General features: G+C 74.2%; 54 protein-coding genes and 2 pseudogenes (1 of these 56 only partly in view). 17 read left to right on the plus strand and 39 right to left on the minus strand.

Annotated features, from left to right (window positions below):
• Positions 1-60 precede the first annotated feature (60 nt).
• From NFX44_RS31655 to truB, 8 genes and pseudogenes are all read right to left on the minus strand, one after another.
• Complete coding sequence (locus NFX44_RS31655) at positions 61-537, minus strand: GNAT family N-acetyltransferase (RefSeq protein WP_262287271.1); 477 nt, start codon at positions 535-537, stop codon at positions 61-63.
• A gap of 131 nt (positions 538-668) precedes the next feature.
• Entirely contained in the window at positions 669-1604 is a 936-nt protein-coding gene (locus NFX44_RS31660) for a helix-turn-helix domain-containing protein (protein WP_262287272.1), read from the minus strand.
• A 108-nt stretch (positions 1605-1712) separates the two neighbouring features.
• On the minus strand, positions 1713-2471 hold the full coding sequence (gene dapB, locus NFX44_RS31665; RefSeq protein WP_262287273.1) for a 4-hydroxy-tetrahydrodipicolinate reductase: 759 nt from the start codon (positions 2469-2471) through the stop codon (positions 1713-1715).
• A gap of 59 nt (positions 2472-2530) precedes the next feature.
• Entirely contained in the window at positions 2531-3880 is a 1350-nt protein-coding gene (locus NFX44_RS31670) for a pitrilysin family protein (RefSeq protein ID WP_262287274.1), read from the minus strand.
• A gap of 100 nt (positions 3881-3980) precedes the next feature.
• A pseudogene (locus tag NFX44_RS31675) lies at positions 3981-6203 on the minus strand (polyribonucleotide nucleotidyltransferase); the annotation flags it as partial.
• A 223-nt stretch (positions 6204-6426) separates the two neighbouring features.
• The gene (gene rpsO / locus NFX44_RS31680) at positions 6427-6696 is read right to left on the minus strand and encodes a 30S ribosomal protein S15 (RefSeq protein WP_067302624.1); all 270 of its coding nucleotides are present in this window, start codon (positions 6694-6696) and stop codon (positions 6427-6429) included.
• 193 nt (positions 6697-6889) lie between these two features.
• Positions 6890-7816 (minus strand): bifunctional riboflavin kinase/FAD synthetase, encoded by a 927-nt coding sequence (locus tag NFX44_RS31685; protein ID WP_262287275.1) that lies wholly within the window; start codon positions 7814-7816, stop codon positions 6890-6892.
• A gap of 28 nt (positions 7817-7844) precedes the next feature.
• The gene (gene truB / locus NFX44_RS31690) at positions 7845-8729 is read right to left on the minus strand and encodes a tRNA pseudouridine(55) synthase TruB (protein ID WP_262287276.1); all 885 of its coding nucleotides are present in this window, start codon (positions 8727-8729) and stop codon (positions 7845-7847) included.
• A gap of 113 nt (positions 8730-8842) precedes the next feature.
• On the opposite strand from truB, the gene NFX44_RS31695 reads away from it, so the two are divergent.
• The 5 genes from NFX44_RS31695 (at position 8843) to NFX44_RS31715 (ending at position 13390) form a co-directional block, all read left to right on the plus strand.
• Complete coding sequence (locus NFX44_RS31695; protein ID WP_262287277.1) at positions 8843-9847, plus strand: hypothetical protein; 1005 nt, start codon at positions 8843-8845, stop codon at positions 9845-9847.
• A 60-nt stretch (positions 9848-9907) separates the two neighbouring features.
• Entirely contained in the window at positions 9908-10906 is a 999-nt protein-coding gene (locus NFX44_RS31700) for a hypothetical protein (protein ID WP_262287278.1), read from the plus strand.
• Between the two features lie 88 nt (positions 10907-10994).
• The gene (locus tag NFX44_RS31705) at positions 10995-11294 is read left to right on the plus strand and encodes a hypothetical protein (protein ID WP_262287279.1); all 300 of its coding nucleotides are present in this window, start codon (positions 10995-10997) and stop codon (positions 11292-11294) included.
• 59 nt (positions 11295-11353) lie between these two features.
• Complete coding sequence (locus NFX44_RS31710) at positions 11354-12295, plus strand: hypothetical protein (RefSeq protein WP_262287280.1); 942 nt, start codon at positions 11354-11356, stop codon at positions 12293-12295.
• A 78-nt stretch (positions 12296-12373) separates the two neighbouring features.
• Complete coding sequence (locus tag NFX44_RS31715; RefSeq protein ID WP_262287281.1) at positions 12374-13390, plus strand: hypothetical protein; 1017 nt, start codon at positions 12374-12376, stop codon at positions 13388-13390.
• A 60-nt stretch (positions 13391-13450) separates the two neighbouring features.
• Here the strand turns inward: NFX44_RS31715 and NFX44_RS31720 are convergent, their stop codons facing one another.
• From NFX44_RS31720 to rimP, 12 genes are all read right to left on the minus strand, one after another.
• Complete coding sequence (locus NFX44_RS31720) at positions 13451-14776, minus strand: MATE family efflux transporter (RefSeq protein ID WP_262287282.1); 1326 nt, start codon at positions 14774-14776, stop codon at positions 13451-13453.
• A gap of 128 nt (positions 14777-14904) precedes the next feature.
• A complete protein-coding gene (locus NFX44_RS31725; protein ID WP_262287283.1) occupies positions 14905-15213 on the minus strand; it encodes a hypothetical protein in 309 nt (102 codons plus the stop codon).
• Between the two features lie 443 nt (positions 15214-15656).
• Entirely contained in the window at positions 15657-15866 is a 210-nt protein-coding gene (locus NFX44_RS31730; protein WP_262287322.1) for a DUF6186 family protein, read from the minus strand.
• Positions 15866-16276, minus strand: coding sequence for a hypothetical protein (locus tag NFX44_RS31735; RefSeq protein ID WP_262287284.1), 411 nt, complete (start codon positions 16274-16276; stop codon positions 15866-15868). The genes NFX44_RS31730 and NFX44_RS31735 overlap by 1 nt, the downstream gene beginning before the upstream one ends.
• 84 nt (positions 16277-16360) lie before the next feature.
• The gene (locus tag NFX44_RS31740) at positions 16361-17401 is read right to left on the minus strand and encodes a bifunctional oligoribonuclease/PAP phosphatase NrnA (protein WP_262287285.1); all 1041 of its coding nucleotides are present in this window, start codon (positions 17399-17401) and stop codon (positions 16361-16363) included.
• Positions 17398-17895 carry a 30S ribosome-binding factor RbfA gene (gene rbfA / locus NFX44_RS31745; protein ID WP_262287286.1) on the minus strand — a complete coding sequence of 166 codons (498 nt, stop codon included), beginning with the start codon at positions 17893-17895 and terminating at the stop codon, positions 17398-17400. The genes NFX44_RS31740 and rbfA overlap by 4 nt, the downstream gene beginning before the upstream one ends.
• 192 nt (positions 17896-18087) lie before the next feature.
• The gene (locus NFX44_RS31750) at positions 18088-18381 is read right to left on the minus strand and encodes a DUF503 domain-containing protein (RefSeq protein ID WP_262287287.1); all 294 of its coding nucleotides are present in this window, start codon (positions 18379-18381) and stop codon (positions 18088-18090) included.
• Between the two features lie 75 nt (positions 18382-18456).
• Positions 18457-19524 (minus strand): TRM11 family methyltransferase, encoded by a 1068-nt coding sequence (locus NFX44_RS31755; protein ID WP_262287288.1) that lies wholly within the window; start codon positions 19522-19524, stop codon positions 18457-18459.
• 78 nt (positions 19525-19602) lie between these two features.
• On the minus strand, positions 19603-22608 hold the full coding sequence (infB, locus tag NFX44_RS31760) for a translation initiation factor IF-2 (protein ID WP_262287289.1): 3006 nt from the start codon (positions 22606-22608) through the stop codon (positions 19603-19605).
• A gap of 93 nt (positions 22609-22701) precedes the next feature.
• Entirely contained in the window at positions 22702-23037 is a 336-nt protein-coding gene (locus NFX44_RS31765; protein ID WP_262287290.1) for a YlxR family protein, read from the minus strand.
• Positions 23038-23053: 16 nt separating this feature from the next.
• Complete coding sequence (gene nusA / locus NFX44_RS31770; protein WP_262287291.1) at positions 23054-24097, minus strand: transcription termination factor NusA; 1044 nt, start codon at positions 24095-24097, stop codon at positions 23054-23056.
• A complete protein-coding gene (gene rimP, locus NFX44_RS31775; RefSeq protein ID WP_262287292.1) occupies positions 24094-24750 on the minus strand; it encodes a ribosome maturation factor RimP in 657 nt (218 codons plus the stop codon). Before rimP ends, nusA begins: the two co-directional genes overlap by 4 nt.
• Before the next feature lie 264 nt (positions 24751-25014).
• Here rimP and NFX44_RS31780 point away from each other — a divergent pair, with 264 nt between their 5' ends.
• The 7 genes from NFX44_RS31780 to NFX44_RS31810 all read left to right on the plus strand — a co-directional run bounded on the left by NFX44_RS31780 (position 25015) and on the right by NFX44_RS31810 (position 31357).
• On the plus strand, positions 25015-25464 hold the full coding sequence (locus tag NFX44_RS31780) for a hypothetical protein (protein WP_262287323.1): 450 nt from the start codon (positions 25015-25017) through the stop codon (positions 25462-25464).
• Entirely contained in the window at positions 25461-25901 is a 441-nt protein-coding gene (locus NFX44_RS31785) for a ferritin-like domain-containing protein (protein WP_262287293.1), read from the plus strand. The genes NFX44_RS31780 and NFX44_RS31785 overlap by 4 nt, the downstream gene beginning before the upstream one ends.
• A gap of 70 nt (positions 25902-25971) precedes the next feature.
• Positions 25972-26553: a PadR family transcriptional regulator gene (locus tag NFX44_RS31790; RefSeq protein ID WP_262287294.1), complete on the plus strand. Its 582-nt coding sequence runs from the start codon at positions 25972-25974 to the stop codon at positions 26551-26553.
• Positions 26554-26570: 17 nt separating this feature from the next.
• Positions 26571-27293, plus strand: a complete 723-nt coding sequence (locus tag NFX44_RS31795) for an ABC transporter ATP-binding protein (protein WP_262287295.1) — start codon at positions 26571-26573, stop codon at positions 27291-27293.
• Entirely contained in the window at positions 27290-29977 is a 2688-nt protein-coding gene (locus tag NFX44_RS31800) for an FtsX-like permease family protein (protein ID WP_262287296.1), read from the plus strand. The genes NFX44_RS31795 and NFX44_RS31800 overlap by 4 nt, the downstream gene beginning before the upstream one ends.
• Before the next feature lie 58 nt (positions 29978-30035).
• Positions 30036-30515: a nitroreductase family deazaflavin-dependent oxidoreductase gene (locus NFX44_RS31805; RefSeq protein ID WP_262287297.1), complete on the plus strand. Its 480-nt coding sequence runs from the start codon at positions 30036-30038 to the stop codon at positions 30513-30515.
• Positions 30516-30619: 104 nt separating this feature from the next.
• Positions 30620-31357 (plus strand): nucleotidyltransferase domain-containing protein, encoded by a 738-nt coding sequence (locus NFX44_RS31810; RefSeq protein ID WP_262287298.1) that lies wholly within the window; start codon positions 30620-30622, stop codon positions 31355-31357.
• Positions 31358-31373: 16 nt separating this feature from the next.
• Here the strand turns inward: NFX44_RS31810 and NFX44_RS31815 are convergent, their stop codons facing one another.
• Both NFX44_RS31815 and map read right to left on the minus strand, forming a co-directional pair.
• The gene (locus NFX44_RS31815) at positions 31374-32090 is read right to left on the minus strand and encodes a VIT1/CCC1 transporter family protein (RefSeq protein ID WP_262287299.1); all 717 of its coding nucleotides are present in this window, start codon (positions 32088-32090) and stop codon (positions 31374-31376) included.
• Positions 32087-32944 carry a type I methionyl aminopeptidase gene (map, locus tag NFX44_RS31820; protein ID WP_262287300.1) on the minus strand — a complete coding sequence of 286 codons (858 nt, stop codon included), beginning with the start codon at positions 32942-32944 and terminating at the stop codon, positions 32087-32089. The genes NFX44_RS31815 and map overlap by 4 nt, the downstream gene beginning before the upstream one ends.
• Before the next feature lie 94 nt (positions 32945-33038).
• Here map and NFX44_RS31825 point away from each other — a divergent pair, with 94 nt between their 5' ends.
• Positions 33039-33353, plus strand: a complete 315-nt coding sequence (locus NFX44_RS31825) for an STAS domain-containing protein (protein WP_262287301.1) — start codon at positions 33039-33041, stop codon at positions 33351-33353.
• Positions 33354-33372: 19 nt separating this feature from the next.
• On the opposite strand, the gene NFX44_RS31830 is transcribed toward NFX44_RS31825, so the two are convergent.
• The 6 genes from NFX44_RS31830 to NFX44_RS31855 all read right to left on the minus strand — a co-directional run bounded on the left by NFX44_RS31830 (position 33373) and on the right by NFX44_RS31855 (position 42522).
• Positions 33373-37035 (minus strand): SpoIIE family protein phosphatase, encoded by a 3663-nt coding sequence (locus tag NFX44_RS31830; RefSeq protein WP_262287324.1) that lies wholly within the window; start codon positions 37033-37035, stop codon positions 33373-33375.
• Positions 37036-37151: 116 nt separating this feature from the next.
• Positions 37152-37910 carry a gamma-glutamyl-gamma-aminobutyrate hydrolase family protein gene (locus NFX44_RS31835; protein ID WP_262287302.1) on the minus strand — a complete coding sequence of 253 codons (759 nt, stop codon included), beginning with the start codon at positions 37908-37910 and terminating at the stop codon, positions 37152-37154.
• Positions 37907-38674: a 3-oxoacyl-ACP reductase gene (locus NFX44_RS31840; protein ID WP_091268577.1), complete on the minus strand. Its 768-nt coding sequence runs from the start codon at positions 38672-38674 to the stop codon at positions 37907-37909. The genes NFX44_RS31835 and NFX44_RS31840 overlap by 4 nt, the downstream gene beginning before the upstream one ends.
• A 1-nt stretch (position 38675) precedes the next feature.
• Positions 38676-40031: an aldehyde dehydrogenase gene (locus NFX44_RS31845; RefSeq protein WP_262287303.1), complete on the minus strand. Its 1356-nt coding sequence runs from the start codon at positions 40029-40031 to the stop codon at positions 38676-38678.
• Between the two features lie 39 nt (positions 40032-40070).
• Positions 40071-41435, minus strand: coding sequence for a glutamine synthetase family protein (locus tag NFX44_RS31850; RefSeq protein WP_262287304.1), 1365 nt, complete (start codon positions 41433-41435; stop codon positions 40071-40073).
• A gap of 277 nt (positions 41436-41712) precedes the next feature.
• Complete coding sequence (locus NFX44_RS31855) at positions 41713-42522, minus strand: inositol monophosphatase family protein (RefSeq protein WP_262287305.1); 810 nt, start codon at positions 42520-42522, stop codon at positions 41713-41715.
• Between the two features lie 184 nt (positions 42523-42706).
• On the opposite strand from NFX44_RS31855, the gene NFX44_RS31860 reads away from it, so the two are divergent.
• Complete coding sequence (locus NFX44_RS31860; RefSeq protein ID WP_262287306.1) at positions 42707-43498, plus strand: trans-aconitate 2-methyltransferase; 792 nt, start codon at positions 42707-42709, stop codon at positions 43496-43498.
• On the opposite strand, the gene NFX44_RS31865 is transcribed toward NFX44_RS31860, so the two are convergent.
• A complete protein-coding gene (locus tag NFX44_RS31865) occupies positions 43467-43916 on the minus strand; it encodes an iron chaperone (protein ID WP_262287307.1) in 450 nt (149 codons plus the stop codon). The two genes, NFX44_RS31860 and NFX44_RS31865, sit on opposite strands and share 32 nt — an antisense overlap.
• 180 nt (positions 43917-44096) lie before the next feature.
• Between NFX44_RS31865 and NFX44_RS31870 the strand changes: the two genes are divergently transcribed.
• Positions 44097-44459 carry a nuclear transport factor 2 family protein gene (locus tag NFX44_RS31870; protein WP_262287308.1) on the plus strand — a complete coding sequence of 121 codons (363 nt, stop codon included), beginning with the start codon at positions 44097-44099 and terminating at the stop codon, positions 44457-44459.
• A 119-nt stretch (positions 44460-44578) separates the two neighbouring features.
• Here NFX44_RS31870 and NFX44_RS31875 read toward each other — a convergent pair whose 3' ends face one another.
• The 4 genes from NFX44_RS31875 to NFX44_RS31890 form a co-directional block, all read right to left on the minus strand.
• The gene (locus NFX44_RS31875) at positions 44579-45235 is read right to left on the minus strand and encodes a response regulator transcription factor (RefSeq protein ID WP_262287309.1); all 657 of its coding nucleotides are present in this window, start codon (positions 45233-45235) and stop codon (positions 44579-44581) included.
• Positions 45232-46401 (minus strand): sensor histidine kinase, encoded by a 1170-nt coding sequence (locus tag NFX44_RS31880; RefSeq protein WP_262287310.1) that lies wholly within the window; start codon positions 46399-46401, stop codon positions 45232-45234. Before NFX44_RS31880 ends, NFX44_RS31875 begins: the two co-directional genes overlap by 4 nt.
• A gap of 35 nt (positions 46402-46436) precedes the next feature.
• Positions 46437-47477, minus strand: a complete 1041-nt coding sequence (locus NFX44_RS31885; protein WP_262287311.1) for a DUF418 domain-containing protein — start codon at positions 47475-47477, stop codon at positions 46437-46439.
• A 102-nt stretch (positions 47478-47579) separates the two neighbouring features.
• Positions 47580-47732, minus strand: coding sequence for a hypothetical protein (locus NFX44_RS31890; protein WP_262287312.1), 153 nt, complete (start codon positions 47730-47732; stop codon positions 47580-47582).
• A gap of 97 nt (positions 47733-47829) precedes the next feature.
• Between NFX44_RS31890 and NFX44_RS31895 the strand changes: the two genes are divergently transcribed.
• A complete protein-coding gene (locus NFX44_RS31895; protein WP_315974657.1) occupies positions 47830-48324 on the plus strand; it encodes a DinB family protein in 495 nt (164 codons plus the stop codon).
• A gap of 136 nt (positions 48325-48460) precedes the next feature.
• On the opposite strand, the gene NFX44_RS31900 is transcribed toward NFX44_RS31895, so the two are convergent.
• From NFX44_RS31900 to pcaF, 6 genes and pseudogenes are all read right to left on the minus strand, one after another.
• Positions 48461-50038, minus strand: coding sequence for an amino acid permease (locus tag NFX44_RS31900; protein ID WP_262287314.1), 1578 nt, complete (start codon positions 50036-50038; stop codon positions 48461-48463).
• A 285-nt stretch (positions 50039-50323) separates the two neighbouring features.
• Positions 50324-51070, minus strand: coding sequence for an MBL fold metallo-hydrolase (locus NFX44_RS31905; protein ID WP_262287315.1), 747 nt, complete (start codon positions 51068-51070; stop codon positions 50324-50326).
• 48 nt (positions 51071-51118) lie between these two features.
• Positions 51119-51619 carry a DUF456 domain-containing protein gene (locus tag NFX44_RS31910; protein ID WP_262287316.1) on the minus strand — a complete coding sequence of 167 codons (501 nt, stop codon included), beginning with the start codon at positions 51617-51619 and terminating at the stop codon, positions 51119-51121.
• Between the two features lie 113 nt (positions 51620-51732).
• Positions 51733-53874 (minus strand): annotated as a pseudogene (locus tag NFX44_RS31915) (putative bifunctional diguanylate cyclase/phosphodiesterase); the annotation flags it as partial.
• Between the two features lie 6 nt (positions 53875-53880).
• A complete protein-coding gene (locus tag NFX44_RS31920) occupies positions 53881-54699 on the minus strand; it encodes an SAM-dependent methyltransferase (protein WP_262287317.1) in 819 nt (272 codons plus the stop codon).
• A 136-nt stretch (positions 54700-54835) separates the two neighbouring features.
• Positions 54836-56041, minus strand: a complete 1206-nt coding sequence (gene pcaF, locus NFX44_RS31925; RefSeq protein ID WP_262287318.1) for a 3-oxoadipyl-CoA thiolase — start codon at positions 56039-56041, stop codon at positions 54836-54838.
• A 109-nt stretch (positions 56042-56150) separates the two neighbouring features.
• On the opposite strand from pcaF, the gene NFX44_RS31930 reads away from it, so the two are divergent.
• A protein-coding gene (locus NFX44_RS31930; protein WP_262287319.1) for a glutathione S-transferase family protein crosses the window boundary here: on the plus strand, positions 56151-56466 show its start. The gene runs 650 nt beyond the window's last position; only the first 316 of its 966 coding nucleotides appear in the window; it begins with the start codon at positions 56151-56153; its stop codon lies beyond the right edge, outside the window.

Here is a 56466-nt window from a genome sequence, read left to right on the forward strand (position 1 = left end):
GCGGCGAAGTTGATCTCGCCCATTGCCGCCAACCTCATGATCGACGGGACGGGGTGGTGGTCAGCGCGGGGTGGGTGGGGTGAGTTCGGCGATGAGTTCGTCGTCGTCCATGGCGCCGGTCGGGTGAAAGCCCAGGGAGCCGTAGAGGGTGGCGGCGGCGGTGTTGTCGGGGCGGTAGCTGAGGCGGATCGGTTGTCCGGCCTTGCTGAGCCAGTCGGTGAGGGTCTTCACGGCGGCGCGGCCGATGCCGCGGTCCTGCTCGGCGGCGTCGATGACCATGCCGCCGATCCAGCGGGAGCCGTCGTCGTCCACACCCCACATGACGTGCCCGACCACCGTCTCGTCCGCACAGACGGCGAGCGAGGTCCAGACGTCCGAGCGCATGGTCAGCACCAGGTAGCGGGCCGCCAGCGCCGGCACGAACGCGCGCTGGTCGTCGCGGGGCGCGACGTCGGCCACCGCCCGCCAGTTGTCGTCGCCCACCGGCCGCAGGGTCACCCGGCGGCCGGAGCGGTCACACAGCCCGGAATCGATCATGACGGTCAGCCTAGGTCCGGCCCGCCCACCGGGCCATCGCTTTCGCCGGAGCCGGCCGGTACGCCGAGGTGGCGGTGTGGGACACCGCCACCTCGGCGAGCCGGGCCGGGCCGGGCCGGCGGGAGCGGAGGTCAGCCGCCCGCCGTGGTCGCGGCGGCGTCCAGGTAGGGGCGGGGGTCGCCGGCACCGAGGTCGGTGATCCCGGCGCTGTGCAGGGCGCCGATGGCCAGCGTGCGGCGCACGGCGGCGAAGGTGATCACGTGGCCGATGGTGCCGCCCAGGCTGTGGGTGGTCGGCGGCGTGCAGGTGGTGTCGACGAAGGTGTCCGCCAGGGTGCCGGCGTCGAGCGTCCGGGCCACGAAGGCCCGCCAGTCGCGCCCGGCGACCGCGTGCCGGGCGGCCAGCCCGGACACCGACCGGTCGCTCTCGTCGGGCCACTCGCCGCCGCGCAGCGCCGAGAGCCAGTGCTCCTCCTGGGTGACCATGGCGTTGATCAGCGAGCGGAGCGTCGGCTGCTCGTCGATGGTCTCCACGGACACGGTGACGGGACGGTCGAGCACCTCGTCGTCGAGGGTGCCCGCGCGCTCGATGATCGCGGTGAGGGTCTGGACGTGGTGGTCGACCAGGTGCTGGAGGACGTTCATCGGAGTCTCCTGACGTGTCGCGGGCAGCCGTAGGCCGCCGGGCGGTTGGAAGTGGACGCCGCTGGGGCAGGGCAGCTCCAGCTCGCGGAAGGTCAGCGGCGGGCGGCGCCGGAGCAGGGTGGGTGCGGTGCCGTACGACCGCTGGAAGGCGCGGGTGAACGCCTCGTGCGAGCCGTACCCGGCCTCGACGGCGATGTCGAGGACGGTCCGGTCGCTGGTGATGAGCCGGTGCGCGGCGCGCTCCAGGAGCAGGCGGCGGCGCAGCGCGCCCGGCGGTTCCCCGGTGGCCGCGGCGACCAGCCGGTCGAAGTGGAACCGGGACAGGTGGGCCCGCGCGGCCAGCTCCGCCGGCCCGGTCTCCGGGTCGTCCAGGGCTTCCTGGAGCCAGTCGAGGAGGCCGGTGAGTCCGTCCGTCTGGGTCATGTGCACAGCGTGCACCCGGCCGGGGCGGTGCCGCTTGATCGCCGTTGCGCACCCGCGCCCCGCGGGCAGCCGCCGTCCGGGGTACGGCCGGGCGCGGGTGCGGGGAAGTCAGTCGAGCAGGGCGTCCAGGCCCACGGTGAGGCCCGGCCGGCGGCGCACCTCACGCACCGCCAGCAGCACGCCGGGCATGAACGAGGCCCGGTCGTACGAGTCGTGCCGGATGGTCAGCGTCTCGCCGGTGGTGCCGAAGAGGACCTCCTGGTGGGCGACCAGACCGGTGGCGCGGACGGCGTGGACGCGTACCCCGTCGATGTCGGCGCCGCGGGCGCCGGGCACCTCGTCCCTGGTGGCGTCGGGGGTGGGGCCGAGACCGGCCTCGGCGCGGGCCTGCGCGACGAGCCGGGCCGTGTGGGTGGCGGTGCCGCTGGGCGCGTCGAGCTTGCGGGGGTGGTGCTGCTCGATGATCTCGACCGACTCGAAGTGCCGGGCGGCGCGGGCCGCGAACTGCATCATGAGCACCGCGCCGATGCCGAAGTTGGGGGCGATCACCACGCCGACGCCGGGCTTGCCGGCCAGCCAGCCGCGCACCTGGTCGAGACGCTGCCCGGTGAAGCCGGTGGTGCCGACGACCGCGTGGATGCCCTGGTCGACGCACCAGCGCAGGTTGTCCATGACGACGTCCGGGGTGGTGAAGTCGACGACCACGTCGGCGCCGGAGGCGGCGGAGAGGTCGTCGCCCTGGTCGACGGTGGCCACCAGGTCGAGGTCGCCGGCCGCGTCGACGGCCTTGCAGACCTCCATGCCCATCCGGCCGTGGGCGCCCAGCACGCCGACCCGGACCCGGGTCTTCTCCTGCTCGTCAGTCACGGGGCACAACCTATCCCAATCGGGACGCGGCCACCCCGACGGACCGGCAAGCGGGACGGTCAGCGCGCGGCGAAGGCGGACTCGTCGAACGGGCCCACCACGGCGAGGGACATCGGCCGCGCGAGCAGGTCGGCGGCGAGGCCGTTCACGTCGTCCAGCGTCACCGCGTCGACCCGGGCCAGCAGCTCGTCGACCGGCATGAGGTTGCCGTAGAGCAGCTCGCCCTTGGCCAGCCGGCTCATCCGGGAGCCGGTGTCCTCCAGGCCGAGGACGAAGGAACCCTTGCTCATCCCCTTGCCCCGGGCCAGCTCGCCCTCGGTGATCCCGGTGGCGGCCACCCGCTGGAGCTCGGCGCGGGTCAGGTCCAGCACCTCGTCCACCTTTCCCGGCGCGCAGCCGGCGTAGACGGCGAACAGGCCGCTGTCGGCGTACTGGCTGGCGTAGGAGTAGACCGAGTAGGCCAGGCCGCGCTGCTCGCGGATCTCCTGGAACAGCCGGCTGGACATGCCGCCGCCGAGCACGTTGTTGAGCACCCCGAGGGCGAAGCGCCGCTCGTCGGTGCGGTCGATGCCGGGGCAGCCGAGGATGACGTGCGCCTGCTCGGTCTCCTTCGGCTCGACCAGGTTCGCGGCCGGCCTGGTGCGTACCGCCGGGGTGGCCGGCCGGTGCGCGGCCGGTGCGGCCGGGTCGGTGTCCAGCGGAGTGCCGCGCAGCGCCTGCCGGACCAGCTTGACCACGGCGGCGTGATCGAGGTTGCCGGCGGCGGCGATGACGATCTGCGGCGCCGTGTAGCGGCGGCGGTAGAAGCTCTGGATCTGCCGCCGGGTCATCGGCGTGACCGTCTCCTCCGTGCCGGAGATGAGCCGGCCGAGGGGGTGGTCGCCGTAGACCGCGCGGGCGAACAGGTCGTGCACCTCGTCGCCGGGCTCGTCGTCGTGCATGGCGATCTCTTCGAGGATCACCCCGCGTTCGGTCTCCACGTCGGGGGCAGCCAGCACCGAGTCGGCGACCAGGTCGCACATGACGTCGATGGCCAGCGGCAGGTCCTCGTCCAGCACGCGGGCGTAGTAGCAGGTGTATTCCTTCGTGGTGAAGGCGTTGGTCTCGCCGCCCACCGCCTCGATCTCCGAGGAGATCTCCAGCGCGCTGCGCTTGTTGGTGCCCTTGAAGAGCAGGTGCTCCAGGAAGTGTGCGGCGCCGGCCTGCGGCCCGGTCTCGTCGCGGGAGCCCACCGCCACCCAGATGCCGAACGAGACGCTGCGCATCGCCGGGATCGCCTCGGTGAGCACGCGCAGGCCGCTGGGGAGCACGGTACGGCGGACGGTGCCGCCCAGCGGGTCGTCGCTGAGGGTGCGGGTGATCGCCCGGGCGGCTCCGCCAGCGGGGCGCGCGACCTCGGACGACGTCACCCCCCGTCGAGCCGCCGGGGAGGACGAACGCCGGGTCCGACTCACGAGGAACCTGCTCTCAGTTCGACGAGGGGTGGGTGGTGCGGTGGTGACGAACGGGGCCGGCCGGACGCTCGCCGCCCTCGGCCTCGGCCGGCGCCTCGGCACCCTCCGGACGGATCTTGTCCAGGTAGATCTTCCCGCGGGCGTCGATGTCCGCGATCTCCACCTCGACCCGGTCGCCGACGTTGAGGAAGTCCTCGACCTTCTCGACCCGCTTGCCGTCGCCCACCTTGGAGATGTGCAGCAGGCCGTCGCGGCCCGGGAGCAGCGAGATGAAGGCGCCGAACGCTGCGGTCTTCACCACGGTGCCCAGGAACCGCTCGCCCACCTTCGGCAGGGTCGGGTTGGCGATGCCGTTGATCCGGTCCACCGCGGCCTGGGCGGACGGGCCGTTGGTCGCGCCGACGTAGATGGTGCCGTCGTCCTCGATGGAGATCTCGGCGCCGGTCTCGTCCTGGATGGCGTTGATGGTCTGGCCCTTCGGGCCGATCACCATGCCGATCTTGTCGACCGGGATCTTCACCGTGGTGACCCGCGGCGCGTACTCCGACATCTCGGCCGGCGCCTCGATGGCCCGCTTCATCACGTCGAGGATGGTCTGCCGGGCCTCGTTCGCCTGCTGCAGCGCGGCGGCCAGCACGTCCGACGGGATGCCGTCGAGCTTGGTGTCGAGCTGCAGCGCGGTGACGAATTCCGGCGTGCCGGCGACCTTGAAGTCCATGTCGCCGAACGCGTCCTCGGCGCCGAGGATGTCGGTCAGCGTCACGTACTGGGTCTTGCCGTCCACCTCGTCGGAGATGAGGCCCATGGCGATGCCGGCGACCGGCGCCTTCAGCGGCACACCGGCCGAGAGCAGGCCCAGCGTCGAGGCGCAGACCGAGCCCATCGAGGTGGAGCCGTTGGAGCCGAGCGCCTCGGAGACCTGCCGGATGGCGTACGGGAACTCCTCGCGCGACGGCAGCACCGGGATCAGCGCCCGCTCGGCCAGCGCGCCGTGGCCGATCTCGCGCCGCTTCGGCGAGCCGACCCGGCCGGTCTCACCGGTCGAGTACGGCGGGAAGTTGTAGTTGTGCATGTAGCGCTTGCGGTTCTCCGGGGACAGCGTGTCCACCATCTGCTCCATGCGCAGCATGTTCAGCGTGGTGACGCCCAGGATCTGGGTCTCGCCCCGCTCGAACAGCGCCGAGCCGTGCACCCGCGGCAGCACGCCGACCTCGGCGGTCAGCGGGCGGATGTCCCGCGGGCCGCGGCCGTCGATGCGGACCTGCTCGCGCAGCACCCGGTTGCGGACCTCGGACTTGGTCAGCGACCGGAAGGCGGCGGAGAGCTCCTTCTCGCGGCCCTCGAACCGGCTGCCGAGCTCCTCGGCGACCTTGGCCTTGACCCGGTCCAGGGCCTCCTCGCGGTCCGCCTTGCCGGCGATCTTGAGGGCCTCGGCGACCTCGGCGCGGGCCAGGTCGGCCACCGCCTGATAGACGTCGTCCTGGTAGTCCAGGAACACCGGGAACTCGGCGACCGGCTTGGCGGCCACCTCGGCCAGCTCGCTCTGCGCGCGGCACAGCTCGCGGATCGCCGGCTTGGCGGCCTCCAGGCCGCTGGCCACGATCTCCTCGGTCGGGGCGGTGGCGCCGCCCGCGATCAGGGCCACGGCGTGCGGCGTCGCCTCGGCCTCGACCATCATGATCGCGACGTCGCCGTCGGCCAGCGCCCGGCCGGCCACGACCATGTCGAAGGTGGCCCGGGCCAGCTCCTCCAGGGTCGGGAAGGCGACCCACTGGCCGTCGACGTGCGCGACCCGGGTCGCGCCGATCGGGCCGGAGAACGGCAGTCCGGAGAGCTTGGTCGACATCGAGGCGGCGTTGATCGCCACCACGTCGTACGGGTGCTGCGGGTCGAGGGCCAGCACGGTCTCGACGACCTGGACCTCGTTGCGCAGGCCCTTGACGAACGACGGGCGCAGCGGCCGGTCGATCAGCCGGCAGGTGAGGATGGCGTCCTCACTGGGCCGGCCCTCGCGGCGGAAGAACGAGCCGGGGATCCGGCCCGCGGCGTACATCCGCTCCTCGACGTCGACGGTCAGCGGAAAGAAGTCGAACTGCTCCCGGGGCTGCTTGCCGGCGGTGGTGGCGGAGAGGACGACCGTCTCGCCGAGCTGGGCGATGACGGAGCCGGCGGCCTGACGGGCCAGCCGGCCGGTGGAGAAGGTGATCTCGCGGGTGCCGAAGGACCCGTTGTCGATCACGGCGGTGCGGGATTCGGTGCCGAGGTTGGTCTCGGTCATGTGCTGTGGTGCTCCTTCGCGTCGTCGGCCCACGACACGGGGAACTGCTCAGGCGGCCGGTCTTCGATCGAAGCGCCCGGGTGGCCGGCATGATGCCGGGGTGCCCGGGGGCCACTACCGGAGACCGGTGCGCTGACCGGTTCCCTCTCGGTCGGTCGCGTGGCCGGGTTCTTCTGGTGGTACCGGAACGGGGGAGCGGCCGCGTGGCCACTCCCCCGTCACGTCATCGGCGCAGGCCGAGCCGCTCGATGAGCGACCGGTAGCGGTTGATGTCCTTCTTCTGGACGTAGTTGAGCAGCCGGCGGCGACGGCCGACCAGCAGCAGCAGCCCGCGGCGGCTGTGGTGGTCGTGCTTGTGCACCTTCAGGTGCTCGGTGAGCTCGGCGATCCGCTTGGTGAGGACCGCGACCTGCACCTCCGGCGAACCGGTGTCGCCCTCGGCGGTCGCGTACTCCGAGCGGATCTTGGCCTTGGCTTCCTGGTCGAGCGCCATGTTCTCCCTGTTTCGTGGAACGGTAGATGAGGTCCGGATCGGTCGGAGTGACCGGGAAACGGACCGGTTCCTCGCACCCGCGGCGTCGTGCAGGCACGCGAGGCCCCACGTCGGTCAGCCGACGTCCCCGCCAGCCTACCAGCCCGAGCGGGAACCGCCCGGTGAAGGGCCGCGAAGCGGCCGGTCGGCGCGCTCAGCCGACCGCCCGGCGGGTCCGCTCCACGTCCTCGGCCATCTGGGCCACCAACGGCTCGATCGCGTCATACCTCCGTTGTTCCCGCAGGTGCGCCACGAAGTCCAGGGCCAGCCGCTCGCCGTAGAGGTCGCCGCTGAAGTCCAGCGCGTACGCCTCCACCCGGCGCTCCCGGCCGGAGAAGGTCGGGTTGGTGCCGATGGAGACCGCCGCCGCGAGGGGCTCCCCGCCCCGGCGGACCAGCCGGGCGGCATACACCCCGTCGGCGGGGATGGCCGCGTACCGGTGGGTCAGCAGGTTGGCCGTCGGGTAACCCAGCTCACGCCCGCGCTGGTCACCACGGACCACCACGCCCTCGACCCGGTGCGGACGCCCCAGCGCGGCGGCCGCCGCGGCCACGTCGCCCGCGTCGACGCAGGAGCGGATGTACGTGGAGGAGAACACCGTGCCCGCCTCGGCGACCAGCGGGGCGCCCTCCACCCCGAAGCCGAAGGTGCGGCCCAGCCGCTCCAGCAGCGCCACGTCCCCGGCCGCCCGGTGCCCGAACCGGAAGTTGTCGCCCACCACCACGAGCGCGGCGTGCAGGTGCTCGACCAGGACGTCGTGCACGAACGCCTCGGCCGGCAGCCGGGAGAACTCCGGGGTGAACGGCACCACGCAGAGCACGTCGACGCCGAGCGCCTCGATCAACTCGGCCTTGCGGGCCGGCTCGGTGAGCACGGCGGGGTGCGAGCCGGGGCGCACCACCTCGGCCGGGTGCGGATCGAAGGTCACCACGACCGACTTGACGCCCAGCTCGCGGGCGCGCGCCACGGCGTGGCCGATGGTGGCCTGGTGGCCCTTGTGCACGCCGTCGAAGACGCCGATGGTGACCACCGAACGTCCCCAGCCGCCGGGCGCCGCCTCGTACCCCCGCCACCGCTGCATGCCGCTCCTCCCCTGTCCGCCCGCGCCGTCAGGCGGGGGCCAGCACGATCTCCGCGCGGGCCCGCCCGTCCCGCTCGCTGACGATAGCGATCAACCCGCCGTCCGGGCCGAAGACCGCGTACGGTCCCGCGATGCCCGCCGGGTCCAGCGGCCCGCCGTGGGAGAGCACCCGGGCCTCCTCGGGCGTGGCGTCCCGGCGCGGGAAGAACCGGCCGGCGGCCGCGTCCAACGGCAGGTTCACCACGTCCGGCGCGCGCTGCTCCAGCGCGTCGAGGGTGGCCGCCTCGGCCAGGGTGAACCCGCCGACCGCGGTGCGGCGCAGCGCGGTGAGGTGGCCGCCGACCCCGAGCGCCAGGCCCGCGTCCCGGGCGATGGCCCGGATGTACGTCCCGGAGGAGCAGGTGACGTCGACGTCGACGTCCACCACGTCCGGGGCGGCCCGGCGGATCGCCAGCACGTCCAGCCGGGAGATGGTCACCCGGCGGGCCGGCAGTTCGACGCTCTCCCCCTCGCGCACCCGCTTGTACGCCCGCTGTCCGTCGATCTTGATGGCGCTGACCGCGCTGGGCACCTGGTCGACCTCGCCGGTGAGCGCGGCGAGCGCGGCGCGGACCGCCTCGTCGGTCACGGTGCCGGCCGGGGTGGTGGCGATCACGTCGCCCTCCGCGTCGTCGGTGACCGTCGCCTGGCCGAGCCGGATCGTCGCGGTGTAGCTCTTGCCGGCGCCGATCACGTAGGTGAGCAGGCGGGTGGCCCGGCCCACGCCGATGACCAGCACGCCGGTCGCCATCGGGTCCAGCGTGCCGCCGTGCCCCACGCGCCGGGTCCGGGCCAGCCGCCGGATCCGGGCGACCACGTCGTGGGACGTCATGCCGCCGGGCTTGTCGACCACGATCAGACCGTCTGCGCTCACGACGGCCAAGCCTGCCAGACGGCGGTGATCGGCCCTGCGGGGGATACCGCATCGATCGAGCCGGGTGTCAAGATCATGCGCCCCCTGCACCCCCCTCCTGCCCGGGAAGCATGATGAGCAGCGACGACTTCACCCCCGAGCCACCGCGGCTCGACCGCCCCTCCGGGGGCGGCCCCGAGGAGATCCCGGACTGGGTACGTCAACTGGAGCGGGAGATCCGGCTCGGACCGGCCGCCCGGCTGCGCATCTGGTTCGGCCGGCACGCCCGCGGCCTGCGCCTCGGTGTCGGCGCCGTGCTGGTGCTCGCGCTGCTGGCGTACCTCGGCGCGGCCGGCTACCGCTATGTCCAGCGCCCGGCCGACCCGCCCCGCGCGTACCCGACGGTGAGCCCGCCCGCCGGCATCCAGGCGACCACCGCGGCGTCACCGCCCCCGGCCGCCGGCCCCTTCGACGGCACCCCCGCGAGCACCTTCCCGGAGGGCGCGGCCGGGATCACGCTGCCCGCGGCGAAGGCGACCGGCGGCTTCACCGCCAAGCAGGTGTCCGCCGCGCTCACGAAGATCCGGACCGCCCTGGTGACCGCCCGGCTCGACCGCACCTTCATGACCGCGAAGGACCGGGAGCGGCTGGTGCGCCAGTTCGCCCCGGCCGACCGCCAGCACGTCCGCGACGAACTCAGCGACGCGGAATTCGTCAGCCTGGCCACTCGGCTCGCGCCCGGTGCCCGGCTGCTGCCCGACCAGCCCCGGGTGAAGGGCCGGGTCACCTACCGGGCGACCCGGGACGACCAGGGGATCCGGGTGCTCCGGGTCACCACCAACTTCGTCTGGGCGTACGCCTTTCAAGGTCCGCGAGTCGTGCCCGGCGACGAGGTGGTGGTCGTGCACGACACCCTGGTGTGGGAGATGCCCCACCCGGACGACGTCCGGTCCCGGGACAACGGTCTCTGGGTCACGGACATCCGCTCGTATGTCGCGAACGTCGACTGCGCCGCCATCCACAAGGGGCTTCTCGACGTGGGCAAGGGTGGCGACGGGAAGCCGGTCGCCTCCCCCACGCCGGACGCCGACTCCCTGTACGACCCCGACCGCTCGCTGGACATCCCGGACACCTGCTGACCCGGCACGTCCGGCTGCGCCCCGCCCATCCCCCACCTCCACGAACCGCTGGGAACCGCGATGACCTACCCCCCGACCCCCGAGCCCCGCCGCCCCGACCAGCCGTACCCGCCCGCCGACGGGCTGGGGACCGTCCCGGACTGGCTCCGCCAGCCGGACGTGGCGGTCGAGCCGGCCCGCTCGGACCGGTGGCGCATCTGGCTGAGCCACCACTCGGGCAAGGTGATCGGCGGCGTGGCGGCGCTGCTGGTGCTCGCCTTCTTCGGGCTGGTCGCCACGGGCGGCTACCTGGGCGTCAAGCGCTGGGCGACGACGCCGACGGCGTACCCGACGATCAGCCAGCCGGTCGGCGAGCAGGCCGTCTCGTCGGCGTCACCACCCCCGGCGGCCGGCGCCTTCGACGGCACGCCGGCCGCCGACTTCCCCGAGGGGGCGGCCGGGATCGCCCTGCCCGCCGCGAAGCGGACCGGGCCGTTCACGGAGAAGCAGGTGGCCGGCGCGCTGACCAAGGTCCGCAAGGCACTGGTTACCAGCCGGCTGGACCGGACGTTCATCACCTCCAAGGATCCGGACCGGCTGCTGCGGCAGTTCGCCCCCGACGCGCGGGCCGACCTGCGAGAGGACTTCGCCTCCGACGCCTTCGCCACCTACGCCACCCGGCTGGCGCCCGGCGCGCGGATCACCACGGACCAGCCGCGGGTGAAGGGGCGGATCAGCTACCGGGCCACGAAGGACGCCCAGGGCATCCGCATCCTGGAGATCACCAGCAACTTCGTCTGGGCGTACGCCTTCCGGACCAGCGGCGGGCTGCCCGGCGACGGGGTGGTCGTGGTGCACGACACCGTGGTCTGGAGCGTGCCGCACCCCGGCGACGTGCGGAGCGGCTCCAACGGGCTCTGGATCGAGAAGGCCGACTCGTACGGCTCCAACATCGACTGCGCCGCGTTCGACAAGGGACTGCTCGACGTGGGCAGCCCCACCTACGGCGGCCCGGAGGACCCGGACCCGGACGCCGTCTTCGACCCGGACCGCACCCTCGACGTCCCGGACACCTGCTGAGTCGACCCCCGGGCACGGGGTCGCGGCGTCGACCCCGTGCCGGCAGACTGCCGCCACCCTCGTCACCCCCACCGCCAAGGAGCCCCGGATGAGCACCACCCCGCCGTCGCACGAGCACCGTCCACGGGTCGACCTGCCCGAGTGGATGCGGAACCCGGAGCCACCGCGACGCACCGTTGGCCGCCGCCTCTCGGACTTCGTCGACGGCGTGCCGCCGCTGGCCGCGGCACGCCGCCGGCTCTGGGCGTGGCGGGACCGCACCCGGTTCAGCGAGCGCCACCCCGCACTGTCCGCGATCGTGTCCTTCGTGGTGGTGGCCGTGGTGGCCACCGCGCTGGTGGTCGGCACGCTCTACCTGTTCAACAAGATCACGAACCACGAGATCTGACGCGGCCGGTCCCGGTGCGACGTTCAGCCGCCACCTCTCCGTACGCCTCGGGATGCCCGATGACCACCGAAGACGAGACCACCCCACCGGCGGATCCGGACCGGTACGAGGTCGCCACCCGCGGTGAGGCCATCCAGCTGCCCAGCTGGATGACCGGCGAGGACGCGGCGACGCCGCTCACCCGCGGGGAGCGCATCCGGCTCGTGTGGTCCCGGGAGCGCGGCAAGCGCCACGTCGCCTACGTCGCGTTGCTCGCGCTGGCACTCCTCGGCGCCACGGCCGCACTCGGTCACGTCGCGGTCGACCGGATCCGGGCCGGCACCGCCCAGCCGACGGCCTCTCCCACGCCGTCTCCGGTGCCGCTGACCCGGGTCGGCGAGCCGCGGGATCTCTTCGCCGGGAGCGCCGCGGCGGACTTCGCTGTCGGCGAGGAAGCGATCATGCTGCCCCGGGCCGCCGCCACTGGACCGTTCACCGCCGCGGAGGTGGCCGCGGCCCTGACCCAGGTCCGCAAGGCCGTGACGGCGGCCCGCCTCGATCTGGCCATGCTCGTCGGCGACCCGGAGCCGTTCCTGGCCCTCCTCGCGCCGGACGCCGGTAGGGAGCTGGCGCGCGACTTCGACGGCGACGCCTTCCTGAACTACGCCACCCGGATCGGCTCCCGTGGCGAGGCCGAGGAGGTCAGGGCCCGGGGGACGATCCGCTACCGGGCCACCAGAAACGAGAACGGCGTCCCGGTGCTGGAGATCACCACCGCATACGTCTGGGTGTACGCGTTCGACGTGCCGCGCACCACGCCCGGCCAGGCTGGTCTGGCGGCGATCCGCGACGAGGTCGTCTGGCACGTCCCCCGGTCGGACGGGCTGCCCGCCGCGCAGCGCGGGCTCTGGCTGGTGTCGGCGCAGGCGAGCACCAGCAACGTCGAGTGCTCCCGCCTCGCGGAGGGCTTCCTCACGGTCTACCCGTGGATGGGCGGGCCGGGCTCGTTCAAGCCCTGCTGAGGGAGCCGAGGGCTACCGCGTCGGCCGACAAGGTGGGACACTCGGTGACATCTCGCCCACTCTTGACCGGGGGCCGCGATGACCGAGGATCGGCCGGACTCCGCACCACCGCGCCACCCCGCCTCCGGGCCCGGCCACCGGCCCGGCCCGCCGGCGGCGCCGGAGTGGCAGCGCTGGTCGTCACCCGGCGCGGGTGATCCGGGCCGCGGTGGCGGGCTGCGGGGCTGGCGCAGCCGGCACCCCGGCTGGCTGCTGACCGGCGCGACGGCGCTGCTGACGCTCGCCTTCGTCGGCGTGGTCGGCGGGGCCATCCTGGTGTCGATGCCGTCCGCGGGTGGGCGGCCGGTGGTGTACCCGACGTTCGGCCCGCCGGCCGCCACGTCCGCCGCACCGGCCGCCACGTCCGCCGCACCAGCCCGGCCGTCCGGGCCCTTCGACGGCACCCCGGCCGCCGGGTTCGCGCAGGGACAGGCCGGGATCGTCCTGCCGCCGGCGAAGCGGACCGGCCCGTTCACCGAGAAGCAGGTGGCGGCCGCGCTGGCGAAGGTCCGGACCGTCCTGGTGACGGCGCGGCTGGACCGCCGGTTCATGACCACGGACGACCCGGACCCGCTGATCCGGCAGTTCGCCCCCGACGCGCGCGCCGGCCTGCGCACGAGCTTCGCGTCCGACACCTTCGCCGCGTACGCCACCCGGCTGGCGCCCGGCGCCCGGCTCACCGCCGAGCAGCCCAGGGTGAAGGGCCGGATCAGCTACCGGGCCACCACGGACGCCGACGGCGTCCGGATCCTGGCGGTGACCACCAACTTCGTCTGGGCGTACGCCTTCCAGACCAGCGGCACGTCGCCGGGCGGCGGGCTGGTCGCCGTGCACGACACCGTGGTCTGGAGCATGCCGCATCCCGACGACGTCAAGCGCGGCTCGGAGGGGCTGTGGGTCGAGGACGCGAACTCGTACACCGCCAACGTCGACTGCGCGGCCTTCGACAAGGGACTGCTCGGCCCGGGCACGCGCGGCTTCGGCGGACCGGACGGCCCGGACCCGGACGCGGTCTTCGACCCCGCCGCGACACTGGACCTCCCGGACACCTGCTGAGCCGGTCGCCCCGGGGCCGCCTTGGCAGGGCCGCGATGACCCGGAGGCGGGCGGTGGCGGTCAGCGGACCGCGCCGACCACCGCCCAGCCGCCGGAACGCAGCCGCAGCAGCAGGGCGACCAGCCGGAGCACCACGAACAGGGTCAGCCCCGCCCAGATGCCGCCCAGCCCGAGGTCGAGCCCGTAGGCCAGCCAGATGGCCGGCAGGAAGCCGCCCAACGCCGCCACGATGGTCAGGTTGCGCAGGTAGCGCACGTCCCCCGCGCCGATCAGCACGCCGTCCAGCGCGAACACCACGCCGCCGATCGGCTGGAGCGCCACGAACCAGGGCCAGGCGACCATGGCCTGCTCGCGTACCTGCGGATCGGAGCTGAACCACGACGGCACCAGGCCGGCGCCCGCGGCGATGAGCACCGCGAACGCCACGCCGCAGAGCCCGCCGAGCAGGGCGATCCGCCGGGCGAGGGCGCGGGCCGCCACGGCGTCGCCGGAGCCGAGCGCCGCGCCGATCAGGGACTGCGCGGCGATCGCCAGGGCGTCCAGCACCAGGGCGGTGAAGAACCAGAGCTGCACGGCGATCTGGTGCGCGCCGACCGCGGCGGCCCCGAACCGTGCGGCCACGGCGGTCGCGGACAGGAAGCTGGCCTGGAAGGCGACGCCCCGGATGAGCAGGTCCCGGCTGAGCGCCAGCTGCTGGCCGATCAGCCGGGGCCGGGGGTGCAGCGGGACCCGCTCGCGGACCAGGGCCGCCGCGAAGAGGCCGCCGGAGATGGTCTGCGCCACCGCGTTCGCCACGGCCGAACCGGCCAGGCCGAGCCCGGCCGGGTAGACCAGCAGCGGGCAGAGCAGCGCGGAGAGCAGGTTCGGGCCGAGCACGAAGAGCAGCGGCCGGCGGGTGTCCTGGATGCCGCGCAGCCAACCGTTGCCGGCCGCCGCCAGCAGCAGGCCGGGGGCGCCGAGCGCCGCGATCCGCAGCCAGGTCGCGGCGGCGTCGGCCACGTCGCCGGGGCCACCGGCGAGGGTACGCGCCAACCACCCGCCGCCGACCTGCATGGCGAGCGCCACCAGCACCCCGACGCCCAGGGCGAGCCAGGACGCCTGCACGCCCTCGGCCACCGCTGCGGCCCGGTCCCCCGCGCCGAACCGCCGGGCTGAGCGCCCCGTGGTGCCGTACGCCACGACGGTGCCCAGCCAGGCGGTCAGCGTCAGCACGGTGCCGCCGATGGCGAGCGCGGCGAGCGGAACGCGGCCCAGGTGCCCGACCACGGCCGTGTCGACCAGCACGTAGAGCGGCTCGGCCGCGAGCACCACGAGGGCCGGCAGGGCGAGCGCGGCGATCCGCCGGGCCGTGGCGGACGGGACGGCGGGCACGACTGTCTGACTCATCGCCGCCGATCCTGGCACGCGCCCCGTAAGGCCCGCAACCCTACCCACTGCTTACCGGCTGGCGTCCCTCCCGCCGATCATGAAGTTAGCGGCGGTGTGGATCTCCGAAACTGCCGCCAACCTCATGATCAACCCGGTGGGGTGGGGGTGGGGTAGGCGGAGATCGAGGGTGCCGGCGTGGTTGCCGTCCGTCCGGCCGGGCCGGCGGTGAGCGCGGCGACGTCGGACGGGCGGTCGGCCTGCCCGGCGGGCATCCAGCCGGGCCGCCGGTGGTGCCGGTCGAGGTGGATCAGCGGCAGGTCGAGCCGGCGGGCGAGCGTGCACTTGCCGGCGCCCGCGCTGCCGACGATGAGGATCCGGCGCTTTGGGCGACGGCGGCGCCGTACGGGGGGGCAGGGACGACCGGAGCGGCGGTGACGTCGTGGATACGGCGTCACCGCCGGGCGGCCACCGTCACTGACGGGTGTCCATCGAGGTCTGCAGTGCGCGGCGCATCTGCTCGCGCGCCTCGTCGGTCGTGTTCTCGGTCTGCGGCTTGCGCTTGGTCGCCATGGGAGTTCCCTTCCCGGGTGCGGACCACCGAGCCCGGCGGCCCTCATGGGCGCCGACGGTCCCACCCGGCGCGACCCCCGCCGCGCCGCGACGTGGAGTCGTCGGCCTGCTGAGCGCCGGCGGTGCGGTCCGGGATCACCGGAACGGCTCGCTGGCAGCGTGTGCCCGGGTCGGTCTGACCCTGGAGGGAGGCGGCACCGGGTGTGGCACCACCGCCCCGTGACCTGCGCCGAAGCACCGGCCCTCACCCAAATTAACGTTCACTTTCCACATGTTGCCCACTGTTCCCGCAATGCGGACAGCAGAGAATGCCGGCCGGCGGCGCGCGTCAGCGGGCCAGAAAGTGCCAGCCCAGCCACCACCAGAACCCGAACAGGCCGATCCGACCGACCGGCACCGGCCCGACCTCGTAGCGCATCACGAAGGCGCAGACGTCGGCCAGGGACGGGATGCGCGAGCCCTCCCGCCGGGCGGCCCACTCGACGGCCGCGAAGAGCAGCAGCGCGGCCAGGAAACCGCCGATCGCCACGGTGCGCATCATCGGCGGACCAGCCCCCAGAACGCGGTCAGCCAGGCGAACCAGGCCGCCGAGCGGACCAGATGGTCCTCCAGCATCGGGTCGGCCAGCCGGGAGAACGTGGGGAACTCGTCCCCCACCGACAGCACGAAGGTCGCGCCCTCCAGGACGCCGAAGACGGTGACCGGCAGCAGCCACCAGAGCGCGCCGGCCGGCAGCCGCCGCGGCGCCGGCCGCCGGGGCGGCACCCGGTTGCTCAGGCCGACCCAGATCAACGCCCCACCGGTGCCCAGGGTGTAGAGGTTGGCCGCGGCGGAGAAGGACGGCAACTGCCCGCCGACCAGGGAGAGGCAGACCAGCACCGGCACGGAGACGACCGGGCGGTCCCAGGCCCGGGGCGCCTCGACGGTGAGCTCACGGGGGTGATCCATCACCCGATTGTCCCCAGCGTCACGGAACGCGGAAAGACCGGCACGCGTGGGAGTCGTCTCCCGGTGCCCGCCGCCCGGGGTGGGTCAGGAGGGCAGCAACGCGCCGGGCAGCTCCACCCGGATGCGCTCGACCACCTCGTCGACCGTGCCCCGGGCGGTGAATCCGGCGGCGAACCGGTGCCCGCCGCCCCCGAGCGCCATCGCGACCCGGCTCACGTCCACCGCGCCCTTGCTGCGCAGGGAGACCGCCCACTCGCCCTCGCCGGACTGCTTGACCACGCAGCTCACGTCCGCCTCGGCGGTGCAGCGCACCGAGTCGATCAGGGCCTCCAGCACGTACGCCGGCTGGTCGTGCCGGGCCAGGTCCGCGCGGGTGGCGTAGGTCCAGACCAGCCCGCGCCCGGCGGCGGCCGCCGGCTCCAGGCGGGCCCGGCCCATCACCTCGCCGAAGAGGCGGACGGCCCCGAACGGTCGGGTGTCGAAGACCTGCCGCGAGATCTCCCCCGGCCGGATCCCGGTGGCCAGCAGCCGGGCGGCCATCTCGTGCACGGCCGGCGTGGTGGCCTCGAAGCGGAAGGAGCCGGTGTCGGTGCTCAGCGCCACGTAGAGGCCGGCCGCGATCTCCGCGTCCAGCGCCACCCCGAGCCGGTCCAGCAGCCCGAGCGCGACCACCGAGGTGGCCGCCGCGTGCGGGTCCACCAGCTGGATGGTGCCGAACCCGCTGTTCGAGGCGTGGTGGTCCAGCACCAGCGCCGCGCCCGCCTTGTCCAGCCGGCCGACCAGGTCGCCCAGGCGCGACTCGCTCGCCGCGTCGAAGCAGATCACCAGGTCCGGATCCGGGTACGCGTCGTCCTGCGCGACCAGCAGCTCGGACCCGGGCAGCCAGCGGAACGGCTCGGGCACCTCCGGCGGTCCGGGGAACGTCGCCTGGAGCTGCCGTACGCCGAGCCGGCGCAGGCCCAGCCCGAACCCGAGCATGCTGCCCAGCGCGTCGCCGTCCGGGTTGACGTGGCAGATGAGCAGCACCCGGGCGGTGGCGGGAAGCCCGCGTACCGCCGCGACGGCGGCCGCCCAGTCGGTGTCGGTCGGGCCGGCCGGCGGGCCGCCCTCGGCGGGACCGGTCACGGGCGGTCGCCGCCGCGCGGCTCCTCGTCCCCGGTCGCCTCGACCTCGGCGTCCTCGGTGTCGGCATCCTCGTCCTCGTCCTCGACCCGGTACGGCTGGGCCTCGCCCGCGTACTCGGCCTTGGCGGCCAGGCGCTGCACCTCGGCGTCGGCGTTGCGGGCCGCCGCGAGCAGGTCGTCGATGTGCTTGACCTGGTCCTGCACGTCGTCGAGGACGAAGGTCAGGGTCGGCGAGTGGCGCAGCCCGAGCGCCTTGCCCACGGTGCTGCGCAGCATGCCCTTGGCGCTCTCCAGCGCGGCGGCGGTGCTGGCCTGTGCCGCCGCGTCGCCGAGCACCGTGTAGAAGACCGTGGCGTCGCGCAGATCGGCAGTGATCCGGGCGTCGGTGATGGTGATCATGCCGAGCCGGGGGTCCTTGATCTGGCTCCGCACCACCGACGCGACCAGTTCACGGACGCGCTCCGCGTGCCGGCGAACCTTGGCCGGATCCGTCATGTCCCCCACCTCCAGGGCTTCCTGCTTCCTACGACGGCTCCCGCTCGGCGCGCCTGACGGCACTGCCGCGAACTGGAGCCGTCGGCCGGGGACGACGGCGCGGCGCCGCCGGTCCGACCGCTCAACATCCCGAACATTACCCGCGCGATCGCCGCCCCTGCGCGGGGCCGCCGCCGGCCGGCGACCGGCAGGTCAGTCCTCCTCGCCGTGCAGGCGGCGGTGGACCGACAGCAGCTCGACCTCCGGCCGGGCGGCCACCAGCCGCTCGCAGGAGTCGAGCACCTCGCGGACGTGCGCCGGCTCGGCGGCCACCACGGCCACCCCGATCCGGGTACGGCCGTGCAGGTCGAGCGCCCCCACCTCGGCGGCGGACACCTCGAACCGGCGCAGCGCCGCGACGATCGGCCGGACGTACGACCGCTTGGCCTTCAGGGAGCGGGAGTCCCCCGGGAGCAACAGGTCGAATTGCGCGGTTCCGGTATACACGGCCAGCAACGGTACGGCAGGAGCACTCCTCCGGTCACCCGCTTTCCGCCGGCGGCTCCCGGCCGCCGCGCGCCGTCAGGCGAGCCGCGCGGAAGCGGTCGCCGGGGCGACCGCCACCAGCACGTCCCGCTCGATCGCCTGGTCGACCCGGTGTGCGAGGTCCCGCCAGCCGGGCCCGTCCAGCACCCGCAGGCCGGCGTCGGCCAGCACCGCCTCGGCCGCGGCCCGCGGGGCCACGAGCGTGTTCCAGGACAGCCCCAGCGCCCCGCCCGGGCGCAGCAGCTCCCGCCAGACCGGCACGGCGGCCGTCAGCAGGTCGAGCGGGCTGCGGGACAGGCCGGTCCCGGTGCGGCTGCCGTGCGCCACCCCGTACGGGGCGTCGGTGACGATCACGTCGGCGCAGTGGGGGCGGAGCACCTCGCGGGCCCGGGTGGTGTCGGCGTGCAGCACGGTGACCCGCTGGGTCGCCCGGGCCCGGTGCGCGTCCCGGGACGGCGCGACGACCGCCTCGAAGCGCCGGCCCACGAGCCGGCGGTCCCGCCGCACCGGCACCGTCTCGGCCGTGTGCTTGAGGCGCTTGCGGCGCAGCCAGGTGCGCAGGAACGCCGCGTAGGCGTCCACGTCCTTGCCGTCGTGTTCCACGCCGATGCCGTCGTAGCCGTACATGAGCGCCTGGTTGAGGGTGGTGCCCCGCCCGCAGAGCGGGTCGAGCACCACCACCGGCCCGTCCAGCATCCGGGGCGCCGACGCCGACGCGAGCAGGGTGACGTTGAGCAGCAGCCGGGTGAACTGCTCGTTGGTCTTGCCGGCGTACTTGGGGATGGTGACGAGGTCCGAGTCGTACCGGGCCAGGGGGTGCAGCGGCACCGGCCGCAGGAGGTCGTCGCCCACCCGCTCGAACAGCGCGTACGCCGCCGACAGGTTGGCCAGGTGGGCCAAGTCCCGGGCGCCGAGGCCGGGCGCCGGAGCCGAGAAGGTCAGGTACTCCACCCCGCCGATCCGCTCCACGGCGACGTCGGCCGGCGCCGCGTCGAGGACCCCCGACCCGGCGAACACGGCCAGCTCCGCGCGGGCCAGCCGGCCGGCGGCGTCCGCGTAGACGCGGTTGGCGGAGGGGGCGAGGAGCAGCGCGTACCTGAGCACGCCCGAGATTGTCGCAGCCTGCGGAAACGGCGACGGCCGGGACCCGCAGGCCCCGGCCGTCTCCGTCGTTCACACCGCTCAGGCGCGCGGCTTCTCCCGCATCTCGAAGGTCTCGATGATGTCGCCGACCTGGACGTTGTTGAAACCGCCCAGCGTCAGACCACACTCGAAGCCTTCGCGGACCTCGGTCGCGTCGTCCTTGAACCGCTTGAGGGAGCTGATCGTGAGGTTGTCCGCCACGACCGCCCCGTCCCGCAGCAGCCGCGCCTTGGCGTTGCGGCGGATGAGGCCGGACCGGACGATACAGCCGGAGATGTTGCCGATCTTGGACGAGCGGAAGACGTCGCGGATCTCCGCGGTGCCCAGCTCGACCTCCTCGTACTCCGGCTTGAGCAGACCCTTGAGCGCGGCGTCGATCTCCTCGATGGCCTGGTAGATGACCGTGTAGTACCGGATCTCCACGCCCTCGCGGTCGGCGATCTCGCGGACCTTGTTGGCGGCCCGCACGTTGAAGCCGATGATCGTGACCGCCTCGGACGAGGCGCTCGCGAGCATGACGTCGCTCTCGGTGATCGCACCCACGCCCCGGTGGATGATCCGAAGCTGGACCTCCTCCGGGATGTCGAGGTTGAACAGCGCGTCCTCGAGGGCCTCCACGGAACCGGAGACGTCGCCCTTGAGCACCAGGTTGAGCGAGGTCTTCTCGCCCTCCTTGAGCTGCTCCATGAGCGTCTCGAGAGTCGCCCGGCCGCGGGAGTTGGCGAAGGACGCCGCCCGCCGCCGTGCCTGCCGCTGCTCGGCGATCTGCCGCACGGTCCGGTCGTCCTCGGCGGCCAGGAAGGTGTCACCCGCACCCGGCACCGTGGTCAGACCCAGCACCATGACCGGACGCGCCGGCCCGGCCTCGTCGACCGGCTTGCCGTTCTCGTCCAGCATGGCCCGAACCCGGCCGTGCGCCCCACCGGCGACGATCGAGTCGCCGGCCCGGAGGGTGCCCTTCTGCACCAGCACGGTCGCCACCGCGCCACGGCCCTTGTCCAGGTGCGCCTCGATGGCGACACCCTGCGCCGGCCCGTCGATCGGAGCGGTCAGCTCCAGCGACGCGTCGGCGGTCAGCAGCACGGCCTCGAGAAGCTCCTCGATGCCGATGCCGGGCTTGGCCGCCACGTTGACGAACATGGTCTCGCCGCCGTACTCCTCGGCGACCAGGCCGTACTCGGTCAGCTGCTGGCGGACCTTGTCCGGGTTCGCCTCGGGCTTGTCGACCTTGTTGACCGCGACCACGATCGGCACGTCCGCAGCCTTGGCGTGGTTGAGCGCCTCGATGGTCTGCGGCATGACGCCGTCGTCGGCCGCCACCACCAGGATCACGATGTCCGTCACCTGGGCACCACGGGCACGCATGGCGGTGAACGCCTCGTGACCCGGGGTGTCGATGAAGGTCACCGCGCGGTCCTCGCCCTCGTGCGGGACGTGGACCTGGTAGGCGCCGATGTGCTGGGTGATGCCACCCGCCTCGCCGGCCACGACGTTCGCCTTGCGGATCGCGTCGAGCAGCTTGGTCTTACCGTGGTCGACGTGACCCATGACGGTCACGACCGGCGCACGGCTGACCAGGCGCTCCGCCGCCACCTCGGCGTCGAGGTCGATGTTGAACTGCGCGAGCAGCTCACGGTCCTCGTCCTCGGGGCTGACGATCTGCACGTCGAAGCCGAGGTGCTCACCCAGCAGCAGCAGGGTGTCGTCGGAGCAGGACTGGGTCGCCGTCACCATCTCGCCCAGGTTGAACATCTCCTGGACCAGCGAACCCGGGTTGGCGTTGATCTTGTCGGCGAAGTCCGACAGCGAGGCGCCACGGGACAACCGGACGACCTGACCCTGACCCCGGGGAGCACCCGAGGACATGGTCGGGGCCGACAGGTTGTCGAACTCCTGTCTGCGCTGCTTCTTCGACTTGCGGCCACGGGTCGGCCGGCCACCGGGACGCCCGAAGGCACCCGCGGCGCCACCGCCACGGCCACGACCGCCACCACCCGGACGGCCACCGCCGCCGGCCGGGGCACCCGGGCGGAAACCGCCACCGGGAGCGCCACCGCCGCCACCGGGACCGCCGCGGTAACCACCGCCGCCGCCACCGGCACCGGGACCGCCGCGGTAACCACCGCCGCCGCCACCGCCACCGGGACCGCCGCGGAAGCCTCCGCCGCCACCACCGGGACGACCCGCGCCGCCGCCGGGACCGCCACGACCGCCACCGGGACCGCCGGGGCGACCCGTGGTCGGCCGCTGGCTCGGCATGGAGGCCGGGCTGGGCCGGGGCGGCATGGAGGCCGGGCTGGGCCGCGGCGGCATGCCCGCCGGGCTCGGCCGCGGACCGCCGGCACCGGCGGCCGGGGGCCGCTGCTGCTGGCCACCCTGGATGCCGAACGGGTTGTTGCCGGCGCCGCGCGCCGGCGGACGACCGCCCGGCCGGGCACCCGGACCCGGGGTCGGGCCACCGGGACGGCCGGCGGCCGGGCCACCCGGACGCGGCGGCGCCGCGTTCGGACCCGGACGCGGCCCCGGACGGGGACCACCCTCGGTCGGGGGCTCGCGGCGGACGTTCTCCCGCTGCTGCTGGCGGGCGGCCTGCGCGGCCTTGACCGCGGCCTCCTGCTCAGCCTTGAGGGCGGCGGCGCGCGCCTCGGCGGCCGCCACCTCGATGTCGTGCGCGCTCGCCGGCTTGGCGACCGGGGTCGCCGGCTGCGGCGGGCCGGGGACCGGGCCCTTGGGCTTCGGTCCAGGGGTCGGCGCGGCCGGCCGCCGCGGCGGCATCGGCTTGGCCGAGACCCGGGGGGCGCCCGGGGTCGGGGACGGCGTCGGGGTCGTTGCCGGGCTCGGGGCGGCCGCCGCCGGGGCGGCCGGCGCCGAGGAACCACCGGCGGACGCGACGAATGCGCCACGCAGCCGTCGGGCGACGGGCGCCTCGACGGTGCTGGACGCGGACTTGACGAACTCGCCCATCTCCTTGAGCTTGGCGAGAACGGTCTTACTCTCGACCCCGAGCTCCTTGGCGAGCTCGTGTACGCGGGCCTTTCCTGCCACTGCACTCCTCACTCCGAGGTCGTGCGGGCAGCACCCGCAGCGACCTCACTCGTGCACTTGAAGCCTGGTCATTTCAGGGACTTCATCGTGTGCTCATGTCGGTCGTCCTACCTTGCTAGCGACCCTCGACCGGTCGGGCTGACCGGTCGTCGGGGTTGGCGCGTCAACGTGCTCCGCGAGCGCACCGTGGTCGGGGACCCCGGTGACGCGCAGTGCCCGCCCGAAGGCGCGGCGCCGCACCGCCTGCGCGAAGCAGGCCGGATCCGGGTGCATGTTCGCTCCCCGACCCGGCAGTCTGCGAGCCGGATCGGGCCGGAGGCTGTAATGACCAGCCTCGTCACCGATCGCGACGATTCGCAGCAACTCGCTGGCCGGCGCTCGTTTCCGGCAGCCCACACAGGTGCGCTCCGGCAGCGCGCGTCGTGCCACTGGAGGAAGTCTACCCCTAGCTGCTCGAGATCGCGCCGCCCGCCTCGGGAACGTGATCAGCTCCGCCCCGGCCGGCCGTGCCGCTCTGCTCCGCGTCGGAGCGGATGTCGATCCGCCAACCGGTCAACCGGGCCGCGAGCCGGGCGTTCTGCCCTTCCCGCCCGATCGCCAGCGAGAGCTGGAAGTCCGGGACGGTCACCCGGGCGGTCCGGCTGGCCAGGTCGACCACCTCCACCCGCAGCGCCTTGGCCGGGGAGAGCGCGTTGCCGACGAAGGTGGCCGGGTCGTCCGACCAGTCGATGATGTCGATCTTCTCGCCGTGCAGCTCACTCATCACCGCGCGGACCCGCTGGCCCATCGGGCCGATGCAGGCGCCCTTGGCGTTGACCCCCTGGGCGGTCGAGCGCACCGCGATCTTCGTGCGGTGACCTGCCTCACGCGCGATGGCGCCGATCTCCACGGTCCCGTCGGCGATCTCCGGCACCTCCAGGGCGAAGAGCTTCTTCACCAGGGCCGGGTGCGACCGGGACAGGGTGATCTGCGGACCGCGCATGCCCTTGGCGACGTGCACCACGACGCAGCGGATCCGCTCGCCGTGCGCGTACCGCTCGCCGGGGACCTGCTCGGACTGGGGCAGGACGCCCTCCAGCTTGCCCAGGTCGACGCTGACGATGCCCTTCTCGGACCGCGCCTCGTGCGCCTGCACCACGCCGGTGACCAGGTCACCGTCGCGGCCGACGTACTCGCCGAAGTGCACCTCGTCGGTGGCCTCCCGCAGCCGCTGGAGGATCACCTGCTTGGCGGTCATGGCCGCGATCCGGCCGAAGTCGTGCGGGGTGTCGTCCCACTCCCGGACCACGCTGCCGTCGGCGTCCACCTCCTGGGCGTACACCGAGGCGGCCCCGGTCTTGCGGTCGATCTCCACCCGGGCGTGCGGCTCGGCGCCGTCGGTGTGCCGGTAGGCGGTCAGCAGCGCGGTCTCGATCGCCGCGAGGATCGTGTCGAACGGGATCTCCCGCTCGCGCTCCAGGGCGCGCAGCGCCGCGAGGTCGATGTTCACCTCTCCTCGTCCTCCAGATCTTCGTCGTCGTCGATGTCGGTGTCGTCACCGAAGTCCTCGTCGGCCACCTCGTCCAGGCGGGTGAACTCCACCTGGACCCGGCCGGGGCCGAGCTCGGCGTACGGGTGCTCCGCACGGCCGGCGTCGGTCTCCAGCGCCACGCGCTCGTCGTCGGCGGTGGCGATCCGGCCGGTGACCTGCCGGTCACCCTCGGGCCCGTGGACCGTCACCTTGACCAGCCGGCCGGCGTTGCGCCGCCAGTGCCGGGGCAGGGTGAGCGGGCGGTCCACGCCGGGCGAGCTGACCTCGAGCTGGTACTCGCCGGCCACGATGTCGCCGCCGGCCTCCTCGGCGGCGTCCAGCGCCGCCGAGACCGCCCGCGAGACGTCCGCGACGGCGTCCAGGTTGATCCCGCCGTCGGCGTCGACGATCACCCGGACCACGTGGCGGCGGCCGGCGCGGGACACGGAGAGGTCCTCCAGGTCGTAGCCGGCGGCGGTGACCACCGGCTCGATCACCTCGCGCAGCCGGGCCCGGCGGGCGTTCAGGTCGCCGCGGGGTGCGCCGCTCCGGTCCGCGCCACGGGGGCCGTCGGACCGGCGGGGGCGCCCGGAGGGCCCCGTCGGCCGGGTGGCACGGCCACGCTGCGTCATTCGGCGCACCTCTCTGCTTTTGCCACGGGCCCGGGGGTCCGTCGTGTCACTGCTCGGGCGGACCGGTCGGGCCGCCATGCCGGCACGCCACCGGGGCGTTCGCGCCCGGTGGCTGCGCAGAGCGTAACGCGCGGGCCGGGCGGCGGCCCCGGCGGCGCACCGACGCCACTGGCCCACAGGGCGGCGGAGATGGTGTTGACTTGTCCGGTGGCGACCGGCAGAACGACATCGGATCAGGGCGCACCGGGACATTCCCGGCGGGCGCTGCTGCGCGCCGGGGCACTGGTGGCGCTCGGCGGCGCGGCCGTGCCGCTGACCGGCTGTGATCTTTTCGACCGCGGCGACGAGTCCCGACCCCCCGATCCGCTGGAGCCGCTCGCGGCCGAGGCCACCGCGCTGGAGGCCCGCTACCGGGCCGCCGCCACCGCCGTCCCGGCGCTGGCCGAGCGGTTCACCGCGATCGCCGACGCGCACCGGGCGCACGCCGAGGAGTTGCGCAAGGTCATCGGCCGGCCCGCACCGTCCGGCAGCCCCGCCGCCACCCCGTCGGAGGCCGCCGCCGACTCGGACACGGTCCGGACCGAGCTGCGGCAGGCCGAGCAGGAGGGGCGGGACAACGCCGCGAAGGCGTGCGCCGCCGCGCCCGCCGAGCGGGCCGCGCTGCTCGGGTCGATCGCGGCGGCCCGGGCGACCCACCTGGAGGCGTTGAAGTGAGCCCGACCAGCGGCCCGGCCCAGGCCCTCGGCGACGCGCTCGCCGCCGAGTACGCGGCGATCTGGGCGTACGGGGTGATCGGCGTGCACCTGACCGAGGCGGCCCGCTCCGCCGCCCGCGCCGCCGAGGCGGCACACCGGTCCCGCCGGGACGCCCTGGTCCTCCAGCTCAGCTCGGGCGGTGGTCAGATCCCCGCCGACCACGCCGGCTACGCGCTGCCGTACCCGGTGACCGACCGGGCGAGCGCGCTCAAGCTGGCCGTCGAGGTCGAGGAGCGGACCGCCGGCCACTGGCGGGCGGCGCTGGCGCACACCACCGGGGCGGACCGGAACAGGGCGCTCGCCGCGTTGACCGACTGCGCGCTGCGGGCCACCCGCTGGCGGCGCACCGCCGGGGTGACCCCGGTCACCGTGCCGTTCCCCGGCCGGCAGGCCTGAGCGGAGGCGCCGGTCACCCGGCGGAACCCTGCGGTTGCGGACCGCATACCAGGTATGCATACTCCACGCCATGTCCATCCGCCACGGCCTGCTCGCCCTGCTGGAGCGCGGCCAGATGTACGGCTACCAGCTCCGCTCCGCGTTCGAGGAGTCGACCGGGTCGACCTGGCCGCTGAACATCGGGCAGGTGTACACCACCCTGGCCCGGCTGGAGCGCGACGGCCTGGTCCGCTCGCTGCCGGAGAGCGACGGCGGGCAGCGGCCGTACGAGATCACCGACGCCGGGCGGGCGGACCTGGCGCTCTGGTTCGCCACCCCGATCAGCCGGGCGGACCGCCCCCGCGACGAGCTGTCGATCAAGCTGGCCCTGGCCCTCACCACCCCCGGCGTGGACGTCCGCTCGGTGGTGCAGACCCAGCGCAGCGCCACCATGCGGGCCCTGCAGGAGTTCACCCGGTTGAAGTACACCAGTGACAAGCCGGAGGATCTGCCCTGGCGCCTGGTGCTGGACGCGATGATCTTCCAGGCCGAGGCCGAGGTGCGCTGGCTCGACCACTGCGAGACCAGCCTGGTCCGCCACCGTCCGGCGCCGAGCCGGCCGGCCACCCAGCCGGAGGCGGTGGACCGGGCCGACGAGACGGCCCGCCGGTGACGGCAGGAGGTGGGCTCATGAGCGGCGTGCTGGAGCTGCGGGGCGTGCACCGGACCCACGGCGCCGGCGAGGCGGCCGTGCACGCGCTGCGCGGGGTGAGCCTCACCGTGTCGGCCGGCGAACTGGTGGCCGTGATGGGGCCCTCCGGCTCCGGCAAGTCCACACTGCTCGCGCTGGCCGGCGGGCTGGACCGGCCGACCGGCGGGGACGTGGTGGTCGAGGGCGAGTCCCTCGCCGGCCTGTCGGCCCGCGACCTGGCCCGGCTGCGCCGCCGCCGGATCGGCTACGTCTTCCAGGACCTGAACCTGCTCGGCAGCCTCACCGCCGCGGAGAACGTGGCGCTCCCCCTCGAACTGGACGGCGTCGGCGTCCGGGCGGCGCGCCGGTCGGCCCTGGCCGCGCTCGCCGAGGTGGACGTGGCCGGGCTGGCGGACCGGTTCCCCGACCAGATGTCCGGCGGCCAGCAGCAGCGGGTGGCGATCGCCCGGGCCCTGGTCGGCGAGCGCCGCCTGGTCCTCGCCGACGAGCCCACCGGCGCGCTGGACTCGCAGGCCGGCGAGGCGGTGCTGCAGCTGCTGCGCCGCCGGGTGGACGCCGGCGCGGCCGGGGTGCTGGTCACCCACGAGGCGCGGCACGCCGGCTGGGCGGACCGGGTGGTGTTCCTCCGCGACGGGGTGCTGGTGGACTCGACGGCACCGCTCGTCGGCGTGGAGCACCTGCTCAGCGGCAGCGGTCGGTGAACCGGGGCCGGGTCGCCGCCGCGCTCGGGTCGTGGCGGACCGCGCTGCGGATCGCCCGGCGGGAGGCCCGCCGGGCGCGCCGGCGTACCGCGCTGGTCCTCGTGATGATCGCGCTGCCGGTGCTCGGGCTGACCTTCGCCGCGGTGAGCTACGACATGGCCGAGCTGACCCGGGCCGAGCGGATGGACCGGCAACTCGGCGGGGCCGACGCGATGCTGCGCTGGATCGACCTGAACGCGATCGCCCAGGACGCCTGGGGCGAGGGCTCCTGGTCGGTCGGGGGCGAGTCGGTGCCGCCGACCCGCCCGGTGACCACCGACGAGGTGCGCGCGCTGCTGCCCGCCGGCAGCCGGCTCACCCGGGTGCGCCTGTGGGTGCCGTTCGAGGTGCGGATCGACGGGAAGACCACGTCGTTCGACGCCCGCGCCGTCGACCTGACCGACCCGCTCGCCCGGCCGCTTGCCACCCTCCGCGAGGGCCGGCGGCCCAGCCGGCCGGACGAGATCGCGGTGAGCCCGGCCGCGCTGCGCCGGCTGGGCGCCCGGCTCGACGAGCCGGTGCGGACCATCGACGGCACGACCTACCGGGTGGTCGGGGTGGTGGAGTTCCCGGACAACCTGCGGGAGGTCGTCGCGCTGCGGCCGGAGATCCCGCCCGCTCCGCCCGGCACGTCTGACGAGAACTGGCTGGTGGACCTGCCCGGCCCCGTCGACGCGGCGCTGGCCGACCGGTTGAACGCCCACGGGATCCTGGTGTCCGCCCGGACCCCGCTGCCGGGCCGGGAGGAGATGGCCACCGGACCGAACCTGCCCGACGCCGAGGAGACCGGCAACACGGTGCTGGTCGGCGGGCTCGGCCTGCTGGAGGTGGTGCTGCTGGTCGGCCCGGCCTTCGCGGTCGGCGTCCGCCGGCGGCGGCGGGACCTCGCCCTGGTCGCGGTGGCCGGTGGGGACGCCGCACACCTGCGCCGGATCGTGCTCGCCGACGGGGTGGTGCTCGGGGCGGGCGGGGCGGCCGTCGGGCTGCTGCTCGGCATCGGCGCCGCGTTCGCCGGCCGCCCGCTGGTCGAGCAGTACCTCATGCAGGCGCGCTTCGGGGCGTACCGGCTCTTCCCGACGGCGCTCGTGGCGATCGTCGGGGTGGCGGTGCTGGCGGGCGTGCTGGCCGCGCTGGCACCGGCCTGGACGGCGGCCCGACAGGACGTGGTGGCCGGGCTGGCCGGCCGGCGGGAGCCGCCGCCGCCGGGGCGCCGCTGGCTGGCGCTCGGGCTGCTGCTCACCGTGGCCGGAGCCGCCGTGGCCGCGTACGGCGCCACCCGGACCGCGCCCACCGGGGTGCTGGCCGGGGTGGTCCTGGGCGAGCTGGGGCTGGTCTTCTGCACCCCGACGCTTATCGGGTTGCTGGCCCGCACCGGCCGGCTGCTGCCGCTGACGCCCCGGCTGGCGCTGCGGGACGCGAGCCGCAACCGCTCGTCGGCCGCGCCGGCCATCTCCGCCGTGATGGCGGCGGTGGCCGGCAGCGTGGCGCTGGGCGCCTACGTGGCCAGCGACGACGCCCGGCAGCGGGCGGCCTGGCAGCCCGGCCTGCCCCCGGGGCACGTGCTGCTCCAGCGCACCGACGGGCCGGCCACCGGCGCGCTGCCCCCGGCCGGGGAGGTGGCCGGGCGGGTCCGGGCGGTGCTGCCGGACGCCACCGTGGTTCCGCTCGCCGCTCCGGAGTGCGCCCGGCCGGCGGACCCGGAGGACTACTGCGTCGCCACGGCGGTGCGCCCGCCCGAGCAGCGCTGCCCGTACGACCCGATGGATGCCGGTCCCGCCGCGGCGCGGACCGACCCGCGCTGCGTCCGGCCGTTCCGCGAGCCGAGCGACCTCTACCTGCCGGCCATCGTGGACGACGGGACGGTGCTGCCCGCGCTCACCGGCGCCCCGGCCGAGGAGGTGGCGGCGGCCCGCCGGACGCTGGCGGCGGGCGGGGTGGTGGTCACCGACCCCGGGCAGGTGGTGGACGGCCGCGTGCGGGTGGAGGTCAGCCACGGCTCCGGCGAGCTGAAGGCCGGGGTCACGCTGCCCGGGTACGCGCTGCGCGGCGGCCTCCCGGTGGACCGGCTGGTGGTCTCCCCGGCGGCGGCCGCCACGCTCGGCCTCGTGCCGGCGCCGCTGGGCTACCTGGTCGACACCGCCGACGCGCCGACCGACCGCCAGCGCGACGCCCTGGCCGCCGAGCTGAGCGGGGTCGCCCCGCTGGCGGTCCAGGTGGCGGCGGCCGGACCGCCGTCCGACCAGCGCCCGCTGCTGCTCCTGCTGGCCGGCGCCGCCGGCATGATCACGCTGGGCGCGGCGGCGGTGGCCACCGGCCTCGCCGCCGCCGAGGGCCGCCGGGACCTGTCCACCCTCGCCGCCGTCGGTGCCGATCCCCGGGTACGCCGGTTGCTGTCGCTCTGCCAGGCCGGCGTGATCGCGGTGCTGGGGTCGGTGCTCGGCATCCTCGCCGGCCTCGGCTCGGCGGCCATCATCCTGATCTCGCTGAACCGCCGGTACGCCCAGTCCTGGCCGGTGGAGCCGCCGTACCCGCTCGTGGTTCCCGGGTCGACGCTGACCGTGCTGGTGGTGGTGCCGCTGGTGGCCATGGTGGGTGCGGCCCTGCTCACCCGGTCGCGGCTGCCCGTCGAGCGCCGGCTGGACTGACCGCCCTCGATCCGGTCGGGGGGTGTCGCGGGCCGGATGCGGGCGGCACACTGGGCGGGTGTCCGCCGTGCAGTCCCTCACCCGCCGTCTCGGTCACCAGAAGTGGTTCGCCGCCACCATGCGCCTGCTCGTCCCCGCTGACCGGCTGGTCGGCCGGCTCACGAAGGGGCGGGTGGTCGCCTTCGGCCTGGTGCCCTCGCTGGTCCTCACCACCACCGGCCGCCGCTCCGGCAAGCCGCGCAGCAACCCCCTGCTCTACGTCCCGGACGGCGACTCCTTCGTGGTGATCGGCTCGAACTGGGGGCAGCAGCACCAGCCCGCCTGGTCGCTGAACCTGCTCGCCCAGCCGGCCGCCGAGGTCGACGTCAAGGGGCGCCGCGTCCCGGTGCGCGCCGAGCCGATCAGCGGCGCGGAGCGGGAGCGGCTGTTCGCCCGGCTGGTCGAGGAGTGGCCGGCCTACCGCACCTATGTGGAGCGGGCCGGCGGCCGGGAGATCCGGGTGTTCCGGCTGGTCCCAGCGGGCGAGCGGGCCGCCTGACCGTCGGGCGCGGCGTGCCGGCGGGCCCGGTCCGGCTGGCTAGGGTGGTGGTCGGGCGCGCCGGGCCGCTGCCGGGCGGGCCGCGCGCGGAACGGAGGTGGACCGTGGAAGCCGGCGGCGCCGAGCTGGACACCGACCGCTACCTGGACGATCCCCGCTGGCGGGTCGCCGAGCGGGTGAGCGACGCGGCGCTGCGCCGGTTCCCGGCGGACGTCCTCGCCGTGGCCGTGCACGGCCCGCTGGCGCACGGCGACGACGACGGCGGCGGCAGCGGCGAGGTGGGGCTGCTGGTGGCCACCTATCGGCCGGGCGGCGGGCCGTCCCCGGCCACCCGCCGGGTGGCCGGGGTGCTGGTCGACCTCACGGTGGCCGCGGCCGACGACTACCTGCGGCAGGCCACGGCGATCACCGCGCTCTGGCCGCTCACCGCCGACCGGTACGTGACCACCCGCGCCCTGCACGACCCGACCGGCTGGCTGCGCACCCTCCGCGACGAGCACCTGGCCCGGCTGGCCCGGGCCCGGCCGGCCGAGTTCACCGCCGCGGCCCGCCAGGCCTGGTACCGGGGCAGCGCGGCGCACGCCCGGGCGCTGCGGCTGGCGGAATGGTACGAGACGGACCCGGCGCTGCTCATGCTCGGCGAGGCCCGGCTGGCCGCGGCCACCGTGCAGGGGCTGCTGAGCCGCACCTACTTCCGCGACCCGGGCGACGCGGTGCGGCGCACCGGCCTGGCCGGGGCGGACATGACCGAGGTGGGCACGGTGCTGGCCCGCCAGGCCGAGGAGCTGGCCGCCCGGGGCCGCCCGGTCGACGGCACGGTGGACGACCTGCTCGGCGGCTAGGCCGGCCCGGGGGCGGTCAGCCGATCCCGCCCTGGATGCCGATCAGGGCGCCGACCAGGTAGGTGGCGCCGGCCGCGAGGGACCCGAGCAGCAGCTGCCGCAACCCGCTGGTCCACCAGGTGCGGTTGGTGAACCGGGCCACGATCGCACCGGCCACGAAGAGCCCCACCCCGCCGACGGCGAGCGCCAGCGCGAGGCTGGTGAAGCCGAGCAGGTAGGTGACCAGCGGCACCAGCGCGCCCAGCGAGAAGCAGAGGAACGAGGAGACCGCCGCCGCCCACGGGCTGGGCTGCTCGTCGGGGTCGACGCCCAGCTCCTCCCGGACGTGCACCCGCAGCGCTTCCTCCGGGTTGCGCCGGACCGCCTCGGCGACCTGGGTGGCCAGGTCCCGCGGCAGCCCCCGGGCCACCCACGCGTCGGCCAGCTCGCGGGCCTCCGCCTCGGGGTGCCGCTCCAGCTCGCGCCGCTCCTTGGCCACCTCGGCGGCCACCTGCTCGTTGGCCGAGCGGACGCTGGTGTATTCGCCCAGCCCCATCGAGATGGCGCCGGCCACCAGCCCGGCCGCGCCGGTGAGGACGACGCTGCGCGGCGACACCCCGCCGCCGCCGACGCCGGCGATCAGCGCGATGTTGGTGACCAGCCCGTCCATCGCCCCGAACACGGCCGGGCGGAGCCAGCCGCCGGACACGTCCGCGTGGTGCGCCTCGCGCAGCGCCGCCGGGGTGTCGGTCACGGCAGCGTGAGGATCTCGTGGCCGTCGTCGGTCACGACGATGGTGTGCTCGAACTGGGCCGTCCAGCGGCGGTCCTTGGTGACCACGGTCCAGCCGTCGTCCCACATGTCGTACTGGTAGGTGCCGAGGGTGATCATCGGCTCGATGGTGAAGGTCATCCCGGGCTCCATCACGTCGGTGGGGCGCGGGCTGTCGTAGTGCGGCACGTAGAGGCCGCTGTGGAAGGACTCGCCGATGCCGTGGCCGGTGAAGTCGCGCACCACGCCGTAGCCGAACCGCTTGGCGTACGACTCGATGACCCGGCCGATCACGTTGATCTGCCGGCCCGGCGCGACCGCCTTGATGCCGCGCATCATCGCCTCGTGGGTCCGCTCGACCAGCAGGCGGGCCTCCTCGCTGACCTCGCCCACGCAGAAGGTGGCATCGGTGTCGCCGTGCACCCCGCCGATGTACGCGGTCACGTCGACGTTGATGATGTCGCCGTCCTCGAGCACCGTGGAGTCCGGGATGCCGTGGCAGATGACCTCGTTGAGGCTGGTGCAGCAGGACTTCGGGAAGCCCTTGTAGCCCAGCGTCGACGGGTAGGCGCCGTGGTCGCAGAGGAACTCGTGGACCACCTTGTCGATCTCGTCGGTGGTCACCCCCGGCTTGCAGTGCTCCCCGGCCAGCCGGGTGGCCTGGGCGGCGAGCCGGCAGGCCAGGCGCATCTTCTCGATGGTCTCCGGCGTCTGCACGTGCGAGCCGCGCCACTCCTGGGGACGCTTCTTGCCCACGTACTCGGGACGCGGGATGTCAGCGGGAACCGCTCGCCACGGGGAGAGCGTGCCTGGGGTCAGCGGCGCACGGACGGTCATGGCGCAAGCCTATCGCCGCGCTCCCGGTGACCCCCGCCACGGCCCGCTGGCCCAGGTTGTTGCCGCACCGCAAGGGCTGTGCCATTGTTGCTCCGTGGATCAAGGGGGTGCGCCGCCTGTCTTCTCCGTGACTGCGGAGATCGACGGTGATCAACTGCGCGTCCAGGTGGCCGGCGAGGTCGACATGGCGACCGCCGACACCATGTACCAGACGGTCCTGCGGGAGTCCGCCCGCCACGTCACGCTCGACCTGCGGGCGGTGACCTTCTTCGACTCGGCCGCGATCCACGCGGTGGTCCGGCTCGCCCAGCAGCTCCCCGGCGCGCTCACCGTGCTGCCGTCCCGGCAGGTGCGGCGGGTGCTGGAGATCTCCGGTCTGGGCGAGCAGGACTGGCTCACGCAGGCCTGAGCCGCCGCCCGCCGCGCCCTCAGTCCGCCAGCCGGCGGCGCAGCACCAGTTCGGTGCCGTCGTCCGTGCGGGTCACGGTCATCTCACCGAGCGCCTGGATCAGCGCCAGCCCCCGACCCCGGAGGGTCGAGCCGGTGGACTCCTTCCACCGGCCGCTGTCCCGGACCGTCGCGGTCACCGTCCGGTCCTCGATGGTCACCTCGACGCCGATCGTCGGCTCGGCCGGCGCGACCGGGTGCTCGATGGCGTTGGCGGCGGCCTCGGAGATGGCCACCGTGAGGTCGAACAGGTCGGTCTCGCCGACATGGTGGGCGATGAGGAAGTCCTCCAGCCGCTTGCGCAGCACGCTGAGCCGCGTCGGGTCGGCCGGCAGCCGCAGCGCGAAGCGGTTCAGCTCGGTCGCCTCCAGCGCCAGCACGGCCACGTCGTCGTGCCGGGTACGCCCGGCGACCCGCTCGACCACCGCGTCGACGAGGTCGGCCACGTGCTCGCTCCGGGCGGTCGCGTCCGCCCGGAGCTGGCCGAGCCCGGCGTCGATGCCGGCCCGCCGGTCCTCGATCAGCCCGTCGGTGTAGAGCAGCAGCCGGCCGCCGGGGGGCAGCGCGGCGTCGTCGGTCCGGTACACCGTGCCGGGGATGGCCCCGACCGGTGGCCCGAGCGCGTGGTCGTGCAGGAACACCGCGTCGTCCCCGCGGATCAGCAGCGGCGGCGGGTGGCCCGCGCTCGCGTACCGCAGCCGGCCGGCGCGCGGGGAGAAGCGGAGGCAGACCACGGTGGCGAACGAGCCGCCCTCGGTGGAGCCGACCAGCCGGTTGAGCCGGGTCAGCGCCTCACCCGGGTCGTAGCCCTCCAGCACGTACGCCCGCAGCGCGTTGCGGAGCTGGCCCATCGCGGCCGCGGCCCGCACCCCCTTGCCGACCACGTCGCCGATCACCAGCACCAGCTCGTCGTCGGCGGTGCCGATCACGTCGTACCAGTCGCCGCCGATCTCGACCTCGGCGCTGCCCGGGAGGTAGCGGCTGGCCACCACGGCCCCCGGGAGCTGCGGCAGCGTGCGCGGCAGCAGGCTGTGCTGGAGGGTCGTGGCGATCCGGTGCTCGGCCTCGTAGAGCCGGGCGTTCTCCAGCCGCACGCCGACCAGCCGGGCCAGTTCGGTGAGTGCCGCCTGCTCGGTGCTGCCGCCCTCCCGGCGCCAGACCCGCAGCTCGCCGAGCTGCTCGTCGGTGGTGCCGGTCAGCGGCAGCACGACCGAGGGCTCCGCGGAGGCGTCCCCGCCGCCGTCCGCCTCGTAGCGGGCGCCGGTGGCCGTGACCACCACCCGGGCGGCCTCGGCCAGGCCGAGCGCGTGCCGCGCGGCGACCCGCACCACCTCGGCGGTGGACCGGGCGGTGTTGATCGCCACCGCGGCGTCGGCGAGCGCCCGCAGCCGGCGGATGATCTGGCCGCGGAGCTGGCCCAGCTCCACGTTGGCCCGGACCCGGGCGATCAGCTCCTGGCTGGAGAAGGGCTTCGTGAGGTAGTCGTCCGCGCCGACGGAGAGCCCGGCGACCTCCTCGGCGGCGCCGGCCCGGGCGGAGAGCAGCACGATCGGCACTCCCCGGGTGCCCGGGTTGGCGCGCAGCGCGGTGACCAGCCCGAAGCCGTCCAGCCGGGGCATCATGACGTCGGTCAGCACCAGGTCGAACGGGGAGTCGAGGGCCAGCCGCAGCGCCTCCACGCCGTCCGGCACGGTGACCACCTCGTACGCCGGGGAGAGCAGCCGGCTCACGTGCTCCCGCAGGTCGGCGTTGTCGTCGGCGACCAGGATCCGGCCCGCGCCGCCCGGCGCCTCCACCGGCTCCGGCAGGCCGCCCGGCCGCGCCACCTCGTCGGTCCAGAGCGCGGTCTCGGCGACGTAGAGCCGGGCCTGCTCGGGCTCGGTCAGCGGCACCGGGGCGAGGGCGGCCACCCGGTCGGCGGGCAGGTGCGCGTACCCGAACGGCACCCGCACCGTGAAGGTGCTCCCCCGGTCGACGACGCTGTGCGCCTCGGCCGTGCCGCCGTGCATCTCGACCAGCTCGCGGACCAGGGCGAGGCCGATGCCGGTGCCCTCGTGGGTACGGGAGCGGGCCCCGGGCACCCGGTGGAACCGCTCGAACACCTGGGGCAGCTCGTCCGGCGCGATGCCCACCCCGGTGTCGGTGACCTCCAGCACGGCGGCGCCGTCGCGGGCGTCGACCCGGACCCGGATCTCGCCGTCGAAGGTGAACTTGACGGCGTTCGACACCAGGTTGAGGACGATCTTCTCCCACATGTCCCGGTCGACGTAGACCGGCGCGGGCAGCGGCGGGCAGTCCACCACCAGGCGCAGCCCCGCCCGCTCGGTGACCGAGCGGAAGGTGCTGGCCAGCCGGGCGGTGTAGTCGGCCAGATCGGTGGGCTGGTAGCGGGCGGCCAGCCGGCCGGACTCCAGCCGGGAGAAGTCGAGCACGGTGTTGACCAGCTTGAGCAGCCGCAGCGCGTTGCGGTGCATCATGGCCAGCCGGTCGAGGTACGCCTCGGGCAGGGCGCGGTCGGCGAGCAGGTCCTCCAGCGGCCCGAGCACCAGGGTGAGCGGGGTGCGGAACTCGTGGCTGACGTTGGCGAAGAAGTTGGTCTTGGCGCGGTCGAGGGCGGCCAGCTCGGCGGCCCGGGCCTGCTCCTGCTCGTACGCCCGCTGCTTGCTGACGGCCCGGGAGATCTGGGCGGCGACCAGGTCGGTGAAGTGGCGGTAGTCGTCGGTGAAGGGCAGCCGGCGGGCCACCCCGAGCAGCAGCACACCGGCGGGCTCGTTGACGGCGGTGAGCGGCAGCAGCAGCGCCCGGTCGGCCGCGTCCGGCGGCACCACGCCGAGCAGGTCCGCGGTGGAGACCCAGCGGGCCTCGTCCGGGGTCTCGCCGGAGCGGAGCGCCGGCGGCCCGCCGGTGACCCGGCCCGGGTCCAGTCCCCCGCAGCCGGCCAGCACCGGGGTGCCGGCCTCGTCGTGCAGCCAGACGGCGCTGAACGGCACGTCGGCCCGATGCGAGTCGAGCACCCGGACGGCGGCCCGGCCCAGCTCCACGGTGCTGCGCACGTCGGCCAGCTCGGTGCCCAGCTCGGCCAGGGCCCGCAGCCGCCGCTCTCCGACCACCCGCCCGGTGGTCTCGTTGACGAAGCAGAACACCCCGTTGACGCTGCCGTCGACGTCCCGGATCGGGTCGTACGAGATGTCGAAGTAGACGTCCTCCAGGAAGCCGTGCCGGTCGAGCACGAAGGGGTGATTCTCGCCACGGTAGGGCGTCCCGGTGCCGTGCACGCCCTCGAGCAGCGGCCCGAGCACGTCCCAGGTCTCCGCCCAGTGCTGGCGGGCGGACTGGCCGAGGACCGCCGGGTGCTTGTCGCCGATGGTGGGCCGGTAGGCGTCGTTGTAGAAGGCCAGGTGGTCCGGCCCCCAGAACAGCACGATCTGGGCCCGCGAGGAGAGCATCGTGCTGACCGCGTGGCTGAGCGCGGGCGGCCAGGCGTGCGGCATACCGAGCGGGGAGCTGGACCAGTCGAAGCCGCGTAGCCGCTCGCCCATCTCACCGCCGGCGGCGAACGCCGCGGTCAGCAGTGGAGAGAGTTGCGCCTCCCCGGTCCCCGGGGACGAACGATCGACGTCCCCGCCCCCCTGGGCCGAGCCCATGCAGCCTCCCGCGCCGGCCATGTCCACGACGACCGGCGCGATCACGCCGGTCGTCCCCGCCTACTACCCCGGCGGATGAGCAACGTAACGCATGCCCCCGGTTGGACGCTGGTTACCTACGCCTCATCCTGACCCAACCGGTGGCCGGCGGCGAGTCGAGCGGGCGCGGGGTGGGCCGGGGCGGCGCCGGCCGCCGCGTCGACCAGGGCGGCCACCGGTCGGGGATCGGCGTCGTTCTCCGGGTGCCACTGCACGCCGAGCAGGAAGCGCCGCGCCGGATCCTCGACGGCCTCCACCACCCCGTCGTCGGCCCAGCCGGTCACGGCCAGGCCGCCCGGGTCGGCGACCCCCTGATGGTGGTACGAGTTGACCCGGTCCACCCCGGCCATCACGGCCCCGGCCAGGCTGCCGGCGGCGAACCGGACCGGATGCGACCCGTACACCCCGGGGGCGGGGCGGTGGCCGTCGTGCCCCACCACGTCCGGGAGGTGCTGGTGCAGCGTGCCGCCGTAGGCCACCGCGAGCAACTGCATGCCCCGGCACACGCCGAGCACCGGCAGGTCGGCGGCGAGGGCGGCGGTCAGCAGCGCCAGCTCGCCGGCGTCCCGGTCCGGCCGGCTCTCGGTGCGCGGGTCGGGCGTGGCGGCGTACCGATCCGGGCCGACGTCGGCGCCGCCGGCCAGCAGCAGCCCGTCCAGCACCCGCAGCACGTCGGCGTCGGCGTCGTCCGGGGGCAGCACCACGGCCCGGCCGCCGGCCGCGGTCACCGCCCGGACGTACGCCTGCGGCACCAGCGTCGCCGGCACGTCCCGCCACACCGCCCAGCCGGCCGGCTCGACGTACGACGTGATGCCGATCACCGGCCGTCGACTCATAGCGGTGTCACGTAGGCGCCGGTGATCCCGCCGTCCACCACGAACTGCGCGGCGGTCATGAACGAGGCGTCGTCGCTGGCCAGGAACGCCACCGCGGCGGCGATCTCCTCGGGGTTGCCGAACCGGCCCATCGGCACGTGGACGAGGCGGCGGGCGGCCCGCTCCGGGTCCTTGGCGAACAGCTCCAACAGCAGCGGCGTGGCCACCGGGCCGGGGCAGAGCGCGTTGACCCGGATGCCCTCCCGGGCGAACTGCACGCCCAGCTCCCGGGTCATCGCCAGCACCCCGCCCTTGCTCGCCGTGTACGCGATCTGCGACGTCGCCGCCCCCATCAGCGCCACGAACGAGGCGGTGTTGATGATCGAGCCCTTGCCCTGCCGGCGCATGTGCGGGATGGCGTACTTGCAGCACAGGTAGACGCTTGTGGTGTTGACCCGCAGCACCCGCTCCCAGGCGTCCAGCCCGGTCTCCAGGATCGAGTCGTCGTCCGGCGGCGAGATGCCGGCGTTGTTGAACGCCACATCCACCCGGCCGTGCCGCTCGGCCACCCCGTCGAAGAGGTCCCGGACGGCCGCCTCGTCGGCCACGTCGGCGGCGACGAACTCGCCGGCCACCTCGTCGGCGGCCCGCTTGCCCGCCTCGGCGTCGATGTCCACGCAGACCACGCGGGCCCCCTCGGCGGCGAACCGCCGCACGGTGGCCAGGCCGATGCCGCTGCCCGCCCCGGTCACCACGGCGACCCGGTCCTGAAGCCGTCCCTGCATCTCACTCCTCCGTGCTGATGAACACGTTCTTGACGTCGGTGAAGGCGTGCAGCGCGTCCGGACCCAGCTCCCGGCCCAGGCCGGAGCGCTTCATCCCGCCGAAGGGGGTCCAGTAGCGCACCGAGGAGTGCGAGTTGACGCTGAGGTTGCCGGACTCGACCGCCCGGGCCACCCGGACCGCGCGGCCCACGTCGCGGGTCCAGATCGAGCCGGAGAGGCCGTACTCGGTGTCGTTGGCCAGGCGGATCGCGTCCGCCTCGTCGTCGAACGGGAGCACCGAGACCACCGGGCCGAAGATCTCCTCCCGCCAGTGCCGGTCGGCCGGGGAGTCGGCGAGCAGCACGGTCGGGGCGTACCAGAAACCGGCGCCGTCGGGGCGGTCGCCGGTGAAGGCCACCTTCGCCCCGTCGACGTACCCGGCGACCCGGTCCCGGTGCCCGGCGGAGATCAGCGGGCCCATCTCGGCGGTCTCGGCGGCCGGGTCCCCGACCCGGAACCCGCGCACGGCCGGTTCGAGCAGTTCCAGGAAGCGGTCGTACACCGGGCGCTGAACCAGGATGCGGGAGCGGGCGCAGCAGTCCTGGCCCGCGTTGTCGAAGACCGCGGCCGGCGCGGCGGCCGCCGCCTTCGCCAGGTCGGCGTCGGCGAAGACGAGGTTGGCGGACTTCCCCCCCAGCTCCAGCGTCACCCGCTTCACCTGGGCGGCGCAGCCCGCCATGATCCGGGTGCCGACCTCGGTGGAGCCGGTGAAGCAGACCTTGCGGACCGCCGGGTGGGTGACGAACCGCTCGCCCACCACGCCGCCCTGACCGGGCAGCACCGTGAACACGCCCTCCGGCAGGCCGGCGTCGAGGGCCAGCTCGGCCAGGCGGAGCGCGGTCAACGGGGTCAGCTCGGCCGGTTTGAGCACCACCGTGTTGCCGGCGGCGAGCGCGGGGGCGAACCCCCAGCCCGCGATGGGCATGGGGAAGTTCCACGGCACGATCACGCCGACCACGCCGAGCGGCTCGTGGAACGTGACGTCGAGGCCGCCGGGCACCGGGATCTGGTGCCCGGTCAGCCGCTCCGGCGCGCCCGCGTAGTAGTCGAGCACGTCCCGGACGTTGCCGGCCTCCCAGCGCGCGTTGCCGATCGTGTGGCCGGCGTTGCGCACCTCCAGCAGCGCCAGCTCCTCCCGGTGCGCGTCGACCACGGCCGCGAACCGCCGCAGCAGCCGCGCCCGGTCCCCCGGCGCCACCGCGCGCCACGTCTCGAAGGCCGCCGCCGCCCGCTCGATGGCCGCGTCCGTCTCCGCGAGCGAGGTCGCCGGCACCTCGCGCAGCGGCTCACCGGTCGCCGGATTGATCACCTGGGTCACGCGCCCCACCCTTCTCCTGGCGGCGCCCCGAGCGCAAGGTCAGAGGCGTTCGAAGCCACGCACCAGCTCCCAGTCGGTGACCGCGGCGTCGAAGGCGGCCAGCTCCACCCGCGCGTTGTTGGCGTAGTGGTCGACCACCTCGGCGCCGAACGCCTCCCGGGCCGTCTCCGAGGACTCCCACAGCCCGAGGGCGTCGCGCAGCGTGCCGGGCACCCGCTCGGCCCCGGCGTCGTCGTACGCGTTCCCGCTGCACTCCTCACCCAGCTCCAGCTCCCGCTCGATGCCGTGCACCGCCCCGGCGACCAGCGCGGCGATCGCCAGGTACGGGTTGACGTCCGCGCCCGGCACCCGGTTCTCCACGCGCATCCCCTGGCCGTGCCCGACCAGCCGCAGCGCGCAGGTGCGGTTGTCGGTGCCCCAGCGCAGGGCGGTCGGGGCGAACGAGCCGGGCTGGTAACGCTTGTAGGAGTTGATGTTGGGGGCGAACAGCAGGCTGAACTCGCGCATGGTGGCGAGCAGCCCGGCCAGCACCCGCTGCCCGGTGACCGACAGGTGCGCCGGCCCGTCGCCGAGCATGGCCGAGCGGCCGTCGGCGTCGCGCAGCGAGAAGTGGATGTGGCAGGAGTTGCCCTCGCGCGCGTTCGGCTTGGCCATGAAGGTGATCGCCATGCCCTCCTGGGCGGCGATCTCCTTCGCCCCGTTCTTGTAGATGACGTGGTGGTCGGCGCACGCCACCGCCTCGTCGTAGCGGAAGGCGATCTCGTGCTGGCCGAGGTTGCACTCTCCCTTGGCGCTCTCCGGGGTCAGCCCGGCGGCGGCCATCTCGGTGCGGATCCGGCGCAGCAGCGGCTCCACCCGGGCGGTGCCGAGCAGGGAGTAGTCCACGTTGTACTGGTTGGCCGGGGTCAGCTCGCGGTAGCCGCGCCGCCACGCCTCCTCGTACGAGTCGCGGAACAGCACGAACTCCAGCTCGGTGCCCGCGTACGCGGTCAGCCCGAGTGCGGCCAGCCGGTCGAGCTGCCGGCGCAGGATCTGCCGGGGCGAGGCCACCACCGGGCCCGAGCCGTCCAGCCACTCCAGGTCGGCCAGCAGCATCACGGTGCCGGGCTGCCAGGGCACCCGGCGCAGCGTGCCCAGGTCGGGTCGCATGGCGAAGTCGCCATAGCCGCGTTCCCAGCTCGACATGGCGTAGCCGTCGACGGTGTTCATGTCGACGTCCACGGCGAGCAGGTAGTTGCAGCCCTCGCTGCCGTGCGCGACCACCTGGTCCAGGAAGTAGGGGGCGTGGAAGCGCTTGCCCTGGAGGCGGCCCTGCATGTCGGTCAGCGCGAGCACCACCGTGTCGATCTCGCCCTCGGCGACCGCGACGCGCAGCTGTTCCAGCGTGAGCGGAGCTTTCCTCATTGGCGCGCCTCCATCACCAAGGTCTACTGGCAGAACCGGATCACCGTCAATGCCCCCTGCGGCCACCGTCGCAAACGCGATCGGTCGGCGGCGGGAACCGGGTCGGTCATGGTGCGCCAGGGCGCGATCTGGTCCGGCACCACGAGCAGGCGCCGGCTTGACGGCCGGACGGACGTGGGCGTAAGCCATTGAGGGCGGTGATGATGACACGGTCGGCTGATCATCCCCGGCATCCCGCAGAAGGCCCTCCACCTACGGCCGGGGGCCTTCTTCATCATCACCGGTTGGCATCTGCGGGACGCTGCTTCTCGACAAGCGCCAACAGGGCGGCGTGGGTCTGCTCGTCGGCGGCCACGACGAGACCGCCCGCCCCGGTGTGCAGAGGCTGGCCGTCGATCCCGGTCACCACACAGCCGGCCGCCTGACTGAGGGCGATGCCGGCCGCGAAGTGGACGCTGTCGCGCAGGTGGCCGTCGGTCACGTAGGCGGCGCGGCGACCGGCGGCGACCCAGGCCACCGCCAGGGTGGTGGAGACGACACGGGGGCGGAACCGCTCGATGAAACCTCGGTCGGCGAGTAACCGGGCGGCCTGGAAGACCCGCTCGTTGGGGAACGGTGGATCGAGGTTGACGTCCACCAGCCTCGACTCGGCCGAGGGAGCGAGCTGCTCGTCCACGCCGCCGCGACGCACGTTGGCGCCGACGCCGTCGGTCCAGAACACCTCGTCGGCGAACGGGTCCGCCGAGGCCGCCGCGACGACCTGCGTTCCGGTTCGCAGCGCGACGTTGACCGAGACCAGCATGTTGCGTACGGCGTAGTTCAACGTCCCGCACAGCGGGTCGACCAGCCAGGTGCGTCCGCTTCCGCCGGTGCCCGTGCGCCCGCTCTCCTCCGCCAGCACGAGGTCGTCCGGCCGGGCGGCCCGCAGGACGTCGAGGATGGCCTTCTCCGCTTCGATGTCAGCCGTCGTGGCGAAGTCTCCGGCGGATTTCTCGAAGCGTGCCAGCGATGCCCCGTAGTGCGAGCGCACGACCGCGGCACCGGCTGCCGCCGCCTCGATGACCAGATCCCGGTCGTTGATCGACATGCACGCACGATAGTTGCCGGGCCGGCTCCGAGCGCGCCCTGCCGTCCGGCCGACGAGGCGCGAGCGTCGTGACGCCGGTGCTCCGCCGCCGCTGATTTCTCTCGCGGTCGGGGCACCTGCCGCAGCACCGTCAGCGCCACAAAAGGTGCGGCGCTGACGGTGCGAACGGTGTCAGGATCTCGGCATGGCGGGGCGGGCACTGAGCTTCGGGGCGGTGGCGGAGGCGTACGAACGGTTCCGGCCGGGCTATCTTGTGGAGCTTTTCGACATGGTGATGGCGTACGCGGGCCGGGCCGTCCGGACCGCCCTGGAGATCGGCGCCGGGACGGGGAAGGCCACCCGCCTGTTCGCGGGACGCGGGGTCACGGTGACCGCCACCGAGCCGGACGGGGCCATGCTGGCCGAGCTGCGCAGGCACCTGCCGGCAGGCGTCAGGACCGTGCAGGCCGCGTTCGAGGACCTGCCACCGGGCGAGAGCTACGGGTTGGTCTATGCGGCGGCGGCGCTGCACTGGACGAACCCGCAGGATCGGTGGTCCCGCATGGCCGCGCTCGTGGAGCCGGGTGGCGTCTTCGCCTCGTTCGGGGGGCCGTTCCAGCTTGCCGACCCCGCGGTGGAGGAGGCCGTTCGCGCGGCCCGGGCACCGTTCCTGGCGAGCGACGAGGTGCCGTCGCCGGACGGGACGCCTCCGGGAGACGCCATGCAGTGGCCGGGTACCGAACTTCAACGGTCCGAGTGGTTCACCGATGTGCGGCAGTCCGTGGTCGAGCGACGGCTGACGATGACCGCTCGCGACTACGTCGGTCATCTGTCGACCGTCTCGGCCTATCTCCTTCTGCCGGTCCCGGAGCAGGAGGAGGTGTATCGCCGGATCCTGCGGGTCCTGCCCGAGACGGTCGAGATCGGTGCCGACATCACCGTGCATCTCGCGCGGCGCGTGACGGTCAGGAGACCGCGGCCTTCACCAGGGCGGTGATCTTCTTCTCCACCGCGGGGCTCCACTTCTGGAGCGCGTACGACACCGGCCACAGGTCGCCGTCGTCGAGGTTGGCCGTGTCCTGGAAGCCCAGCGTCGAGTAGCGGTAGTTGAACTTGCCGGAGTCCTGGAAGAAGACGACGATCTTGCCGTCGGCGTTGGCGTAGGCGGGCATCCCGTACCAGGTCTTCGGGGACAGGTTCGGGGCGGCCGCGGTCACGGTCGCGTGCACGCGCTCGGCGAGCGCACGGTCGTCCGGCGCCATCTGCGCGATCCGGTCCAGGAGCGCCTGCAGGTCGTCGGCCTTCTTGGCGCCCTTTTTGCCCTCAGCGCGCAGCTCGGCGGCGCGCTGCTTCATGGCGGCGCGCTCCTCGGCGCTGAAGCCGTCGGACACGGTCGTGGAGTTCTTCGCGGACATTCTCGGGCCCCCTGGCGTTGTTCAGGCTCGGCGTGGTGCCGGCCACCTGGGAAGAAGGCTAGGCCCGGTGGCAGCGGGGGTGCTTCTTGATTCCTGATCGAGTTCGCGGGCCCGGCGCGGGCGTTCTGCCCGTTGCGAAAGGGGCCCGTCAGAGGGGTTGCCGCCGACGACACTGGCGGCATGACGGACCCGGAGACAGCGGACCGGCAACGCCGGCTCACCGACCTCTACCTGGCGTTCAACAGGCGCGACCTGCCGGCGCTGCTCGCCGCGTTGGCGGCCGACGTCCGGTGGCCGAACGGCTGGGAGGGCGGCACCGTGCGGGGGCACGACGAGGTGCGCGCCTACTGGACCCGCCAGTGGGCGCAGATCGAACCGACGGTCGTGCCCACCGCCTTCCGGGCCGGGAGCGACGGTCGCGTCGCCGTCACCGTGAAGCAGGTCGTGCGGGACAAGGCGGGAGCGACGCTCGTGGACCAGACCGTCACGCACGTCTACCGCTTCGTCGACGGCCTCGTCGCGGAGATGGAGATCGTCGGGTGACGGCGGAGCATCGCGTCCTGTTCGGGGTCGGAAATGAGCTTCCGGACCTCCTGCGCGCAGCGGCACGAGACACGAACCTGGCGGCCCGCTCCGGCGACCGGTGCAGCCGATCCACCGGGTCAGGTCTCCGTCACCAGCCGGTTCTCCCAGGCCCAGGCGGCGATCTCGGTGCGGTTCCGCAGGTGCAGCTTGTCCTGGATGTTGGCCACGTGGGCCTTCACCGTGCTCAGCGAGATGAACAGTTCCTGCGCGATCTCCTGGTTGGTGCGCCCCCGGGCGAGACGCCTGATCAGCTCGATCTCCCGGTCGGTCAGCGGTGGGGCAGGCCGGTGCGGCGTTCGGACCGCGATCGGCCCGAACTGCTTCAGCAGCCGCATCGTGATCGACGGCGAGATCATGGCGTCACCGGCGTGCGCCGCCCGCACCGCCTCGGCCAGCAGGGCCGGCCCGGAATCCTTGAGGATGAACCCGACCGCTCCCGCCCGGAGCGCGCCGTACACGTACTCGTCCAGGTCGAAGGTCGTGATGATCACGACCCGCATCGGGTCGCGTACGGCCGCGCCGGCGAGCGCGCGGGTCACGTCGACGCCGTCCAGCCGTGGCATCTGGAGGTCCACCAGGCAGACGTCCGGGCGGAGGTCCCGGGCGAGGCTGATCGCCTCCGGGCCGTCGCCGGCCTCGCCGACCACGGTGATGTCGGGCTGGCTCTCCAGCAGCAGCCGGAGACCTCGGCGAACGATCGCCTGGTCCTCGGCGATGAGCACGCGGATGGTCATGACGCTCCCGGTGCGGGGATGGTGGCCTCGACCGTCCAGCCGGCCGGCGTGCCCGGACCGGCGCTCAGCTCACCGCCGAGGGCGGCGGCCCGCTCGCGCATGCCGACCAGGCCGTGGCCGGCGGGGCGGGTGACGCGGCCGGGCTGTCCGTCGTCGGCGACGCGGAGCCGGATGGTCCGCCCGTCGTGGGCGAGCGTCACGGTGACGGTACGGGCGTCGCGCGCATGCTGGACCACATTGGTCAGCGCCTCCTGCACGATGCGGTAGATGCCGACGGTGGTCGCCGACGGCCAGTCGGCCGGCACGGGGCCGTCCGGCAGGTGGAGGTTCGCGCGGATGCCGGTGCCGTCGAATCGCCCGATGAGCTCGGCCAGCGAATCCGGCACGGGCGCGATCTCCGGCTCGTCGGCCCGCAGCAGCCGCACGACCTGCCGCAGGGAGGCGAGCGCCTGCGCGCCGGCCGTCTCGATCCCGCGGAGGGTGGCCCGGGTCGTGGGCGGGTCGGCATCGGTGGCCAGCTGCGCGACCTGCGCCTGGATGATCAGGCCGGTGAGGTGGTGGGCCGCGACGTCGTGCAGGTCCCGGGCGAGGGCCAGCCGTTCGGTCCGCCGTATCCCGTCGACCATGGCCCGCCGCCGCGCGTCGCCGAGCCGCCGCCACAGGCCCACCGCGACCGCGACCGCCCAGCCGGCCGCCATGACCTTCGTGGCCGTCAGCGCGTTCGGGACGTCCTGGGCCAGGTAGGTCGCGTACCGCTCGACGGTGCCGGCGGCGACCACCCCGGAGCCGGCGGCTACCGCGACGGCGCCCGGAGCGGGCAGGTGACGCACCGCGGAGGCGACCACCACGAGGAGCGCGAGGCAGGCGATCGGGGCGGGTTGGCCCTGCCGGCCGGTCCGCCAGTCGACCAGCTCGGCGACCGCGCACAGGGCGATCGCCACCGCCGCCGCCCGGCCGGGGAACCGTCGTCGCAGCAGCGCCAGCCCGCACACCGCTGCCGAGACCAGCACGAACGCGGCACCCACCGGCCAGGCCGGGCGGCGACTCAGCACCGCCGCCGTCTCGAGGGCGACACCGGCGGCGAGCAGCACGCCGAACGCGGCCTCGACCAGCACGCCCGGCAGGCCCGGCCGGCGCAGGGCGGTGCGCCCGCCAGCGAGAATCATGACGCCTCTCATGCCCGGTCCGCCGCCGCGCCTGGTCATCGGGAACGCCGCAGCGGCGGCCGCTGCCACCACGTCACCCACCGCCACAGCCACTCGACCGGCCCCTGGTGGCACCGGCGCAGCCAGACTACCGACCAGCCCCACTGCACGACGAGGACCGCGACGGCGACCAAGACCACCCCGCCGACCGGCCAGCGGTCCGCGCCGCCGACCACACCGGAGATCGCCAGCACGAGGACCGTCGCGGTCAGGTAGTTCGTCAGCGCCATCCGTCCCAGCGGCCGGAACACGGCGGTCAACGGCCCGGCCAGCCGCGTCCCGAGCAGCAGCACCAGCCCGCACACGTAGGCACCGGCGGTCAGCAACCCGGCCGCCGGATAGGCGATCCCCACCGCGGTGCTGTCCGCGCGCAACTGGAGCACCGTCACGGGCACGGCCGCAAGAGCGAAGACCAACCCCGACAGGGCAGTGGTACGCGGACCCGAGCCGATCCGTCCGACCACCCCGTACCGGGTCAGTGCCGAACCGAGCAGGAACAGACCGGGAATCATCGAGTACCAGCCGCCGAACAGCGCCACCGACACCACGATGAGCACCCCGGCGGCGATCGCCACCACACGACGCGGCAGCCACGTGGAGGGCAGCAGGACCAGCATGCCGACCACCGCGTACACGGTCAGGATGTCGCCCTTCCACAACAGCAGGAAGTGGACAAGGCCCACGGCCAGCAACGCCAGCATCCGGCGCAGCAGCACCACTCGCGGTTGCCGGGCCCGCGCTCGCGCCGACTCCAGCAGGAGCGCGAACCCGACGCCGAACAGCACCGAGAAGATCGGAAAGAACCGCTGGTCGACCAGCAGGTGCAGCACCGTCGCCGCGGTCGTCTCCGGTCGCTGCGCGGTGCCGAGTTCGCCGCCGCGGTGGGCGATCGGCTTCACGTTCGCCAGCAGAATCCCACACAGGGCGAAGCCCCGGAGCACATCGAGCGCCACGATGCGCTGCCGCGCCCGGGGCACGGCGGACGGCGGCCGACCGCCCTCGATGGTGCCGACGTCTCTTACACCGTTCCATGACATGCCCAGAGCCTCGCCGAGCGACCGTCCCGGCCCCTCGGCCACAAGTTCACGCCGGCGCCCCAGCCGTCGTACTTTCGGCCATTCCTCAGCCCGTGCCGCGGATCACTGAGCGAGGCCCGCGAGCAGCCACCGTCGGACCGGGATCTCCAGCAACACCCGGTCGCCCTCCTGAGCGACCCGCTCCGTGACGTCCCATCCCCCGTACTTGTCGGCGAACGCCGCGACGACGTCGACGGGGAACCCGCTGCGGTGCACGTGGGCGACACCCTCGGCTACGACGGGCGCGGTCCCGTCCTCCAAGGCCGACCCGGGAATGGGCCGCCGGGCCCGGCCGGAACGTAGGGTCGGGCCCATGCTCGAGTCACAACGCGAACGTGTGCCCCTCAACGACGGCGGCGAGATGGATACCGCGGTGGCATTCCTGTCCTTCGCCCGCTCCTGCGTCCTGAAGAAGGTCGCCGGGCTGGACGACGAGCAACTGCGACGACGCCTGGTCGTGTCCGACACGACGCTGCTGGGGCTGGTGCAGCACCTGACCGACGCCGAGCGCTACTGGTTCGGCTACACGCTGGCCGGCGACCGACGGCACGCCGATGTCGACTTCGACATGGTGGTCGCCCCGGACCGGTCAGCGGATCAGGTCATCGCCGCCTACCGCACGGCGATCGCCGAGAGCGACGGGCACATCCGCGCCGCCGGCGGTCTCGACGCCCGCACCGTTCAACCGGTCAACGACGGGCCGGTCACCCTTCGCTGGGTACTCGCCCACATGACGAGCGAGACCGTCCGGCACGCGGGGCACGCCGACATCCTGCGGGAACTCGTCGACGGCGTCACCGGCCGCTGATCCCGGGCATCGCCGGCGCGGTGGCGACCCCGGTTCCGCGACCCGGTCGTCGTCCGGTTCCCGGCCGGGCCGCGGCAGCCCCGGCCGCCGGTGCTCCCCGCCGGCGCCGGGGTGATCCGGCGCCGGCGGGGAGGGATCAGGCCGGTTCGTCGGCCGGCGCGTGGCGCTGTTCCGGCACGTCGACGGTGCGGCGGGGGCCGGTGAACCACTTCCGGGCCGAGGCGTACCACCAGACGGCCACGCCGAGCAGCACCCCGCCGATGGCGAGCGGGGCGTAGTTCACGGCCGTCCAGGTGAAGTCCGCGTTGCCGGGCACGCCGGCCGGCACGATCGGCAGCACGAAGTAGACACTGATGATCGCGATCTCGATCACCGCGATCCAGCCGAGCAGCTTGTACCGCCGGCCCAGCGTCCACGGGCCGGGGACGAACCGGTCCCCCATCCGCAGGCGCAGGAAGATCGGGATGAGGAACGACAGGTACAGGCCGATCACCGCGACCGAGACCACCGCGTAGAAGGCGACCGGCACGCCGGCCTTCTGGTAGAGCGCGGGCAGGGTGAGCACCAGGCCGGCCAGGGTGGCCGCGATGATCGCGTTGACCGGGGTGCCGTTGCGGTTCACCCGCGACCAGAGCCGCCAGCCCGGCACCGCGCGGTCCCGGCTGAACGCGTACGCCATCCGGGACATCGAGGTCACGCAGCTCATCCCGCAGAAGAACTGGCCGATGGTGGAGATGATGATGACGGCCTTGAAGAAGAACGGGGTCAGCGCGGACTCGAAGATGGCCCCGGAGAAGCCGCCGGCGGAGTTGATCGCGTCCACGTCGGTGGCCGCGAAGAGGAAGGCGAGCAGCAGGATCCAGCCGCCGACCGCCGAGTAGAAGATCGACCGCCAGAGGCCCTGCGCGGCGGCCTTCGAGGCGCCGCGGGTCTCCTCCGAGACGTGCGCGCAGGCGTCGAAGCCGGTGATCGTGTACTGGGTGAGCAGGAAGCCCAACGGCAGCACGTAGAACCAGAAGGTGAGCCCGCCGGTGTCGCCGTCGCCGAAGCCGGAGTTGTTGAACCGCTCGGTGAAGACGAACTTGAAGCTCTGGTGGTCGTCCGGGACCAGCAGCAGGATGAGCACCACCGCGGCCGCGCCGGCCACGTGCCACCAGACCGAGACGTTCTGGAGTACGTCGATGATGTGGTGCCCGTAGATGTTGATGAGCCCGTGCAGGGCGAGGATCACCACGAACAGGCCGAAGGTCTGGTGTGCCGTGCCGGCCCAGCCGTCGAAGAGCGCCGAGAGGGTCAGGTTGAGGAAGGTGGCGCAGCCGTAGTCGACCGAGGCGGTCACGGCCACCAGGCCGATCAGGTTGAGCCAGCCGGTGAACCAGCCGTGCACCGGCCGGCCCATGGTGGCGGCCCACCAGTAGATGCCGCCGGCCGTCGGGTAGGCCGACACCAGCTCGGCCATGCAGAAGCCGATGATCAGGATGAACAGTGAGATCAGCGGCCAGCCCCAGGAGATGGCCACCGGACCGCCGTTGTTCCACGCCTGGCCGAAGGTGGTGAAACAGCCGGCCAGGATCGAGATGATCGAGAACGAGATGGCGAAGTTGGAGAAGCCGCTCCACTTGCGGTGCAGCTCCTGTTTGTAGCCGAGCTCGGCGAGCCGTCGGGCGTCGTCGTCCATCGGTTGCTCGGCGGTCGGCGCGGGCGTCGTGGCCACTGCACACCTCCTCGAGGTGGATTCCCCGGTGCGAGTGGGCAAAGTGTGATCCCGCCGATCAAGGCGGTCAATACGGCAGGCGTGGGAATCTCACGGCCGGCACGGCTAATTGCGTTGCCGCACCGGCTCGTTCCGGGGCATCCTTGAGCCCGTGACCAGGCCCGATCGCGACGGGCCGGCCGCCGGGCGCTCGGCACCGCCCGGCCCGCGGCGGCGCGCGGCGTCCACCTCTCTCTCACTGAAGTACGGCGGTTCGCCGTACCCCCGGACGCCCGCGCCGTCGCCCTACCTCCCGACCCGGTGCACCAGGCCCGGCACGGCCACGTCCACCGGCCCGGCGTACCCGCGCCGCGCCGCCGCGACCGCCTCCGCCGGATCGGTCCCGGGCCACAGGTGGGTGAGCAGCACGCGCCGCGCCCCCGCCGCGGCCGCGTACCGGCCCACCTCGGCGGCGCTGGACAGGTTGCCGACGTGCCGGTCGGGAATCTCCACCGGATACGTCGACTCGGCGATGAGCAGGTCGGCGTCCCGGGCCAGCTCGACGAGGTCCGGGCTGCTCCCGGTGTCCCCGGTGTAGGCCAGCACCGCGTCCCGGCCCGTGAACCGGGCGCCGAGGTTGGGCAACCAGTGCGGGAGCGACCAGGTGTCCACCCGGAACGGACCGAGATCGAACGCCTCTCCCGGCATGAGAGCCGACAACCGGTACGCCCCGTCGACCAGGCCCGGCTCGTCGACGGCGAGCAGGCGGTCCAGCGCCCCGGCGGGCGCGTACACGGGCAGCGGCGGACCGGCCCGGTCGGCGAGCACCCGGGCCCGCAGCAGCGGTTGCAGGTCGGCGCAGTGGTCCGGGTGGCCGTGGCTGACGTACACGGCGTCGACCTGCGCCGCGGGGACCCGCGCCAGCAGCGGTTGCAGGGTCGCGTACCCGGGGTCGATCAGCAGTCGGAAGCCCGCGTGTTCGACCAGGAAGCCGGAGCACGACTGCTCGGCGGTGGGCCAGGCGCCGAGCCCACCGAGGACGGTGATCCGCACGGTTGCGACCCTAACCGCCGGAAGCGGCGGAACGCTGTCCCGGGCCGGTCAGGCGAACAGCAGCCCGGCCACCCAGAGCACGGCGATGACGAGCCCGGCCAGGAACTCGACGAGCATGGACAGGCCGGCCGCCTTGAGCGCCTGCATGGTCGCCGGCCAGGCGAGCTGGTTGCTGCCCAGCCGCAGCCGTTCGGCGCCCCAGATCCCGCCGACGAAGCCGATCGGCAGGCCGATCACCGGTATGACGAAGAAGCCGACCAGGCCGAGCAGCCCGCCGGCCAGCAGCGACGAGGTGGGCACCCCGGTCCGCTTCAGGTTCCGCCCCGGCCAGAGGTACTTGACCACGCCGCCGCCTACGGCGACCACGGTGGCGGCGGCCAGCACCGCCCAGCGGCCCGGCCCGGCGTCGCCGAAGAGCGCCCACACCAGCACGCCGCCCCAGCAGAGCGGCAGCGCCGGCAGCCCGGGCACCAGCACCCCGGCCAGCCCGGCCAGGATGGCCAGCGCGGCCACCACCGACACCACCGCCTGCGAATCGCTCAGGCTCACCGCGTCTCCTCCCCGGCCGCGCGGAGCCGCGCCCGCCCCGTTCGCTGTTCCGGCAGGTGAGAAGGGAACCCTCCGCCGCCGGAGGCGTCGGGCAGGGGCCCTTCCGTGTCAGCCAGGCGGGCGCGGATGTCGGCCGCGGGCATCGGGGAGCCGAACCAGCGGCCCTGCCCGGTGTCGCAGCGCAGCGACCGCAGCCGCTCGGCCTGCTCCTCGGTCTCCACCGCCTCGGCGGTCACCCACAGCTCCAGCGCGTGGGCCAGCCGGACCAGCGCGTCCACGATCCGCTCGTCGCGGTGGTCGGCGACGACGTCCGCCCCGTCGCCCCGGATCCCCTCGACGAACGGGCCGGCCAGCTTCAGGCAGTGGATCGGCAGCCGCCGCAGGTACGCCAGGTTCGAGTAGCCGGTGCCGAAGTCGTCGATGGCCAGCCGGATCCCGAGGTCAGCGAGCTGGTGCAGGGCGCGCAGCGGCTCCCCGGCGGTGCCCATCACGGCGCTCTCGGTCAGCTCCAGTTGCAGCAGCTCGGCGGGGAGCCCGGTGTGCTGCAACGCCTCGGCGACGGTCTCCACGATGCCCGGGTCGTCGGCCTGCCGGGCGGCCAGGTTGACGTTGACCATGAGCCGCGCCTCCGGGTACGCCCGCCGCCAGCTCTCGGCGTCCCGGCACGCCTGGCGGAGCACCCAGGCGCCGAGCCGGACGATCAGGCCGGTCTCCTCGGCCAGCCCGATGAACCGGTCCGGCGGGAGCAGCCCCAGCTCCGGGTGCTGCCAGCGGACCAGCGCCTCCACCGCCACCATGGCGCCGTCGACCAGCGAGACGATCGGCTGGTAGTGCAGCACGAACTCGCCCCGGTCCAGCGCGGCGGGCAGGTTGGAGGCCAGCGCCGACCGGGCGATGTCGGCGGCGCTGCGCTCCGGGTCGTACACCGCCCAGCGACCCCGCCCCTCGGCCTTGGCCCAGTAGAGCGTGGTGTCGGCGGCCTTCATCAGGTCGGAGACGCTGGTCTCGGCGGCCGGGCACTCGACGATGCCGATGCTGGCCGACACGGCCAGCTGCTGGTCGCCGACGTGCACCGGGGCGGAGACGGCGGCCAGGGCCAGCTCGGCAACCTCCACCGCGTCGTCGAGGCCGCCGTCGGAGTCGACCAGGATGACGAACTCGTCGCCGCCCATCCGGGCCACCAGGTGGCCGCGACCCGACACGCAGTCGGCCAGCCGGCGGGCGATCACCTTGAGCAGCCGGTCGCCCAGGTCGTGGCCGAGGCTGTCGTTGATCGCCTTGAAGCCGTCCAGGTCGATGAAGCAGAGCCCGACCCGCTGCTCCGCCCCGGCGGTGTCGAACACCTGCCCGAGCGTCTCGAAGAAGAGCGTCCGGTTGGGCAGGCCGGTGAGCGGGTCGTGCAGCGCCTGGAAGCGCAGCCGCTGCTGGAGCTGGTAGCGCTCGGTGATGTCCTCGATCATCGCCACGGTGAACCGGGGGCGGCCGTCGTCGTGGCGGATCAGCGAGACGGCCAGGTCGGTCCAGACCACGCTGCTGTCCTTGCGGTGGTAGCGCTTCTCCACCCGGACGCTGTCCCGCTTGCCCTCGACCAGCTCCTGGTACAGCTCCCACATGCCGGCGGCGTCGTCGGGGTGGAACAGCCCGTCGACGGTCAGCTCCCGCAGCTCGGCGGCGGTGTAGCCGAGCATGTCGGCGAAGGACTGGTTGACCTCGATGATCCGCCCGTCCACACCGGCGATGCCGATGCCGATCGCCGCGCCGGTGAAGACCGCGCGGAACCGCGCCTCACTGTCCCGGAGCGCCTGCTCCACCGCGTCCCGGGCCTGCCAGGCCGAACGGGCGATCCGCTCCTGCTGGCTGAACACCCGGTCGCGCAGCGCCCGGCCGAAACCGGCGGCGAACGCGCCCTGCATGGCCGCGATCCGCTCCCGCACCTCCGGCAGCTCCACCTGGGCGGGCAGCACCCAGGACAGGAAGCGGTCGCCGAGCGCCCGCACCGACCAGTCGAGCACCCCCGGCTCGGTGAGGTGCGCCTCGACCAGGGCCCGCCCGACGTCCTCCGCCGGCTGGGCGGAGAACGTCGGGGCGAGCAGCGCCCGACCGAGGCGGACGGTGTGCACGAGCAGCAGCCGCTCGGTCTCGGCGGCGCTCAGCGGGACGAACCCGATGCGCCGCACCGACCGGGCCCACTCGGCGGCGTACGCCACGGCGCCCGGCCGGCTGAGGTCGCCCCCGTCGGGGTCCGGGGCGCGCATGTCGGGTCAGCCGGCCGTCCGGTCGTGCCGGGCGACGCCGCCGAACGCCCCGAACCGCTCGGGGTGCTCGTCCACGTCGGACGGCGAGTCGGGCCGCCACAGCGGCATGTGCACGACGCCCGGTTCGAGCACCGTCCAGTCGCCGAAGAAGCCGGTGATCTCGGCGCGCGAGCGCAGGGTGATCTCGGTGGCGGTACGCGCCGACAACCGCTGCGCGTCGAGCATCTCCTGCGGCTGGTCCTCGAAGGTCGAGTGCGAGATGACCAGGAAGCTGCCGGGCGCCGCGGCGGCCCGCAGGGTGGCCAGGATGTCGCCCGGCCGGTCCTCGTCGGGGATGAAGTGCACCACCCCGGCGAGCAGGATGCCGACCGGGCGCTCGAAGTCGATCAGGCCGCTGGCCCGGGCCTGGTCGAGGATCAGCTTCGGCTCCCGCAGGTCGGCCAGCAGCGCGGTGGCCCGCTCGTTGCCCGCGAGCAGCTCCCGGCTGTGCGCCACGGCGACCGGGTCGATGTCGACGTACACGATCCGGGCCTCCGGGTTGGCCGCCTGGGCCACCTCGTGCACGTTGCCGACCGTGGGGATCCCCGAGCCGATGTCGAGGAACTGGTCGATGCCGGCGTCGAGCAGCACCCGGACGGCCCGGCGCAGGAACTCCCGCCCGGAACGCATGGTGGCCGCCAGGTTCGGCGTCATGGCGGCGATCTGCTCGGCGAGCTGCCGGTCGATCTCGAAGTTGTGCGCGCCGCCGAGGAAGTAGTCGTAGACCCGGGCGGCGCTGGGCCGGCTCAGGTCGATCTCGGCGGGAAGTCCGTCCGGCGTCTGCATCGCTCGGTCCCCCAGGTCGTCGCCGCGCGGGCAGCCCGGCGACCGGGCCGACCCGCGGCATGGTGTGGTCCACACCACTCTAGGCGGGCACACCCGCGAACGGGAGATCCACTTTCGACCGTGGGCCCGGCCGCCGTCAGCCCGCCGACTCCAGCAGCAGCGAGATGCCCTGCCCGACGCCGATGCACATGGTCGCCAGGGCCCGCCGGCCGCCCCGGCGGCGCAGCTCCAGCGCGGCGGTGAGGGCCAGCCGGGCGCCGCTGGCGCCGAGCGGGTGGCCGAGCGCGATGGCCCCGCCGTTCGGGTTGACGTGCTCGGCGTCCTCGGGCAACCCCAGCTCGCGCAGCACCGCCACCGACTGGGCGGCGAACGCCTCGTTCAGCTCGATCACGTCGAGGTCGGCCAGGCCGAGGCCCTGCCGGTCGAGCAGCTTGCGGGTGGCCGGAACCGGCCCGATGCCCATGACCCGCGGCGGTACGCCGGCCGCCGCCGCCCCGCGTACCCGGGCCAGCGGGGTGAGGCCGTAGCGCTCGACGGCCGCCGCGGAGGCGACCAGCAGGGCGACCGCGCCGTCGTTCACGCCGGAGGAGTTGCCGGCGGTCACCGTGCCGCCCTCGCGGAACGGGGTGGGCAGCGCGGCGAGCTTCTCCAGCGAGGTCTCCCGCGGGTGCTCGTCGACCTCGACCAGCTTCGTCTCCCGCTTGCCGGCCGGCACGGTCACCGGCACGATCTCCTCGGCCAGCCGGCCGTCGGCCTGCGCCTTGGCGGCCCGCTGCTGGGAGCGGAACGCGAACTCGTCCTGCGCGGCCCGGTCGACGCCGAAGTCCGCGGCGACGTTCTCGGCCGTCTCCGGCATCGAGTCGATGCCCCAGCCCTTCTTCATGAGCGGGTTCACCAGCCGCCAGCCGATGGTGGTGTCGTACACCTCGGCGGTGCGGGCGTACGGGGTGGTCGCCTTCGGCATCACGAACGGCGCCCGGCTCATGCTTTCCACCCCGCCGGCCACCAGCAGGTCGGCTTCCCCGGCCACGACGGCGCGGGCGGCGGTGGCGAGGGCGTCCAGGCCGGAGCCGCAGAGCCGGTTGACCGTGCTGCCCGGCACCTCCTCCGGCAGCCCGCCGAGCAGCGCCGCCATCCGGGCCACGTTGCGGTTGTCCTCGCCCGCCTGGTTGGCGCAGCCCAGGATCACGTCGTCGGTGCGGGCCCAGTCCACCGAGGGGTGGCGGGCGACCATCTCGCGGATCACGTGCGCGGCCAGGTCGTCGGGGCGGACCCCGGCGAGGGCGCCGGCGTACCGGCCGATCGGGGTGCGGACACCGGCCACGAGGTATGCGACGGTCATCGGCGCTCAGTCCTTCGGGGGGTGGACGGGGGTGGTGAGGGGTCGCCCGCCGGGTCGCGGGGACGCCCGGCGCCAGGATATCCACGCCCGGAACGGATAGGTTGGCCGCATGGCCCGGGCCCAGTTCAGCGCAGAGACCGCCGGCGGCGGCGCGTTCGTCCGCCAGCCCAACCGGTTCACCGGTCGGGTCACCCCGCACTCCACCTCCCCGGAGGGCGGCGGCCCCGACGACCAGGGCCGCTGGCCGTTGGAGGCGGGCCGCTACCGGCTGGTCTGGTGCCGGGCCTGCCCGTGGGCGCACCGGGCCCGGATCGTGCGCGGCCTCCTCGGGCTCGACGAGGTGATCTCGCTGGGCACGGTCGACCCGATCCGGGACGAGCGGGGCTGGCGGTTCAGCCTCGACCAGGACGGCTTCGACCCGGTGC

Origin of the sequence: Micromonospora sp. MA102 (genome assembly GCF_025460765.1) — a bacterium.
Taxonomy (GTDB): Bacteria; Actinomycetota; Actinomycetes; order Mycobacteriales; family Micromonosporaceae; genus Micromonospora; species Micromonospora halotolerans.

Bases quoted from the DNA above. Each gene is read 5' to 3' on its own strand.
- NFX44_RS31655 (WP_262287271.1), bottom strand. From the start codon at position 537: ATGATCGATTCCGGGCTGTGTGACCGCTCCGGCCGCCGGGTGACCCTG.
- NFX44_RS31660 (WP_262287272.1), bottom strand. From the start codon at position 1,604: ATGACCCAGACGGACGGACTCACCGGCCTCCTCGACTGGCTCCAGGAA.
- rpsO (WP_067302624.1), bottom strand. From the start codon at position 6,696: ATGGCGCTCGACCAGGAAGCCAAGGCCAAGATCCGCTCGGAGTACGCG.
- NFX44_RS31685 (WP_262287275.1), bottom strand. From the start codon at position 7,816: ATGCAGCGGTGGCGGGGGTACGAGGCGGCGCCCGGCGGCTGGGGACGT.
- NFX44_RS31695 (WP_262287277.1), top strand. From the start codon at position 8,843: ATGAGCAGCGACGACTTCACCCCCGAGCCACCGCGGCTCGACCGCCCC.
- NFX44_RS31700 (WP_262287278.1), top strand. From the start codon at position 9,908: ATGACCTACCCCCCGACCCCCGAGCCCCGCCGCCCCGACCAGCCGTAC.
- NFX44_RS31705 (WP_262287279.1), top strand. From the start codon at position 10,995: ATGAGCACCACCCCGCCGTCGCACGAGCACCGTCCACGGGTCGACCTG.
- NFX44_RS31710 (WP_262287280.1), top strand. From the start codon at position 11,354: ATGACCACCGAAGACGAGACCACCCCACCGGCGGATCCGGACCGGTAC.
- NFX44_RS31715 (WP_262287281.1), top strand. From the start codon at position 12,374: ATGACCGAGGATCGGCCGGACTCCGCACCACCGCGCCACCCCGCCTCC.
- NFX44_RS31720 (WP_262287282.1), bottom strand. From the start codon at position 14,776: ATGAGTCAGACAGTCGTGCCCGCCGTCCCGTCCGCCACGGCCCGGCGG.
- NFX44_RS31730 (WP_262287322.1), bottom strand. From the start codon at position 15,866: ATGCGCACCGTGGCGATCGGCGGTTTCCTGGCCGCGCTGCTGCTCTTC.
- NFX44_RS31735 (WP_262287284.1), bottom strand. From the start codon at position 16,276: ATGGATCACCCCCGTGAGCTCACCGTCGAGGCGCCCCGGGCCTGGGAC.
- rbfA (WP_262287286.1), bottom strand. From the start codon at position 17,895: ATGACGGATCCGGCCAAGGTTCGCCGGCACGCGGAGCGCGTCCGTGAA.
- rimP (WP_262287292.1), bottom strand. From the start codon at position 24,750: ATGACGCAGCGTGGCCGTGCCACCCGGCCGACGGGGCCCTCCGGGCGC.
- NFX44_RS31790 (WP_262287294.1), top strand. From the start codon at position 25,972: ATGTCCATCCGCCACGGCCTGCTCGCCCTGCTGGAGCGCGGCCAGATG.
- NFX44_RS31795 (WP_262287295.1), top strand. From the start codon at position 26,571: ATGAGCGGCGTGCTGGAGCTGCGGGGCGTGCACCGGACCCACGGCGCC.
- map (WP_262287300.1), bottom strand. From the start codon at position 32,944: ATGACCGTCCGTGCGCCGCTGACCCCAGGCACGCTCTCCCCGTGGCGA.
- NFX44_RS31830 (WP_262287324.1), bottom strand. From the start codon at position 37,035: ATGGGCTCGGCCCAGGGGGGCGGGGACGTCGATCGTTCGTCCCCGGGG.
- NFX44_RS31835 (WP_262287302.1), bottom strand. From the start codon at position 37,910: ATGAGTCGACGGCCGGTGATCGGCATCACGTCGTACGTCGAGCCGGCC.
- NFX44_RS31840 (WP_091268577.1), bottom strand. From the start codon at position 38,674: ATGCAGGGACGGCTTCAGGACCGGGTCGCCGTGGTGACCGGGGCGGGC.
- NFX44_RS31850 (WP_262287304.1), bottom strand. From the start codon at position 41,435: ATGAGGAAAGCTCCGCTCACGCTGGAACAGCTGCGCGTCGCGGTCGCC.
- NFX44_RS31855 (WP_262287305.1), bottom strand. From the start codon at position 42,522: ATGTCGATCAACGACCGGGATCTGGTCATCGAGGCGGCGGCAGCCGGT.
- NFX44_RS31860 (WP_262287306.1), top strand. From the start codon at position 42,707: ATGGCGGGGCGGGCACTGAGCTTCGGGGCGGTGGCGGAGGCGTACGAA.
- NFX44_RS31865 (WP_262287307.1), bottom strand. From the start codon at position 43,916: ATGTCCGCGAAGAACTCCACGACCGTGTCCGACGGCTTCAGCGCCGAG.
- NFX44_RS31870 (WP_262287308.1), top strand. From the start codon at position 44,097: ATGACGGACCCGGAGACAGCGGACCGGCAACGCCGGCTCACCGACCTC.
- NFX44_RS31875 (WP_262287309.1), bottom strand. From the start codon at position 45,235: ATGACCATCCGCGTGCTCATCGCCGAGGACCAGGCGATCGTTCGCCGA.
- NFX44_RS31880 (WP_262287310.1), bottom strand. From the start codon at position 46,401: ATGATTCTCGCTGGCGGGCGCACCGCCCTGCGCCGGCCGGGCCTGCCG.
- NFX44_RS31885 (WP_262287311.1), bottom strand. From the start codon at position 47,477: ATGTCATGGAACGGTGTAAGAGACGTCGGCACCATCGAGGGCGGTCGG.
- NFX44_RS31895 (WP_315974657.1), top strand. From the start codon at position 47,830: ATGCTCGAGTCACAACGCGAACGTGTGCCCCTCAACGACGGCGGCGAG.
- NFX44_RS31920 (WP_262287317.1), bottom strand. From the start codon at position 54,699: ATGCAGACGCCGGACGGACTTCCCGCCGAGATCGACCTGAGCCGGCCC.
- pcaF (WP_262287318.1), bottom strand. From the start codon at position 56,041: ATGACCGTCGCATACCTCGTGGCCGGTGTCCGCACCCCGATCGGCCGG.